The organism is Campylobacter sp. CNRCH_2015_0814 (assembly GCF_025772765.1).
Classification (GTDB): Bacteria; Campylobacterota; Campylobacteria; order Campylobacterales; family Campylobacteraceae; genus Campylobacter_D.
Genome location: NZ_JAKMSR010000002.1, coordinates 115,343 through 164,699, shown reverse-complemented (window position 1 = coordinate 164,699; position 49,357 = coordinate 115,343). Strand labels below are relative to the sequence as shown.

55 protein-coding genes and 1 tRNA gene (1 of these 56 only partly in view) are annotated in these 49,357 nt (G+C 29.0%); 38 read left to right on the top strand and 18 right to left on the bottom strand.

What is annotated here, in order from left to right; translation table 11 throughout:
* Window positions 1-60 precede the first annotated feature (60 nt).
* Genes L8X24_RS01965 through mog form a run of 6 tightly spaced genes read left to right on the top strand, consistent with a single transcriptional unit; the run spans window position 61 to window position 7,430 of the window.
* Window positions 61-1,467 (top strand): COG3400 family protein, encoded by a 1,407-nt coding sequence (locus L8X24_RS01965; RefSeq protein ID WP_263663369.1) that lies wholly within the window; start codon window positions 61-63, stop codon window positions 1,465-1,467.
* 7 nt (window positions 1,468-1,474) lie between these two features.
* Window positions 1,475-2,533 carry a 3-dehydroquinate synthase gene (gene aroB / locus L8X24_RS01960; protein ID WP_263663368.1) on the top strand — a complete coding sequence of 353 codons (1,059 nt, stop codon included), beginning with the start codon at window positions 1,475-1,477 and terminating at the stop codon, window positions 2,531-2,533.
* Window positions 2,530-4,059, top strand: a complete 1,530-nt coding sequence (locus L8X24_RS01955; RefSeq protein WP_318529554.1) for a mechanosensitive ion channel family protein — start codon at window positions 2,530-2,532, stop codon at window positions 4,057-4,059. The genes aroB and L8X24_RS01955 overlap by 4 nt, the downstream gene beginning before the upstream one ends.
* The gene (gene mtaB / locus L8X24_RS01950) at window positions 4,056-5,312 is read left to right on the top strand and encodes a tRNA (N(6)-L-threonylcarbamoyladenosine(37)-C(2))-methylthiotransferase MtaB (protein WP_263663367.1); all 1,257 of its coding nucleotides are present in this window, start codon (window positions 4,056-4,058) and stop codon (window positions 5,310-5,312) included. Before L8X24_RS01955 ends, mtaB begins: the two co-directional genes overlap by 4 nt.
* Window positions 5,302-6,900 (top strand): AAA family ATPase, encoded by a 1,599-nt coding sequence (locus tag L8X24_RS01945; RefSeq protein ID WP_263663366.1) that lies wholly within the window; start codon window positions 5,302-5,304, stop codon window positions 6,898-6,900. Before mtaB ends, L8X24_RS01945 begins: the two co-directional genes overlap by 11 nt.
* Window positions 6,901-6,902: 2 nt before the next feature.
* Complete coding sequence (gene mog, locus L8X24_RS01940) at window positions 6,903-7,430, top strand: molybdopterin adenylyltransferase (RefSeq protein WP_263663365.1); 528 nt, start codon at window positions 6,903-6,905, stop codon at window positions 7,428-7,430.
* A 12-nt stretch (window positions 7,431-7,442) separates the two neighbouring features.
* Here mog and L8X24_RS01935 read toward each other — a convergent pair whose 3' ends face one another.
* From L8X24_RS01935 to L8X24_RS01890, 10 genes are read right to left on the bottom strand one after another with little or no spacing between them, the layout of a single operon-like run.
* Window positions 7,443-7,817 carry a rhodanese-like domain-containing protein gene (locus L8X24_RS01935; protein ID WP_263663364.1) on the bottom strand — a complete coding sequence of 125 codons (375 nt, stop codon included), beginning with the start codon at window positions 7,815-7,817 and terminating at the stop codon, window positions 7,443-7,445.
* Between the two features lie 2 nt (window positions 7,818-7,819).
* A complete protein-coding gene (locus L8X24_RS01930) occupies window positions 7,820-8,155 on the bottom strand; it encodes a rhodanese-like domain-containing protein (RefSeq protein WP_263663363.1) in 336 nt (111 codons plus the stop codon).
* A complete protein-coding gene (htpG, locus tag L8X24_RS01925; protein WP_263663362.1) occupies window positions 8,152-9,981 on the bottom strand; it encodes a molecular chaperone HtpG in 1,830 nt (609 codons plus the stop codon). Before htpG ends, L8X24_RS01930 begins: the two co-directional genes overlap by 4 nt.
* An 11-nt stretch (window positions 9,982-9,992) precedes the next feature.
* Window positions 9,993-10,361 carry a fluoride efflux transporter CrcB gene (gene crcB / locus L8X24_RS01920; RefSeq protein ID WP_263663361.1) on the bottom strand — a complete coding sequence of 123 codons (369 nt, stop codon included), beginning with the start codon at window positions 10,359-10,361 and terminating at the stop codon, window positions 9,993-9,995.
* A complete protein-coding gene (locus L8X24_RS01915; RefSeq protein ID WP_263663360.1) occupies window positions 10,358-11,047 on the bottom strand; it encodes a lysophospholipid acyltransferase family protein in 690 nt (229 codons plus the stop codon). The genes crcB and L8X24_RS01915 overlap by 4 nt, the downstream gene beginning before the upstream one ends.
* The gene (locus L8X24_RS01910; RefSeq protein ID WP_263663359.1) at window positions 11,025-12,230 is read right to left on the bottom strand and encodes an SH3 domain-containing protein; all 1,206 of its coding nucleotides are present in this window, start codon (window positions 12,228-12,230) and stop codon (window positions 11,025-11,027) included. Before L8X24_RS01910 ends, L8X24_RS01915 begins: the two co-directional genes overlap by 23 nt.
* Window positions 12,224-12,874, bottom strand: coding sequence for a phosphoribosylformylglycinamidine synthase subunit PurQ (purQ, locus tag L8X24_RS01905; RefSeq protein ID WP_257396888.1), 651 nt, complete (start codon window positions 12,872-12,874; stop codon window positions 12,224-12,226). The genes L8X24_RS01910 and purQ overlap by 7 nt, the downstream gene beginning before the upstream one ends.
* A complete protein-coding gene (purS, locus tag L8X24_RS01900; RefSeq protein WP_263663358.1) occupies window positions 12,871-13,107 on the bottom strand; it encodes a phosphoribosylformylglycinamidine synthase subunit PurS in 237 nt (78 codons plus the stop codon). Before purS ends, purQ begins: the two co-directional genes overlap by 4 nt.
* 8 nt (window positions 13,108-13,115) lie before the next feature.
* Window positions 13,116-13,829, bottom strand: coding sequence for a phosphoribosylaminoimidazolesuccinocarboxamide synthase (gene purC, locus L8X24_RS01895; RefSeq protein WP_263663357.1), 714 nt, complete (start codon window positions 13,827-13,829; stop codon window positions 13,116-13,118).
* A gap of 1 nt (window position 13,830) precedes the next feature.
* On the bottom strand, window positions 13,831-15,147 hold the full coding sequence (locus tag L8X24_RS01890; RefSeq protein ID WP_318529553.1) for a S41 family peptidase: 1,317 nt from the start codon (window positions 15,145-15,147) through the stop codon (window positions 13,831-13,833).
* A gap of 207 nt (window positions 15,148-15,354) precedes the next feature.
* Here L8X24_RS01890 and L8X24_RS01885 point away from each other — a divergent pair, with 207 nt between their 5' ends.
* The 5 genes from L8X24_RS01885 (at window position 15,355) to L8X24_RS01865 (ending at window position 22,183) form a co-directional block, all read left to right on the top strand.
* On the top strand, window positions 15,355-17,928 hold the full coding sequence (locus L8X24_RS01885; RefSeq protein WP_263663356.1) for an ATP-dependent Clp protease ATP-binding subunit: 2,574 nt from the start codon (window positions 15,355-15,357) through the stop codon (window positions 17,926-17,928).
* Window positions 17,929-18,087: 159 nt separating this feature from the next.
* Complete coding sequence (locus L8X24_RS01880; RefSeq protein ID WP_263663355.1) at window positions 18,088-19,227, top strand: hydrogenase small subunit; 1,140 nt, start codon at window positions 18,088-18,090, stop codon at window positions 19,225-19,227.
* Window positions 19,228-19,229: 2 nt separating this feature from the next.
* Window positions 19,230-20,945 carry a nickel-dependent hydrogenase large subunit gene (locus L8X24_RS01875; protein ID WP_257404504.1) on the top strand — a complete coding sequence of 572 codons (1,716 nt, stop codon included), beginning with the start codon at window positions 19,230-19,232 and terminating at the stop codon, window positions 20,943-20,945.
* A 15-nt stretch (window positions 20,946-20,960) separates the two neighbouring features.
* Entirely contained in the window at window positions 20,961-21,653 is a 693-nt protein-coding gene (gene cybH / locus L8X24_RS01870; protein ID WP_263663354.1) for a Ni/Fe-hydrogenase, b-type cytochrome subunit, read from the top strand.
* Window positions 21,650-22,183 carry a HyaD/HybD family hydrogenase maturation endopeptidase gene (locus tag L8X24_RS01865; RefSeq protein ID WP_263663353.1) on the top strand — a complete coding sequence of 178 codons (534 nt, stop codon included), beginning with the start codon at window positions 21,650-21,652 and terminating at the stop codon, window positions 22,181-22,183. The genes cybH and L8X24_RS01865 overlap by 4 nt, the downstream gene beginning before the upstream one ends.
* Window positions 22,184-22,203: 20 nt before the next feature.
* On the opposite strand, the gene L8X24_RS01860 is transcribed toward L8X24_RS01865, so the two are convergent.
* Entirely contained in the window at window positions 22,204-22,626 is a 423-nt protein-coding gene (locus tag L8X24_RS01860; protein ID WP_263663352.1) for a PepSY-like domain-containing protein, read from the bottom strand.
* Between the two features lie 133 nt (window positions 22,627-22,759).
* Here L8X24_RS01860 and gltX point away from each other — a divergent pair, with 133 nt between their 5' ends.
* The 3 genes from gltX to L8X24_RS01845 are packed head-to-tail and all read left to right on the top strand — an operon-like array spanning window position 22,760 to window position 25,982.
* Entirely contained in the window at window positions 22,760-24,055 is a 1,296-nt protein-coding gene (gene gltX, locus L8X24_RS01855; protein WP_263663351.1) for a glutamate--tRNA ligase, read from the top strand.
* Between the two features lies 1 nt (window position 24,056).
* The gene (locus L8X24_RS01850; protein WP_012661430.1) at window positions 24,057-24,344 is read left to right on the top strand and encodes a YggT family protein; all 288 of its coding nucleotides are present in this window, start codon (window positions 24,057-24,059) and stop codon (window positions 24,342-24,344) included.
* The gene (locus tag L8X24_RS01845; RefSeq protein ID WP_263663350.1) at window positions 24,345-25,982 is read left to right on the top strand and encodes a lytic transglycosylase domain-containing protein; all 1,638 of its coding nucleotides are present in this window, start codon (window positions 24,345-24,347) and stop codon (window positions 25,980-25,982) included.
* Here L8X24_RS01845 and L8X24_RS01840 read toward each other — a convergent pair.
* The gene (locus tag L8X24_RS01840; protein ID WP_263663349.1) at window positions 25,870-26,364 is read right to left on the bottom strand and encodes a hypothetical protein; all 495 of its coding nucleotides are present in this window, start codon (window positions 26,362-26,364) and stop codon (window positions 25,870-25,872) included. The two genes, L8X24_RS01845 and L8X24_RS01840, sit on opposite strands and share 113 nt — an antisense overlap.
* A gap of 86 nt (window positions 26,365-26,450) precedes the next feature.
* Here L8X24_RS01840 and mobB point away from each other — a divergent pair, with 86 nt between their 5' ends.
* The 6 genes from mobB (at window position 26,451) to L8X24_RS01810 (ending at window position 31,629) form a co-directional block, all read left to right on the top strand.
* Window positions 26,451-26,930 (top strand): molybdopterin-guanine dinucleotide biosynthesis protein B, encoded by a 480-nt coding sequence (gene mobB, locus L8X24_RS01835; protein WP_220566249.1) that lies wholly within the window; start codon window positions 26,451-26,453, stop codon window positions 26,928-26,930.
* A gap of 9 nt (window positions 26,931-26,939) precedes the next feature.
* Window positions 26,940-27,788 carry a class 1 fructose-bisphosphatase gene (locus L8X24_RS01830; protein ID WP_039618219.1) on the top strand — a complete coding sequence of 283 codons (849 nt, stop codon included), beginning with the start codon at window positions 26,940-26,942 and terminating at the stop codon, window positions 27,786-27,788.
* Window positions 27,788-27,982: a hypothetical protein gene (locus tag L8X24_RS01825; protein WP_263663348.1), complete on the top strand. Its 195-nt coding sequence runs from the start codon at window positions 27,788-27,790 to the stop codon at window positions 27,980-27,982. The genes L8X24_RS01830 and L8X24_RS01825 overlap by 1 nt, the downstream gene beginning before the upstream one ends.
* Window positions 27,983-27,995: 13 nt before the next feature.
* Window positions 27,996-29,882 carry a methionine--tRNA ligase gene (gene metG, locus L8X24_RS01820; RefSeq protein ID WP_263663347.1) on the top strand — a complete coding sequence of 629 codons (1,887 nt, stop codon included), beginning with the start codon at window positions 27,996-27,998 and terminating at the stop codon, window positions 29,880-29,882.
* A complete protein-coding gene (locus L8X24_RS01815; RefSeq protein WP_263663346.1) occupies window positions 29,883-30,824 on the top strand; it encodes a hypothetical protein in 942 nt (313 codons plus the stop codon).
* A 61-nt stretch (window positions 30,825-30,885) separates the two neighbouring features.
* Window positions 30,886-31,629: a substrate-binding domain-containing protein gene (locus tag L8X24_RS01810; protein ID WP_263663345.1), complete on the top strand. Its 744-nt coding sequence runs from the start codon at window positions 30,886-30,888 to the stop codon at window positions 31,627-31,629.
* Between the two features lie 43 nt (window positions 31,630-31,672).
* Here L8X24_RS01810 and L8X24_RS01805 read toward each other — a convergent pair whose 3' ends face one another.
* Together L8X24_RS01805 and queC are read right to left on the bottom strand one after the other, a co-directional pair.
* On the bottom strand, window positions 31,673-32,245 hold the full coding sequence (locus tag L8X24_RS01805) for a YceI family protein (protein ID WP_263663344.1): 573 nt from the start codon (window positions 32,243-32,245) through the stop codon (window positions 31,673-31,675).
* Window positions 32,246-32,307: 62 nt separating this feature from the next.
* Complete coding sequence (gene queC / locus L8X24_RS01800) at window positions 32,308-32,973, bottom strand: 7-cyano-7-deazaguanine synthase QueC (RefSeq protein ID WP_263663343.1); 666 nt, start codon at window positions 32,971-32,973, stop codon at window positions 32,308-32,310.
* A 52-nt stretch (window positions 32,974-33,025) separates the two neighbouring features.
* Between queC and ybeY the strand changes: the two genes are divergently transcribed.
* Window positions 33,026-33,439 (top strand): rRNA maturation RNase YbeY, encoded by a 414-nt coding sequence (gene ybeY, locus L8X24_RS01795; RefSeq protein WP_257404513.1) that lies wholly within the window; start codon window positions 33,026-33,028, stop codon window positions 33,437-33,439.
* A complete protein-coding gene (locus L8X24_RS01790) occupies window positions 33,440-34,408 on the top strand; it encodes a DUF3298 and DUF4163 domain-containing protein (protein ID WP_263663342.1) in 969 nt (322 codons plus the stop codon).
* Window positions 34,409-34,412: 4 nt separating this feature from the next.
* Here the strand turns inward: L8X24_RS01790 and L8X24_RS01785 are convergent, their stop codons facing one another.
* On the bottom strand, window positions 34,413-34,823 hold the full coding sequence (locus L8X24_RS01785) for a PepSY-like domain-containing protein (RefSeq protein ID WP_263663340.1): 411 nt from the start codon (window positions 34,821-34,823) through the stop codon (window positions 34,413-34,415).
* Window positions 34,824-34,937: 114 nt separating this feature from the next.
* On the opposite strand from L8X24_RS01785, the gene L8X24_RS01780 reads away from it, so the two are divergent.
* Window positions 34,938-35,468, top strand: coding sequence for a rhomboid family intramembrane serine protease (locus tag L8X24_RS01780; protein WP_263663339.1), 531 nt, complete (start codon window positions 34,938-34,940; stop codon window positions 35,466-35,468).
* The gene (locus L8X24_RS01775; protein ID WP_263663338.1) at window positions 35,465-35,956 is read left to right on the top strand and encodes a SixA phosphatase family protein; all 492 of its coding nucleotides are present in this window, start codon (window positions 35,465-35,467) and stop codon (window positions 35,954-35,956) included. The genes L8X24_RS01780 and L8X24_RS01775 overlap by 4 nt, the downstream gene beginning before the upstream one ends.
* A 421-nt stretch (window positions 35,957-36,377) precedes the next feature.
* Here L8X24_RS01775 and L8X24_RS01770 read toward each other — a convergent pair whose 3' ends face one another.
* Window positions 36,378-36,575 (bottom strand): molybdenum cofactor biosynthesis protein, encoded by a 198-nt coding sequence (locus L8X24_RS01770; protein WP_263663337.1) that lies wholly within the window; start codon window positions 36,573-36,575, stop codon window positions 36,378-36,380.
* Window positions 36,576-36,669: 94 nt separating this feature from the next.
* On the opposite strand from L8X24_RS01770, the gene L8X24_RS01765 reads away from it, so the two are divergent.
* Genes L8X24_RS01765 through L8X24_RS01755 form a run of 3 tightly spaced genes read left to right on the top strand, consistent with a single transcriptional unit; the run spans window position 36,670 to window position 38,834 of the window.
* Window positions 36,670-37,353 (top strand): aspartate/glutamate racemase family protein, encoded by a 684-nt coding sequence (locus tag L8X24_RS01765; RefSeq protein WP_263663336.1) that lies wholly within the window; start codon window positions 36,670-36,672, stop codon window positions 37,351-37,353.
* A complete protein-coding gene (locus L8X24_RS01760) occupies window positions 37,353-38,420 on the top strand; it encodes a tyrosine-type recombinase/integrase (protein WP_263663335.1) in 1,068 nt (355 codons plus the stop codon). The genes L8X24_RS01765 and L8X24_RS01760 overlap by 1 nt, the downstream gene beginning before the upstream one ends.
* A 45-nt stretch (window positions 38,421-38,465) precedes the next feature.
* The gene (locus tag L8X24_RS01755) at window positions 38,466-38,834 is read left to right on the top strand and encodes a hypothetical protein (protein WP_263663333.1); all 369 of its coding nucleotides are present in this window, start codon (window positions 38,466-38,468) and stop codon (window positions 38,832-38,834) included.
* Between the two features lie 2 nt (window positions 38,835-38,836).
* Here L8X24_RS01755 and L8X24_RS01750 read toward each other — a convergent pair whose 3' ends face one another.
* On the bottom strand, window positions 38,837-39,694 hold the full coding sequence (locus tag L8X24_RS01750; RefSeq protein WP_263663332.1) for a DMT family transporter: 858 nt from the start codon (window positions 39,692-39,694) through the stop codon (window positions 38,837-38,839).
* An 84-nt stretch (window positions 39,695-39,778) separates the two neighbouring features.
* On the opposite strand from L8X24_RS01750, the gene murA reads away from it, so the two are divergent.
* Window positions 39,779-41,035 carry a UDP-N-acetylglucosamine 1-carboxyvinyltransferase gene (gene murA, locus L8X24_RS01745; protein WP_039618249.1) on the top strand — a complete coding sequence of 419 codons (1,257 nt, stop codon included), beginning with the start codon at window positions 39,779-39,781 and terminating at the stop codon, window positions 41,033-41,035.
* Complete coding sequence (locus tag L8X24_RS01740) at window positions 41,032-42,192, top strand: molybdopterin molybdotransferase MoeA (RefSeq protein ID WP_263663330.1); 1,161 nt, start codon at window positions 41,032-41,034, stop codon at window positions 42,190-42,192. Before murA ends, L8X24_RS01740 begins: the two co-directional genes overlap by 4 nt.
* 30 nt (window positions 42,193-42,222) lie before the next feature.
* Here the strand turns inward: L8X24_RS01740 and L8X24_RS01735 are convergent, their stop codons facing one another.
* A complete protein-coding gene (locus tag L8X24_RS01735) occupies window positions 42,223-42,519 on the bottom strand; it encodes an invasion antigen C (RefSeq protein ID WP_039668370.1) in 297 nt (98 codons plus the stop codon).
* A 109-nt stretch (window positions 42,520-42,628) separates the two neighbouring features.
* Between L8X24_RS01735 and L8X24_RS01730 the strand changes: the two genes are divergently transcribed.
* The 9 genes from L8X24_RS01730 to murG all read left to right on the top strand — a co-directional run.
* Window positions 42,629-42,703: transfer RNA gene (locus L8X24_RS01730), tRNA-Gly, on the top strand.
* Between the two features lie 71 nt (window positions 42,704-42,774).
* Entirely contained in the window at window positions 42,775-43,443 is a 669-nt protein-coding gene (gene flgA / locus L8X24_RS01725; protein WP_263663329.1) for a flagellar basal body P-ring formation chaperone FlgA, read from the top strand.
* Window positions 43,440-44,018, top strand: a complete 579-nt coding sequence (locus L8X24_RS01720; protein ID WP_263663328.1) for a UbiX family flavin prenyltransferase — start codon at window positions 43,440-43,442, stop codon at window positions 44,016-44,018. The genes flgA and L8X24_RS01720 overlap by 4 nt, the downstream gene beginning before the upstream one ends.
* Window positions 44,018-44,497 (top strand): pantetheine-phosphate adenylyltransferase, encoded by a 480-nt coding sequence (gene coaD, locus L8X24_RS01715; RefSeq protein WP_263663327.1) that lies wholly within the window; start codon window positions 44,018-44,020, stop codon window positions 44,495-44,497. The genes L8X24_RS01720 and coaD overlap by 1 nt, the downstream gene beginning before the upstream one ends.
* Window positions 44,488-45,072 carry a dTMP kinase gene (gene tmk / locus L8X24_RS01710; protein WP_263663326.1) on the top strand — a complete coding sequence of 195 codons (585 nt, stop codon included), beginning with the start codon at window positions 44,488-44,490 and terminating at the stop codon, window positions 45,070-45,072. The genes coaD and tmk overlap by 10 nt, the downstream gene beginning before the upstream one ends.
* Window positions 45,065-46,291, top strand: a complete 1,227-nt coding sequence (hisS, locus tag L8X24_RS01705) for a histidine--tRNA ligase (protein WP_263663325.1) — start codon at window positions 45,065-45,067, stop codon at window positions 46,289-46,291. Before tmk ends, hisS begins: the two co-directional genes overlap by 8 nt.
* Window positions 46,288-48,117 (top strand): biosynthetic arginine decarboxylase, encoded by a 1,830-nt coding sequence (speA, locus tag L8X24_RS01700; protein WP_039628312.1) that lies wholly within the window; start codon window positions 46,288-46,290, stop codon window positions 48,115-48,117. Before hisS ends, speA begins: the two co-directional genes overlap by 4 nt.
* A complete protein-coding gene (gene cysE / locus L8X24_RS01695; RefSeq protein WP_263663324.1) occupies window positions 48,114-48,719 on the top strand; it encodes a serine O-acetyltransferase in 606 nt (201 codons plus the stop codon). The genes speA and cysE overlap by 4 nt, the downstream gene beginning before the upstream one ends.
* Window positions 48,716-49,357: the 5' portion of an undecaprenyldiphospho-muramoylpentapeptide beta-N-acetylglucosaminyltransferase gene (gene murG, locus L8X24_RS01690; protein ID WP_263663323.1), read on the top strand. 390 nt of this gene lie beyond the right edge of the window; only the first 642 of its 1,032 coding nucleotides appear in the window; it begins with the start codon at window positions 48,716-48,718; its stop codon lies off the right edge, out of view. Before cysE ends, murG begins: the two co-directional genes overlap by 4 nt.

Below are 49,357 nucleotides of genomic sequence, written 5' to 3'. Positions count from 1 at the left end.
AAACTTTAAAATATAAACTATAACTTTGCTATAATTATATTTTATATTTTAGAGGTGTAAATGAATAAAATTTTATTACTAGCTGATGGGATTTTTGCTAAAGATTTTTTAAGGAAAATTCATAGCAATAAAACTTTTAAAGAGTCTTTGAGTGTTGTTTATTATAATGATGAAAGTGTGGATTTGGATTTAGAAAATGAACAAATATCTTTTTATAAATTTGATCCTACAAGTTTGGTTAAACTAGAAAATTTATTAAAGGAAGAATTCCATCAAGCTATCATCTATATGCAAGAAGAAGCAGATATGTTAGCTTGCTATAAAAATTTAAGAAAATTACACCCAAGATTAAACATAGTTATCATGGATTTGTGGAATAGTCAAATTGATGATAATTTTTGCGAAGTGATTAATATTTATGATACTTTAAGCACGAGATTAACAGGTTGTTTAGATAATATGCCTTCTATGGCACAATTTATAGGGCTTGGACAAGGTGAGATAATGGAGGTAAAAATTCCTGCAGGATCAAGCTTTGCTTATAGACATATAAGTTCTATTAGCCAAAAACGCTTTAAAATTGTAATGGTTTATAGAAATAATGAATTTATCCTAGCAAGACCTGGGCTTATTTTAATGCCAAATGATAGTATTTTAATCGTAGGTGATCCTAAAGTTTTACAAAGTGTTTTTACTAATGTTAAAACAAGCTTAGGACGCTTTCCATCGCCTTTTGGTGATAATATACTTTGTATTATAGATATGAAAAAAATGAGTGAGTTTGCTATAGAAAAGCTTATTTTTGCAAGTTTACTTTTACATGTAAGGATTAATAGTAAAAAGCTTTATTTTAAAGTGATTAATCCTACTTTAACTCCTATGTATTATAAACTTAAAGCCTTGCATAAAAATAGCTCTGAAGTGATATTTGACTTTGAAAGTACAAATGTAAAAAATATTAAGCCTTTTGTGGAAAATACTAGCATAGGTTTACTTGTAGTGGAAGATTATCTTTTTGAAAAAGAAAAAAGTTTTCTTTTTACTTTAAAAATTCCTGTGTTAAAAGCAGGTAAAGGGGATTTTGCTGACTTAAAATCATCGGTGGTTTTAAGCTCAAATTTTGAAGATGTGGAAGGTATTGCTTCTATTATGCTTGATTTAAATAAGCAAATCCAACTAGGGCTTGCTTTGTATTATTATGATTTAAAACTAAATAAAGCTGAAATTTTTGAATACCATCAATATTTTGAAAGCCTTTCAAAACTCCATGATGAAAAATTACTTTTAATAGAAGAAAAAGAACATAACCCTATCAATAAATTTTCTTATAAACAAAATGTATTGCACTTTGTGCCATTTAATGAAAAAATTTTAGGAAGTAATTTCAATAAAATTTTAAAAACAGATTTAAATACGATATATTATAAGATGAGTAAAAATTATCAATTATTTATACCATCGCTGTGAGAAAACAATGCAAGTTAAGGTAAATTTAGAAAATAATACAAGTTATAATGTCTATATAAATGAGCTAGAAAAGTTAAATTTTGATACTAAAGTAGTGATTTTAACTAATGAATTAGTAGCAAAGCTGCATTTAGATACGCTTTTGGAAAAAATTCAAGCTAAAGAACTTTTTATCATAAAAATTAAAGATGGTGAAGAGTATAAAAATTTACAAACTATAGAATATATCTTAGATCAAATGTGTGCTTATAAGCTAGATAGAAAAAGCTTACTTATAAGCTTTGGTGGTGGGGTTATCTCTGATATGGGTGGTTTTGTAGCAAGTATATATCAAAGAGGGATAGAATTTATCAATATTCCCACAACCTTACTAGCTTGTGTGGATGCAAGTGTGGGTGGTAAAACTGGAGTGAATAATAAATTTGGCAAAAATCTAATAGGCACTTTTTATCAGCCAAAAGCGGTGTATTGTGAAAGTAAGTTTTTAAAAACGTTGCCTTCAAGAGAATTAGCTGCTGGTATGGCTGAATTTATCAAAATGGCTGTGGTTTTTGATAAGGAAATTTTATCTTTTTTAGAAAATTTGAACGAGGGTAAATTTTTAAATGCTAAATTAGATGATATTACCTTGGCTCAAATCATTCAAAAAAGCATAGAACTTAAAGCTAATGTGGTTTCACAAGATGAAAAAGAAAGTGGCTTAAGAATGCTTTTAAACTATGGACATACTTTTGCTCATGTTATAGAAAATCAAACAGGGTATAAAAAATACTTACATGGTGAAGCTGTGGCTATAGGTATGAATATGGCAAATGTTTTAGCGTTAAATTTAGGATTATTAAGTGAGAAAGAATGCCAAAGAGTGCAAAATTTACTTGTGAAATTTAAATTACCTATATCTTATAAAATTTCAAATATACAAGAGTTTTACAATGCCTTTTTCTTGGATAAAAAGACACATTTTCAAAAGATTAATTTTATTTTAGCTTGTGGTTTGGGAAAAGCTTGTATAAAAAATGATATATCTAAAGAAGATATTTTACGCACTTTAGAGGTGTTTGCATGAAAAAGATTTTTTTACTTTTATTTTTACCTTTTTTGATGCTTTTAGCACAAGATGATATAAAACATTTAGAGCAAAAACTCAATGAATTGCATAATAATTTAACATATAATACTTGGGTGATTAAATATAATAATTTTAATATTTACAGAAAAACTCAAAATGAAATTTTAGCTTTAGAAAAAGAAAGCTTAAAGGCTAATGAGCGCAATAAAAGCATTATAGAAAGGCAAATTTTAATCTTAAAAGAAAGATTAGAGCTTTTAAGTGAGTATAAAAGTGCAAATTTTTCCAAGATGGTTTTAGCGCCTGAAGAAGTTGATAAAATAGATAAACTAACTAATCCTTTAGCCATCATTTCAGCATACTCACACATAAAAAAACTAAGACGTGATAAAGAAGAATATGTTAATCTCTTAAATAGTTTTAAGCAAACTTTAGATGAGCTTATAAAAGAAAATGTTTTAGTGGCTGAGATAGCTAAATTAGCCCCTAGTAAAGAACATGATGAGTATTTAAAAATATCCAATCAAATGGTAAGAGATTTTTCACAAACCTTGCGTTTTGGAGAAATTTCTTATTCTGTGTATGAGAAAAAAATCCAAGAAGAAATTGAAAAAACAACAGCTTCTATTAAAATTCAAGGTGTAAGAGCTTTTAATATAGTTTTGGCTATTATTATCGTTGTGGCTATAGCATTTTTACTCAAATTTATAGCTAGAAAATACATAGGCGATAATGATCGCTTTTATACAGCAAATAAAATCATTAATTTTATTAATATCAATGTGATTATTTTGATTTTACTTTTTGGGTATATTGAAAATATTAGTTACTTAGTAACTGTGCTTGGTTTTGCTTCTGCTGGTTTGGCTATTGCTATGAAAGATATGTTTATGTCTATGCTTGGTTGGTGTGTGATAGTTTTTGGTGGAAGTTTTAGAGTGGGCGATAGGGTTAGAGTTTTTCAAAACAATACACACTATATCGGTGATATAATTGACATTTCATTTTTAAGAATAACCTTATATGAAGATATTTCTTTGCTAACTTATACAGATAATCGAAGAAGTGGTAGGATAATTTTTATACCAAATAATTTTATATTTACTAATCTCATATCAAATTATACTCATCATGGTATGAAAACAGTTTGGGATGGACTTGATATTACTTTGACTTTTGATTCAAATCATCAAAAGGCCTTAGAAATAGTGGAAGAAATTGTTATAAAAGCTTCTAAAGGTTATACAAAAATTGCAAAAGAATCTATGAGTAAATTAAGAAATGAATACAGCATTAGAAATCCTAAAGTAGAGCCTAGGTTTTTTACATTTTTGGAAGGTTATGGTATGAGAATTTCTGCTTGGTATATGACAAATTCTTATGCGGCTTTGATTTTAAGAAGTAATATAAGCAAAGAAATCATTAATGAATTTAATAAACATGATGATATAAAAATAGCTTATCCATCGCAAAATTTATATATGGCAAAGCATGAATTTATAGAAAATAAGGAAGATATTTGAAAAAAAAAGTATATTTTAAAACTTTTGGTTGTAGAACTAATATTTATGATACGCAATTATTAAAAACTTATATTAAAGATCATATTGTCACACAAAATGAGCAAGAAGCTGATGTGATAGTGATAAATTCTTGCACTGTTACAAATGGTGCTGATAGCGGGCTTAGAAGCTATATTAATGGTGTAAAGAAAAATGGAGTTAAGGTTATACTTACAGGCTGTGGCGCTGTAAGCAAGGGAAAGGATTTTTTTGATAAAAAAGAAATTTTTGGAGTTTTAGGGGCTTCTAATAAAGATAAAATTAACGAGTTAATCTCGCAAGATAAAGCCTTTTATGAGCTTGGAAATTTACGCTTTATTGATACAAAAATCGTAAGTAATTATGAAAACCACACTAAAGCTTTTGTAAAAATTCAAGAAGGATGTGACTTTGCTTGTAGTTATTGCATAATCCCAAGTGTTAGGGGTAAATCAAGAAGTATGCCAAGTGAGGAAATAATAAAACAAATCAAACTTCTTGCACAAAATGGTTATAGTGAAGTGGTTTTAACGGGTACTAATATAGGAAGTTATGGTTTAAAAGATAAAACTACACTTGGAAAATTATTACAAGAAATAGGTAAGGTTAATGGTATAAAAAGAGTAAGACTTGGGAGTTTGGAGCCTGCTCAAATTGATGAGAGTTTTAAAGAAATTTTAGATGAGTCTTGGCTTGAAAAGCATTTACATATTGCCCTGCAACACACTCATGAGAAAATGCTACGCATAATGCGTAGAAGATCGCATACGCAAAATGATTTAGCACTGTTTAATGAGTTAAGTCAAAAAGGTTTTGCTTTAGGAACAGACTTTATTGTAGCACACCCTGGAGAAAGTGAATTAATATGGCAAGAAGCTTTAGAAAATTTCAAGCAATTTAAACTTACACATATTCATGCTTTTATTTTCTCACCGCGTGATGGAACACATTCTGCTTCTATGAGTGAACGAATTAATGGTGAAATAGCCAAAGAAAGATTAAATATTTTAAAAGATATAGTCGCGCAAAATAATTATGAGTTTAGAAAAAATCAAAAAGATACTTTAGAAATTTTAGTTGAGAGTAAAAAAGATGGTTTTTATGAAGGCTATGATCAATTTTTTAATAAAATCAAAATTACAAGCAAAGAAGATATTGCTAAACAATGGATAAATATTGAAAAATATGAATGCAAAGAAGATTGTAACTATGTAAGGTTAGGGGATGAAAAATAAAAAGATTATCTTAGCTTCATTTTTATTGCTTTGTGTTTTTGTAATAGTTGCGTTTATAAAAAATCAACCTGATTATATTAGTAAGGCTGCTTATGAAGAGCTTTTAGAGCAAAATTTAATCCAAAAAGCCATAGTAGAAAATAATGAAATATTATTAAAAAGCAAAGAAGGAAATTTTTTAATTGCTAAAGATGTGGTGGATTTAAATGCTTTGTGGCAAAAAATTCCTTTAGAATATGCTAAAGATTATAATTTAAGTGAGTTTTTTTTGATATTTATTTTGCTTGCTTTTCTTGTAAGTTTTTTACTCTTTCTTAATAAAAAAAATAAAGATAGACAAAATTTACTTTCTTTAGAAAAAAATATTTTAGAAAAAAATGAACAAAATAGTACTATACAAGATGTAGTAAGTGAAGTTAAATTTAAAGATGTAGCAGGGGTTGATGAGGCCAAGGTGGAGCTTTTAGAAATCGTTGATTTTTTAAAAAATCCTCAAAAATATAAAGATTTTGGCGTGAAAATGCCAAAAGGGGTTTTACTAGTAGGGCCTCCTGGAGTAGGTAAAACCTTGATAGCAAAAGCAGTAGCAGGCGAGGCTGGGGTGCCATTTTTTTATCAAAGTGGGGCTAGTTTTGTAGAAATTTATGTAGGTATGGGTGCAAAAAGAGTAAGAGAGCTTTTTTTAAAAGCTAAATCAAAAGCTCCAAGTATCATTTTTATAGATGAAATTGACGCAGTTGGTAAAAGTAGGGGGGATTTTTCTAATGTAGAAAGAGATAATACCCTAAATCAACTTTTAACTCAAATGGATGGATTTGAAGATAATAGTGGTGTTATAGTGATGGCCGCTACAAATAAAATCGATCTTATGGATAATGCGTTATTAAGATCAGGTCGTTTTGATAGAAGAATTTTTATATCTTTGCCTGATTTTAAAGATAGAATGCATATTTTACAAAATTATATGAAAGAGAAAAAATCTAGTGTAGATTTAGAAAAAATTGCAAAAGCTAGTGTGGGTTTTAGTGGAGCAGCTTTAGAGACTTTAGTTAATGAAGCGGCTATTAATGCTATAAGAAGAAAATCAGATTTAATAGAAGAAAATGATTTTTTTGCAGTGCTTAATAAAGTTTTAATGGGTAAAAAAAAGATTTTCTCTCTAAGTGATAAGGAAAGAAAAATTCAAGCCACATACCAAGCAGCTAAAGCTTTGTGTGCTTTTTATTTTGATGTTAAATTTGAAAAAATTACCTTAATAGAAGATAGATTTAAAGAGTATGAAAATACTATCAAATCAAAATCAGAATTATTAAATAAAATAAAAGTTTTTCTAGCAGGCTCAGTTGCTATGGAGCTTATTTTTAATGAAAGCTATACTAATGCACAAAGTGATCTTTTAAAGGTTAAAGAATTGCTCACTTTCATGGAAACTTTTGCTATGGCAAATGAGAGTTTATTGCAAGAGCAAAAGCAAGAAGTGAAAGAATTTTTAGAATTAATGAAAGAAAAAGTTGTGAGATTAGCTAGCATTCTTTTAGAAAATGAAAAAATAGAAAAACAAGATGTAGAAAAAATCATAATGGAGTAAAAATGGTAAAAATAGGAATTTTAGTACTTTCAGATAGGGCAAGCAGTGGAATTTATGAAGATAAATCTGGAGTAGAGATAGAAAAAATTTTAGATTCTTATATAAAAAATGAAAAAAGTTTTTATTATGAGCTAATTCCTGATGAATATGATTTAATCATAGAAAAATTAGCTTATTTGGCTGATGAAGTAAAATGTGATTTGATTTTTACTACAGGAGGTACGGGGCCTGCTTTGCGTGATGTGACACCAGAAGCAACACAAGCAGTGTGTGATAAAATGCTACCAGGTTTTGGGGAGTTAATGCGTGCAAAAAGCTTAGAATATGTACCAACAGCTATACTTTCAAGACAAAGTGCGGGTATAAAAGGAAAATCATTGATTATCAACTTACCGGGTAATCCAAAAGCTATAAGAGAATGCATTGAGCCTATATTTCCTGCTATTCCTTATTGTGTGGATTTAATAGGTGGAGCTTATATTGAAAACAATGAAGAGGTAATTTCTGTATTTAGGCCAAAGAAAAAGTAAGTCTAACTAGACTTACTTTGAGGTTACGTATCCTTGTGATAAAAGTGCGTTCATACCGCCTTTTAGATTAGTAACTTCTATGCCATTTTGATCTAGTAAAGCAGAAGCTTTAGCACTTCTTGAACCACTTCTACAAACTATAGCGATAGGTTTATTACTTGAAATCTTTTTAATTTCCTCAATGAAATTTTTATTTACACTGCCATCTTCATTATAAAAGCTAATTTTAATGGCATTTTTTATAGTACCAGTTTGCGCCCATTCGCTAGGTTTTCTAACATCAATTACTTGATAATTTTCCAAAATATCCGCATTAATATCGATATTTTTAACTTCTGCTAAAACAAAACTAGCACAAAGTGCCAAAGATAAAAATATTTTCTTCATAATTAACTTTCCTTTTTTGTAGCTTCATAGCCTTGCGATAAAAGTGCTACCATGCCACCATCTAGATTAGTACATTCTATACCTAGAGCATCTTCTATCATTATAGCAGTATGTTTGCTTCTTGAGCCTGTAGCACATACAAAGGCTATGTTTTTATTTTGATAATCTACTTTTTCTTTAAACTCTTGGATGAAATTTTCATTCATAAAGCCATTATCATCGCAAAGTGCGATGAGTATAGCTTCTTTTATAACTCCGCTTTTCCATTCGCTTGGGGTTCTTACATCTATAATACAAAATTCGTGCAAAATATCTTTAGAAATAGCTATATTTTTCATTTTTCTAAAGCCTTAGAAACGATTTTGCTTAAGGCATTGTTAAATTCGCTAGGATTATCTATACCCATACCTTCACTAAGTTTAGCCATATTTAAAAGAATATGTGCTATTTCATTAGCTAAGGTATCATTTTCTTTTAAGGCTTTTAAAATTTCATGATTAGGATTGATTTCAAGTATAGGTTTAACTTGCTGTTCTTGCCCCATTTGTTTAAGAATTTGTTGCATAGCAAAATCAGGTTTATTTTGATCATAAACAATACAACTTGGACTATTTGAAAGTCTTTGGCTAAGTTTTACCTCTTCAACTTCATCTTTTAAAACTTCTTTTATTTTGATGAGTAAGCTTGCAAATTCAACCTTTTGTTCTTCGCTAGTTTCTTCACTAGCTAAATGATTGATAGCGCTAAATTTTAAACCTTCAAATTCATTCATCATAGGCATAACTATGGTGTCAATTTCCTCATCAAGCAATAAAACATTAATATTTTTTTGTTTATAACTTTCAAGAAGAGGAGAATTTCTTAAAAGTTTTTCATTTTTTCCGCTGATATAAAAAATTTCATTTTGTCCTTCAGCTAAGTTTTGTTTATACTCTTCAAGATCAATTAATTCTTCTTTATTTGAGTTTTTAAAGTATAAAAGCTTAGCTATAGCGTCTTTATTTTCGCCAAAACCATATAAACCTTCTTTTAAAACTTTTCCAAAATTCTCATGGAATTTAAGATAGTTTTCTTTATCTTTTTCTTTGAATTTTTTAAGTTCAGCTAAGATTTTTTTAACACTTGCCTCTTGAACGCTTTTTAAAATTTTATTTTCTTGTAAAATTTCACGGCTTACATTAAGCGGTAAATCTTCTACATCGATAATCCCGCGCACAAATCTTAAATAAGTTGGTAATAATTCTTTATCATCATCGCTGATAAAAACTCTTTTTACATAAAGTTTTAAACCACTTTTATAATCTACTCTATATAAATCAAATGGAGCTTGTGCAGGTATAAAGAATAAAGAATTATACTCTATAGAACCTTCAGCTTTTGTGTGGATATAAAGCATAGGTTTGTTTGAGTCATGGAAGTTTTGTTCATAAAATCTTTCATAATCTTCAGCTTTTAAGCTTGCTTTATTTTGTCTCCATAAAGCACTTGCTGTGTTAATTTGAGTGTTTTTTAATTCTTTTTTAGGTTCTTTTTCACCTTCTTCTAATGGCAAATATTCTTCTTTTTCCATAAAAATAGGAAATTGTATGTGATTTGAGTATTTTTCTACTATACTTTCAATGCGGTATGAGTTTAAAAATTCTTCATCTTTTAAATGTAAGGTTATACAAGTACCTTGCTCATCTTTATTTGCATCTTCTATTTCATAACCACTAGCATCAGAAGTCCAAAGATAAGCTTTATCATCTAATGCTTTTTTGCTTAAAACTTCTATTTTAGAAGCCACCATAAAAGCAGAGTAAAAGCCTACACCAAATTGTCCTATAAGTTGTGAGTCTTTTTTAGCATCACCACTTAAGTTTTCTAAAAAGCTTTTTGTACCACTTTTAGCAATGGTTCCAAGATGATTGATCAAATCTTCTTTATTCATACCTATACCATTATCACTTATGGTTAGGGTTTTTGCTTCTTGATTGAAGTTGATTTGAATTTTTGGTTCAAATTTTAAATTTTTATAAGCATCATCACTCACGCTTAAATAACTAAGTTTATCAAGTGCGTCGCTTGCATTAGAAATAAGCTCTCTTAAAAAAATTTCTTTGTTTGAATACAAAGAATGAATCATAAGTTGTAAAAGTTGGTTAACTTCAGTTTGAAATTGCATTTATATCTCCTTTATTTAAAAATTAAAAAACCAATCCATACTGCCAAAAGACAAAGGATAACATTTAAAATAATATTTAGAAAAAAGTGAAAATAATCACCACTTTGCAAAAATAGCAAATTTTCATAAGAAAAAGTTGAAAAAGTCGTAAAAGCACTTAAAAAACCTGTGCTAATTAAACTTTTGGTAAAAATATGCACACCTTTAGAATTTGCATAAGAAAAAAACAAGCCCATTAAAAAAGATCCTATGATATTAACAAGTAAAGTACCATAGGGAAAATCATGTGGAATGATTTTATTAAAAAAACTACTAGTAAGCATTCTAGATATAGCCCCTAAAAAGCCACCAAAACCTACAGCCAAAACCGCACTAATCAAGCTTTTGACCTTTCATTATCTAAGATTGTTTGCATTTTTTCTCTAGTTTGCTCAAGCCAATCATCTTTACTTATATCAACAAGATCAAGAAATACTACTTTTAAAACGCCGCTATTTGCACTAAAGTTTTGTGTGTCTAAAATTTTAGCTGAATCAACAATTACAACAGGTTGGACTTTTAGATTAAGTTTTTCACTTAAAATTTTAGCTCCAACTTTAAATTTTAAAAGTTTTTGTGTTTTAGATCTTGTACCTTCTGGAAAAATAGCCAAAATTCTATCTTCTTTTAGTCTTTCTTTGGCTTCTTTTAGAAGTTTTACTAGACCTTTTGGACTTCTATCTATACAAATAATTTTAGGTTTTTTAATCAAAGTTTTAAAAACGGGGAGTTCACCAAGTTCTTTTTTTGCTATCCAAGATATATTTTTTGGACATAGATCTTCCAAAACAACTATGTCTAACAAGCTTTGATGATTGATTAAAAGTAAATTAGCTTGAGGGTGTATAGAACCTTGAGTTTGGATTTTATAATTTATTACATATTTTTGCAATTTTGACCATGCTTTTCTGATTTTCCAAATTTTTTCTTGTGATTGTAATAATAAAAAGGCAATGCATAAAAATATAATAGATAAAATAAATTCAATCCAAAATACTAAAGCTTTAAATCTTTGACAAATCTTCACTTTTTACCCAACCTATTTTTCCATTATTAAATAAAATTTTTTTATATTCATCTCTTGAATCTAACACTTCTACTTCTTGGTTATATTTTCCAGAATAAAAATGAGTTGAGTTAAGAGTTGGTAAAATTTGCACTTTACTTTCAGCTTTTAATATGGCTTTGTATATGTTATTTTGGGCTAAAAAACTTGCTATTAGAGCCAAAATTGCTAAGCCTAAAGCTACATAGCTTTTCTTAAATACAAACCATAAAGCAAAAATACCACACAAGCTCCACAAAAATACTTGTTTGTAAAAATTAAAGTCATTGGTTTTTGGGTTTAAATCACTTTGTGTGCTAATGCTATCTTCTTTAAGTTCTATTTTTAAAGAAAAATCTTTTAATTCTTTAGAATTTAAATTAAAATAAGAAAAATCAAAGCGTGTTTTGCTTTTATCTAAAATAGCATAATAAAACCCGCTTTGTTTTTCAAAATCGCCTTTAATAGCCTCTACGCCTTGTTTTTGAATATCTTTTATATTAAAACTTGCTAGGTTTGTGTTTTCTCCTGCAAGTTCTATAAATAAAATCATATTATCATTGTCAAAATGGCTTGCTTTTACTTGTTTTACTTCTAAATTACTTGCAACTATGTGTGAGTATTTGTTAGATGGAGCGTCGATTTTTTTAAGTCTAATAGGTTTTATAATTAGTGATGAGCTTTGAAAAATATGATCATTTCTGCTTAAAGAAACGATGATTTTATTTAAATTGGCATTTAAACTTTTTGCTTCAAACCATAATTTTGTGTGATATGAATTAGCTTTTTGCTCCCAAATAGGATTAGGATTAATCCAAAGCATATCATCATTTTTTTCAAAACTCACATTTAAATCAAAACTTACATTAGTTGTGGTGATAACCTCAAGATCTATAGCAAAAGCTTCATCTATGTAAGCTTCATCAGTGTATTCTTTTGCGTTTAATACTAAAGAACCTTGAGGAATAAAATTTTCATCATTGATTTTACTTTCATAATTACTCTCATCACTTGGAGCGATAGTTTGATAAATTTGCTTAGCTTGATCGTCTAATTGATTGTAATTTTTTTCTAGGGTGTTATAATCTTCAAAAACGCTATTTTCTTGAGCATATAAATTAAACGCTAGTAAAAAAACACAAAAAACTTTGAAGGTTTTTAGCAATTTAAAAATCCTTCAAACATTTTAAGTCCTACTTTTGAGCCAAGTATATCATCACACATTCTTTCAGGGTGTGGCATAAGTCCAAAAACTTTTTTATTCTCATCACAAATTCCAGCTATATCGTTTAAGGAGCCATTTGGATTATTGATATATCTTAATAAAATCATATCTTTATCTTCTAGCATTTTAATACCATCTTCGCTATTAAAATAATTTCCTTCTCCGTGAGCAATAGGCAATTCTATAATGTCATTTTTTTGGAAATTTTTCAAAAAAGCATTATTGTTTGATACTACTTGCAATGCTTGCATTTTAGAAATAAAACTTAAGCTATTATTATGTTTCATAGCTCCCTTTAAAAGACCAAGTTCTAATAAAATTTGAAAACCATTGCAAATACCTAGGACATATCCACCTTTTTGTACATGTTCTTTAAGTGTTTTCATAGCAGGAGCAAGTTTTGCAATGGCTGCACATCTTAAATAATCTCCATAAGAAAATCCACCTGGTAAAACAATTAAATCTGCGCTAAAATCTTGTCTTTCATGCCAAATGATTTCAGTTTTTACACCTAGTTTTTCAAAAGCATAAGCTGTATCAAACTCGCAATTAGTTCCGGGAAAACGAATAATAGCTACTTTCATAATATTATCTCATAATCTTCTATCACAGTATTTGCAAGCAATTCTTTACACATTAAATCAACATGTTTTAAAGCTTCTTCTTTATTATCACAAGCTATATCAAAACTAATTTGTTTTGAGGTTTTAACATTTGATATGTTATTAAAATCTAAAGAATGCAAAGCCTTTTCTATGGCTTTGCCTTGAGGATCTAAAACCCCGTTTTTTAGTGTGATATTTACAGTTACTTTCATTATTTTTCCTAACTTAAAATTCTTTTTAATACTTCTTCATAAGCCATTTTTACATTACCTAGATCTTGTCTGAAGCGGTCTTTGTCTAATTTTTCATTAGTTTTGCTATCCCAAAATCTACAACTATCAGGGCTAATTTCATCAGCTAGTATCATATTTCCTTCACCATCAATACCAAATTCTAATTTAAAATCAATCAATCTTAAACCTTTAGATTCAAAGAATTTAACCAAGATAGAATTGATTTGTCTTGCAATGTTTTTTATTAATTCTAAATCTTTTTCACTTTTTACTAAATTTAAAATCAAACAATGCTCATCATTGATAATAGGATCACCTAAATCATCATTTTTATAACAAAACTCAACTACAGCAAAAGGTAAAATCGTACCCTCTTTAATGCCCAATCTTTTTGTTAAAGATCCTGTAGCTACATTTCTAGTAATAACTTCAATAGGTATAATATTGCATTTTTTTACAATTTGTTCTTTATCGCTGATAGTTTCTACTAGGTGTGTTTTAATACCTTCTTTTTCTAAAAGATGAAAAATTTCAGTACTAATTTTACAATTTAACGCACCTTTTCCCGCTTCATTACCTCTTTTTTCTGCATTAAAAGCAGTTAAATCATCTTTAAATTCCGTGATGAGTAAATTCTCATCATCAGTTTTAAACATTTTTTTACCTTTTCCCTCGTATAAAAGATCTAGTTTTGTTGCCATTTTACTCTCCTTTTGTGATGTTTAAAATTTTGATTGCATCTATTGCAGTTTTTAATTGTATATCATTATCAATTTGCTCTTTAGTGATGATATTTTTATCTTCTTTATTATCTTTTTTCTTTTCTTGATGTCCGATTTTATCAAGTTCAGCTTGTAAGTGTTTTTTTAGATCGCTTTCTTTGATTTCAAAGCCATGATTTTCTTCTTTACTTACTTTTCCTGGGAATACTTCTATATCAGGACTAACCCCGACAGCTTGTATGGTTCTACCACTTGGTAAATAATATTTTGCTATAGTAAGTCTTAAGCCTTCTTTGCCTTTTTCATCCATAGGTAATATAAGTTGCACACTACCTTTTCCAAATGTTTTTTCGCCTATGATAATAGCACGTTTGAAATCTTGTAAAGCTCCGCTTACAATCTCACTTGCACTCGCACTACCACCATTTACAAGCACTACCAAAGGTGCGTTGGTGATTTTTTTACTAGGATTTGCTTTAAATTCTACATTCTCATTTTCTATTTTTCCTTTTTGTGAGACAATGACTCCTTTATCTACAAAAAGATTTACTAAGCCTACAGCTTGATTTAAAATACCACCTGGGTTGGTTCTAAGATCTAGTATAATTCCTTTTACATTAGAATGTTTTTTGATAGCTTTACTAGCTTCATCTACGACATTTTTATCAAAATTAGTCACTCTTAAATAAAGCAAGTTTTCATTTTCGATTAATTTTGTATAAACGCTATCTACTTTTATAATATCTCTTTTTAAATTGACATCAAATGGTTTTGCATCGCCTTTTCTATAGATAGTTAGAGTGACCTTTGTCTTAGGTTCTCCGCGCATTTTAGAAACAGCTTCATTTAAAGTCATACCTAAGGTTGATTCGTTATTAATTCTTAAGATAATATCATCAGTTTTAATGCCTGCTTTATCTGCTGGACTTCCTTCTATAGGAGCTACAACGCTAATTGCTCCATCTTTTTGCGTAATAGTAAAGCCAAGTCCACCAAATTCTCCATTAGTTTGCTCTTTAAGTTCTTTATAACCTTTTTCATCTAAGAAAGAAGAATGAGCATCTAAATTTGTTAGTAAGCCTGCTATGGATTTATCAACCAAATCTGTATAATTAACATCATCAACATAGTATTGTTCTATGATGGACATGGTTCTTGTGAGTTTAGATAAAGCTTCTATTTTCTTTTCTGCTTCACTAGGAGCGGGGTTTTTAGCTTGTAAATTAGTAAAAATAAAAGAAGCGGTTACTAAACTACAAATGCTAGCTGCGATAATAAGATTTCTTTTTGTCTTCAAAGGAAAAACTCCAAAATAAATATGAATTCATAAAATAATTATCTAATTTTAGTTATTTTTGCTTAAAAAATCGTAAATAAAGTAAATATTTTTATTATATTAGTGTGTTTATATAAAAAATTATTTATAAATATAACTAAATAAACTTGACAATAATAGACTAAAGTTATATAATACATCTCATATAAAAGTAAAAAAGGAGCAAAAATGGCAAATATACAAGATTTTTTAACAGATTCTATGCTTTCAAATATAGAAAGTGCGATTTCTTTGGCCATTCATTCTAAGAATAGTGAAATAAAACCTTTGCATTTATTATGGGCTTTAAGTGTTGATAGTTCAAGTTTGCTAAATCAAGTTTTTAATAAATTAAATGTTTCTAAAGAGGCATTTGAGCTAGAAGTAAAAAGTAAAATTTCATCTTTTCCTACTAGCTCAAATGTAAATAAAGATAATATTAAATTTTCAAATGAATTTATTAATTCTTTAGAAAAAGCAAAAGGCTTGGCTTTAGAAAACAAAGATAGCTATTTGGCTGTGGATATGTGGCTTGTCTCAGAAAGTACGAGTGGGGTTATTAAAGAACTTTTATCTAAATTTGTAGATTTAAATGAATTTAAAAAAGAATTAGAATTTATTAGAGCTGGAGCTAAAATAGAAACCAAAACAAGCGATGAAACGCTTGATTCTTTGTCTAAATTTGGTATTGATTTGACTATGAAAGCTAAAAACAATGAACTTGATCCTGTCATAGGCAGGGAAGAAGAAATTCAAAGATTAATGCAAATTTTAATCAGAAAAACTAAAAATAATCCTATTTTATTAGGTGAGCCAGGGGTAGGAAAAACTGCTGTAGTAGAAGCTTTAGCACAAAGAATAGTAAAAAAAGATGTTCCTACTTCATTGCAAAATAAAAAAGTCATAGCCTTGGATATGAGTGCTTTAATAGCAGGAGCAAAATACAGAGGTGAATTTGAAGATAGATTAAAAGCTGTTGTAAATGAAGTAATAAAACACAAAAATATAATTTTATTTATAGATGAAATTCACACCATTGTAGGTGCAGGTGCAAATGAAGGAAGTATGGATGCGGCAAATATTTTAAAACCTGCTTTAGCAAGAGGTGAGCTTCATACTATAGGCGCTACAACCTTAAAAGAATATAGAAAATATTTTGAAAAAGATGCGGCTTTGCAAAGAAGATTTCAACCTGTAAATGTAGCTGAACCTAGCGTGAATGAAGCTTTAGCAATGCTAAGAGGTATAAAAGAGAAATTAGAAATTCATCATAATGTAACTATTAATGATAGTGCATTGGTAGCAGCTGCAAAACTATCTAAGCGTTATATAGCTAATAGATTTTTACCTGATAAGGCGATTGATTTAATTGATGAGGCCGCAGCAGAATTAAAAATGCAAATAGAAAGTGAGCCAAATTCTTTAAGAAAGGTTAGAAAACAAATTGAAAGCTTAGAAGTAGAAAATGAAGCTTTAAAAATGGAAGAAAATGAAACTAATGAAAAAAGATTAGAAGAGATTAAAAAAGAATTAGCAAATTTAAAAGAAGAGCAAATCAAACTTAATGCCAAATTTGAAAATGAAAAAGCAGTATTTAATGGTATAAGTGCAAAGAAAAAAGAAATCGATACTTTAAAAAATGAAGCTATTTTAGCTAAAAATAAAGGAGATTTCCAAAAGGCTGCTGAAATAGAATATGGCAAAATTTTAGAGTGCGAAAAAGAGGTATTAAATTTAGAGGAAAAATGGAAACAAATGACCCAAGAAGGAGTTTTGCTTAAAAACCAAGTAGATGAGGATTTAGTAGCTGGTATTTTAAGTAAATGGACAGGTATTAGCGTGCAAAAAATGCTTACTTCTGAAAAGCAAAAATATTTACACATTCAAGAGTATTTACAAGAAAGCGTCGTAGGACAAGATGAGGCTTTAAGTGCCTTGGCTAGAGCTATTAAACGTAATAAAGCAGGGCTAAATCAAGCAACTAAGCCTATAGGAAGCTTTTTATTTTTAGGGCCAACTGGAGTAGGTAAAACAGAAAGTGCTAAAGCTTTGGCTAAATTTTTATTTGATGATGAAAAAGCTATGGTGCGTTTTGATATGAGTGAATTTATGGAAAAACACAGCATATCAAGACTTTTAGGTGCACCTCCAGGATATATAGGGCATGAAGAAGGAGGAGAACTAACTGAAGCTGTTAGAAGAAAGCCTTATAGTGTGATTTTATTTGATGAAGTAGAAAAAGCCCATAAGGATGTATTTAATATACTTTTGGGAATTTTAGATGATGGTAGGGCTACAGATAGTAAAGGCGTAACGGTTGATTTTACTAATACTATTATTATCTTAACTTCTAACATAGGTGCAAATTTTATTATGGAGTTAAAGGGCGAAGAAAGAGAAAAAGCTATCAAAGAAGCCCTTAGAAGCTTTTTTAGACCCGAGTTTTTAAATCGTTTAGATGAAATTATTACTTTTAATCCTTTGGGAGAAAGTGAAGCTGAAAAAATAGTTAAATTACTTTTTAATACCTTGCAAAAAAGTCTTGAAAATAGAGGTATTAAAGCAAGTTTGAGCGATAATGCTGCTAGGTTAATAGCAAAGGTTGGTTTTGATGTAGATTTTGGTGCAAGACCATTAAAAAGAGCTTTATATGACATGGTAGAAGATAAATTAAGTGATATGATATTATCTGATGAATTAAATGAAAATGATGAGATTATTATAGATTCTAAAGATGATGAGATTGTCATCATTAAACAATAAGCAAGTGTAATACTTGCTTATTTTAGAGTAAAATTATCCTATTAACATTAAATTGTAAATACTTCGTATATTTGTTTAAAAAAATATTATTTTTTATCTATTCTTAACAATAAATGTTTTAAAATCTTTAATGATATTTCTATATTTAAGGAACAACAAATGAGTGATTTAGATATTTTTAATCGCCGTTTAGACGCATTAGAAAAACTTCCTCTTTTGAAAAATGAGATTTCTATCTCTAAAGCCTTAGAACAATCAGGTTTTTCAAGAAGAGATTTTATGAAATGGGCTAGTGCAATGACTGCATTTTTGGCACTACCTGCTAGCTTTACTCCAGTAGTTGCAAGAGCTGCTGAGCTTAGTGATAGACTTCCAGTGATTTGGCTTCATATGGCTGAATGTACAGGATGTTCTGAGAGTTTATTAAGAAGTGATACTCCTACTATTGATAGTTTAATTTTTGATCATATTTCTTTAGAATATCATGAAACTATAATGGGTGCAGCAGGTTGGCAGGCTGAGCATAATCTTGAAGCTGCTATGGAAAAATATAAAGGTAGATATATTTTAATGGTAGAAGGTGGTATACCAACAGGTGCTACAGAAAACTTTTTAACTATAGGACCACACGGTAAAACAGGTAAGCAAATAGCAGTTCAAGCTTGTGATAATGCTTTGGCTATTTTTGCTATAGGCACCTGTTCAGCTTTTGGTGGTATTCAAGCTGCTAGACCTAATCCAAGTAATGCTGTGAGTTTAAGTAAAGTTACAAATAAAACAGTTATTAACGTTCCAGGTTGTCCTCCAAGCGAGAAAAACATTATAGGTAATGTGATTCATTATATATTGTATCAAACATTGCCAGCGCTTGATGCTTATAATAGACCAAAATGGGCTTATGGATTAAGAATTCATGATCTTTGTGAAAGAAGAGGACGCTTTGATGCGGGTGAATTTGTGCAACAATTTGGTGATGAAGGGGCAAAAAAGGGATATTGTCTTTATAAGGTAGGTTGTAAAGGACCTTATACTTTTAATAATTGCTCAAGAGAAAGATTTAATCAACATACTTCATGGCCAATCCAAGCTGGACATGGTTGTATAGGTTGTTCTGAACCAGATTTTTGGGATACTATGGGGCCTTTTGAAGAAGTGATGGCAGGAAGATTATTTGATACTGTTTATGGTTTGGGTGCTGATAGTATTTCAGATAAAATTGGTATAGGTGTGCTTTGTGTAACAGGTGTTGCTGTTGCTGCGCACGCTGTAATTGCTTCATTAGAAAAGAATAAGGATTAAGAATGTCAAAAAGAATTATTATAGATCCACTTACTAGAATAGAAGGACACTTAAGAGTTGAAGTGGTGGTTGATGAAAATAATGTCATTAAAGAAGCATATTCAGGATCAACTCTATGGAGAGGTTTGGAAACTATTGTAAAAGGTCGTGATCCAAGAGATGCAGGCTTTTTAACTCAAAGAATTTGCGGTGTTTGTACTTTTTCACACTATAGAGCAGGGATTATTGCGGTAGAAAATGCTTTAGGTATTACCCCGCCATTAAATGCTGTTTTAACCAGAACTTTAATGAATGCAGCTTTATACATGCATGATCATGTGGTGCATTTTTATCAACTTCATGGGCTTGATTTTGTTGATGTTGTAAGTGCTTTAAGTGCTGATGTAAAAAAAGCAAGTGATGAAGCGTTTAAATACACCGATATGCCTTATGCAACAGGTGCAGATAAACTTTTAGAAGTACAGCAAAGGCTAAAAACCTTTGTAGATAAAGGAAATCTTGGACCATTTGCAAATGCTTATTATGGACACGCAACTTATCGCTTTACTCCTGAGCAAAACCTTATTGCGCTTTCACATTATTTAGAATGTTTAAGAATTCAAAGAACAATAGCTCAAGCTATGGCGATTTTTGGTGCTAAAAATCCTCATCCACAAAGCTTAACAGTAGGTGGTGTGACTTGTGTTATGGATCTTTTAAACCCATCAAGAATGGCTGAATATATGACTAAATTCCAAGAAGTAGCTGATTTTATTAATCGTGCTTATTATCCAGATATCATAATGGCTGCAAAAGCTTATTCTAAAGAAGCAAGTGTATTAAATGATGTAGGAGTAAATAATTTCTACACTGAAAAAGAATTCCAAGTTTCTAGCGATGAGTGGCTGTTTGAAGGTGGTATTATTAGAAATGGTGATTTGAGTAAGGTTGAAGAAGTAGATGAAGCTAAAATCACTGAAGAAGCTACAAGATCATGGTATGCAGACAATGAAGCTTTACATCCTTATGATGGCAAAACTAATCCAAACTATACAGGCTTAATTGATGGTGAAAGCATTGATGATAAAGGCAATATGGTTCATAGTAAGGTATTTGATACTAAAGGTAAATACAGCTGGATTAAAGCTCCAAGATATGAAAATTTACCTATGCAAGTTGGACCATTAGCAAATATTTTAGTAAATTATGCTAAGGGTAATAAAATCGTAGTAGAAGCAGTTGATTCATTCTTAAAAACCACAAATTTACCACTTAAAGCACTTATGAGTACTTTAGGAAGAACAGGTGCTAGAGCGATTGAAGCTAAAATCATTGCTGATCATGGTTTAAAAGCATTTAATTCTTTAGTCGAAAATTTAAAAACAGATGAAAGCACTTGTGCTACTTATGTAATCGATAAAAATAAAGAATACAAAGGTAGATTTATGGGAAGTGCGCCTCGTGGTGCGTTGAGTCATTGGTGTAGAATTAAAAATGGTGTAATTGAAAATTGGCAAGCAGTAGTACCTTCTACTTGGAATGCAAGTCCAAAAGATGCAAATGGAGTAGGCGGTAGCTATGAGCAATGTCTTATCGGTATGAAACTAGCTGATGTTAAACAACCTTTAGAAGTAATAAGAGCTATTCACTCTTATGATCCTTGTATAGCATGTGCTGTACATGTAATGGATACTAAAGGCAATAATCTTAGCGAGTATAAAGTTAATGTAAATTTATAAGGAAAGGACTTTAGTATGGATTCTAAACATTCCTTAAAATCAAATAGAAAGGCTGAATACGAATTTAGTATTGGCCTTCGTTTTACACATTGGTTAAGAGCAGTTGCGATCGTGATTTTAGTAGGGACTGGATATTATATTTCTTATGTATTTCAATCTCCATCTATTTCATCTGAACCAACTTTATTTATGCAGGCAAAATACCGTATGGTACACCAAATTTTTGGATTTATCTTAATAGCTTGTGTGATTTTTAAAACATATTTGTTCTTTTTTGATTCAAAAAGTGATGGTGAGAGAAAAAGCATAAAAGATATTTTTAATGTAAAATTATGGATAGAGCAGATTAAATTTTACATTTTCTTAGGAAAGCACCCGCATTTGCAAGGTGTATATAATCCTTTGCAATTTGTAACTTATTTTTTCTTTTATCTTGTTATGTTTGGACTTATCTTAACAGGATTAATCCTTTATATGCATGTATATCATGAAGGCTTGGGTGGATTTTTATATAACATCTTAAGACCTATTGAAGTAATGTTAGGTGGATTAGCCGATGTTAGAACTTACCATAGAATTTTAATGTGGATTGTGTTGATTTTTGTTCCAGTGCATATTTATATGGCTGTGTTTAACTCAGTTAAAGGCAAAGATGGTGCTTTAGATGCTATCTTTAGTGGTTATAAATTTGTAAGAGAAAATCATTGAAACTTCTAATCTTAGGCATTGGTAATATTATGTTTGCAGATGAGGGCTTAGGCGTTCATCTTTGCAAACTTTTAGAAAAAAATTATAAGTTTTATCACGAAAAAGACTCAGTGAGCTTTGTAGATGGTGGAACTTTGGCTTTACAACTTAGTTATATTATAGCTGAATATGATGAAATGGTTGTGATTGATTGTATTGCAGCAGATGATGCTAAGATCGGAGATATTTTTTTCTTTCCTTATGATGCAATGCCCAAAAAAGTTAATTGGAGTGGTAGTGCACATGAGGTTGAAATGCTTCAAACTTTACAATACATGGAGCTTATGGGAGATTTGCCTAAAACTCAAATTTTAGCCTGTGTGCCAAAGCGCATAGAACCATTGAGTTTTAAACTTTCAAAAGAAGTCTTGAGTGCTTTAGAAAAAATGGAGAAAATTTTACTTGATTTTTTAGAGAAAAAAGGCTTTACTTATGAGAGAGTTGCTAATTATAATATACAAGAGCTTGCTCTAAATTCTTATAAAAGCTAAGCAAAAGCTTAGCTTAATTTTTAATCATCAAATTTTTGTCCTAAGAAATTTCCATTTACATCAGTATAAATTTCCATCATATTATTTAGTTTAAATTTATAACCTTGAATTTCTTTTTCAACTTTAATTATACTTGCATTTGGATGCATTTTCTTAATCGTTGTTAAAACATTTGGACTTAAAAAAGAAGTATCAATCGGTCTGTATTTTGCATCAATTTCTTTCCAATCTCCATTGATGAAAAACTCAAGTTCAGTTCCATTGTCTAAATAAACATCAAAACTATCAATATCTTGTTTAACTAAAGCTATGTTTGAGCCTGTAAAGTGTTTTTGTATAAAATTTTTAGAATTTGCTGGTAAAGCATTTACACCTACAACCATATCTCTTGCAAAAACACAACTTGCTAGAGCTAATGCCATTAAAGCTATTTTTAATTTCATTTTTTATCCTTTAAATTGAATTATTTGTGAAATCATATAAATATTGAGTGAATTTTGTGTGAACTTTGTTTTTTTAAAATAAATAGCAAGTATTTAATTGTATAATGATAAAAAAGTTTTAAAAGGATAAATAATGTATAGGTTTGCACCATCGCCTACTGGAGATATGCATATTGGAAATTTAAGAGCAGCTTTGTTTAATTATATTAAAGCAAGACAAGAAAATACAGATTTTATTTTGCGTATTGAAGATACGGATAATGCTAGAAATATTGCTGGAAAAGAAGAGGAAATAAAAGCTATTTTAAAAGAATTTGGTATAACTTGGCAGCATTATTATGTACAAAGTGAGAATTTGAAATTTCATCGTCAAATGGCTTTAAAGCTAGTAAGTGAAAAAAAAGCTTTTGCTTGTTTTTGTACTGAGGATGAGTTAGCGCATAAAAAAGAATTAGCTAAAAGTAAAAATCAAGCATATAGATATGATGGTACTTGTGAAAAATTAGCAGATATTGATGTGTTAAATTGTGAGAAACCTTTTGTAATCCGTCTTAAAAAACCTCAATCTCAAATGAAATTTACTGATTATATTAAAGGCGAGATTAGTTTTAATCCTGAAGATATTGATAGTTTTGTGATTATGAGAGCAGATAAAACCCCAACTTATAATTTTGCTTGTGCGGTTGATGATATGCTAGAAGGTGTTACTTGTATTATAAGGGGGGAAGATCATGTTTCAAATACTCCTAAGCAAGAGCATATTAGAGCAAGTTTGGGTTATGATAAAAGCATGACTTATGCGCATTTACCTATCATTTTAAATGAAGAAGGTGTTAAAATGAGTAAAAGAGAGGCTCATTCTAGTGTAAAATGGATGCTTGATAATGGATATTTAGCAAGTGCTATTGCAAATTATTTAATCCTTTTAGGCAATAAAACTCCAAAAGAGATTTTTACTTTAGAAGAAGCTATAGAATGGTTTGATTTGAAAAAAGTTTCAAAATCTCCTGCTAGATTTGACACTAAGCGCTTAATGCAAATTAACCGTGAGCATATAAAAATGCTTGATAATGATAAATTAAATTCTTTGTTAAATTTAGGCAAAGATGCAGCAGAGCTTGCAAAATTTTATACTCAAGAAGCTAGCACGCTAAATGAGATAAAAGAAAAAATACAAACTATTTTTGCAGTTAAAAATTATAATGAATTTGAAAGTGAATGTAGGTTAATTAAAGAGGTTTTAAAAGATTTAGATTTGCCTCAAGAATACGATGAGTTTAAAAAGATTTTGATGGAAAAAACAAATTTAAAAGGTAAAAATTTCTTTATGCCTTTGCGTTTAGTATTAACAGGGGTTACTCACGGACCTGAAATGAGTGAAATTTATACTTTAATCAAGCCTTTTATTAAAGAAATTATAAAGGAGTAAAATGGGAGTTGGAACAAGTTTGATTGTGTCTTTGGTGCAAATTTTTTCTTTAGTGATTGAAATTTATGTATGGATTATAATTATTGCTGCTTTAATTTCTTGGGTAAGGCCTGATCCATATAATCCTATAGTACAAATTTTATATCGTTTAACTAATCCTGCTTATGCTTTTGTAAGAAGATTTATCCCTACTACTATAGGAAGTATTGATTTAGCACCTTTGATTATTATTTTAGGATTAAAATTTATCCAAATATTTTTATCAAATTTAATTTTAGGAAGTTTATAAGTGTTGAAAAAAAGTGTGGTATTACTCTTAGTTGGAGTAGTTTTTGCAAATAGTGCGATGTATTCTTACAAAGAATTAGAGCAAAAATCAAATTCTTTGGCTAAGGATTATTATTTATATCGTTTATTAGAAAAAAATGAATTTAAAAAAGAAGAAGTTGAAGGTTTAAAAGAGCATATTTATCGTTATGCAGGGCGTATTAAAAATGCTATTGAAACGATTGTTCCACCTTTGGGATATAATAAAGAATATGAAGCTTGTTATAAATTTAATACGCAAAATATCTTAGATGCTAATGCTACTTGTCAGCTTATAAGATTAAACAGTTTAACTTTTATACAAGATCTTAATACTACAACGCGTAATGAAATGAAAAAAAATATCTCACAAGATAATCCAAATTTAGTAAAACTCTTAGAAGCTTTTAATGCTAAAGATCCTCTAAGTTATGCGGTTTTAAATTATGATAGTGCAAATTTTTATAAAATTTATGGCTTTTTAAAAGATAAAAAGGATTTTTTCTTAGAAAAAGATTTTGTAAATGAATTAGCAAAAGAAAAAGAATTTACAAATTTTGTAAAAGAAATTATCATTAAGAAAAAAAGTCCATTGATAAGAAAATCTTTGGTTAATGTAGATGCAAATTTAACTTTTCAAGATAATGCATTTTACTTAGGTGTGAATGCTATTTTAGAAAATGACGATAAAAAAGCACTGGAATTTTTCCAAGTAGCAAAAGATACTTTTAAAAGTAAGCCTTTAGTAGATAATGCAAATTTTTGGATTTATTTAATCACTCAAGATAAAAAGTATCTTGATGAGCTTGCTCAAAGTGATTCTTTAAATATTTATAGTCTTTATGCAAGGGAGTTAAAGGGCTTGCCTTTGCCTAAAATAGAAGAATTAAGTCCAAAAAAACAAAAAAATGATTTTGATATGAAAGATCCTTTTGCTTGGCAAAAACTTGCAAAAGAAATTGCAAAAGGTACTCCTAATGAGTTAGAAAAGCTTGCAAAAGATTTTTATACTAAAGAAAATATCGCTATTTATGCTTATATTAAAGAAAGAGCTGAGGGTTTTAAAAAACATTATTTCATTATGCCTTATTTTGAGTATTTAAAAGATTATTCTACACAAAGAAAGGCTATGATTTTAGCTTTAGCTAGACAAGAAAGCCGTTTTATCCCAACAGCCATTTCAACCTCTTATGCTTTAGGTATTATGCAATTTATTCCATTTTTAGCTAATCATATAGGCAATAAAGAATTGCAAATTCCAAATTTTGACCAAGATATGCTTTTTGATCCAAAAACAGCCTATACTTTTGCAAATCATCATTTAGATTATTTAGAATCTAAACTTAATTCTCCAGTATTTGTGGCTTATGCTTATAATGGAGGTATAGGATTTACTACTAGAATGCTTAAAAGAGAAGATATGTTTAGAGCAGGAAAGTACGAGCCATTTTTATCTATGGAACTTGTTCCTTATGCAGAAAGTAGGGTGTATGCTAAAAAGGTTTTAGCTAATTATATTGTGTATTTGCATCTTCTGAACGATAATACACCGATTTCGAAATTTTTTGAAACTTTAACTCAAAACACTGATTCTCAAAACACAAATCAAGTTTTAAAATAGGTTTTTGTACCAACTCATCAAGGGTGATTTTGTAATAACTTGCATAATCACTTTTGATGATATATTTAAACAACTCATCATTTTGATCTAAGGCTTTTAAGTTAGTTTTTTCTCCATCTATGAGTATTGAAATTTGTTCTTGTTTGATATTGATATTTGGTAAAAAACTAAGCACAAAAACTTCTTTTTGGCTTTTTTCATCTAATACAGGATTTAGATAACTTAACAAAGCTATTACTCTATTATCTTTATAATTAAAATTGATTTTTTGTGCATACATAAGAGTTTGACTTTTTAAATCGATTTCACTTTGTTTTTGGGTTTTATTTGAGCATGCAGTAAAAATAAGTGTTAAAAAAATAATCATATAAATTTTTTTCATTTTTTATTCCTAATTTTTTTATAATTATAAGCTTTTAACTTTTAAAAAGATATAATTTTGTTTATTTTCTTTGATTTAAGGAAGTTATGAAAAGATTAGCAATGGCTTTTAGTGGGCCTTCCAATTCAGGTAAAACAACTTTAATAACTCAAGTTGCTAAATATTTTATGGAACAAAATTATAAAGTATGTATTATAAAACATGATCCAAAAGATAAAGCAAGTTTTGATATAGCAAAAAAAGATAGTTTTAAATTTTTTCAAAGTGGTGCTGATGTAATGGTTTTAAGCCCTACAAGGACAACTTTATTTACGCATTCTCCAAGTACTTTAGATGAAGCTATTTCCAAACTAGGGGAATTTGATTTTTTATTTATAGAGGGCTTAAAAACCTTAGATATGCCAAGAATTAGTGTTTTTTGCAAAGAAGTGGATGAGAGCTATTTTGCTTATTCTAAGGCTATTGCAAGCTATGAGAAAATCGAAAATAAAAATTTAACTTGGCTTTATTTGGATGATTTAGAAAGTATTTGTGATTTTATATTAAAAAATTCAAAAAAAGTATAGGGGTAAAATATGCAAGAATTAATTAACGATATACAAAAAGCAGTGATTGAAATTTCAAAAGAACTTAGATATTTAAAAGATTTTGATTATACTACTTCTCAAAATGCCACTGGAGATAATCAATTAAAACTTGATGTAAAAAGCGATGAGATCATCACTAGAATTTTAAAGCAAAGCAAAGGTATAAAAAGCTTAATTAGTGAAGAAAAACAAGAGCAATTATTAATCAATGAAAATGAAAAATACATTGTTGCTTATGATCCTTTAGATGGCTCATCTTTGGTAGATGTGAATTTTGCTATAGGTTCTATTTTTGCTATTTATGAGCAAAAGGCTAGTGCAAAAAATCTAAAAGCGGCAGTTTATGCTATTTATGGTGTGCGTTTAGAGCTTATAGTATGCATAGATACTCCTAAGCTTTATAGGTTAAATGAAAATGATGAATTTGTTTTTGTTAAGGATTTAAAATTAAACGAAAAAGGTAAATTAAATGCAAGTGGTGGGACACAAAAAAATTGGTCAAATACTCATAGAGCTTTTATAAAAGCTTTATTTGATGAAGGATATCGTTTGAGATATTCAGGTGCTATGGTAAGTGATTTACACCAAATTTTACTCAAAGGTGGAGGATTATTTTCATATCCTGCAACAAGCGATGCGCCAAATGGAAAATTAAGAGCATATTTTGAGGTATTTCCTTTTGCTTTTATTTTTGAAAAAGCAGGAGGGTTTTCTACTAATGGAGAAAATGATTCTTTGCTTGATTTAGAATTTGAAAAAATCCATGCAAGTACGCCATGCTTTTTGGGTTCAAAATATGAAATTGAAAAACTAAAACAAGCTTATAAAGGGCTTTAATGGCTGAAGTTAAAGATGAATTTGAACTAGCTTTAGAAGCTAAAAAAAATGAACTTCAAGCTTGTCAAAACGATAAAAACTTAAAATCTTGTTTACCTTGCTCTATGATTTTTGAGTGCTCTTTAAGAAAAGAGTATATTGATGCAGTTTATAAGAGTATGTCTAAAGGTAAAGAAGGTGGATTTGATTTTTAATTAAAGGTTGAAAATGCGTTATATTACTACTCCGATATATTATGTAAATGATGTGGCACACATAGGTCATGCTTACACTACGATTATAGCAGATACTTTGGCTAGATTCTATCGCTTGCAAGGAGAAAAAACATTCTTTTTAACAGGTACAGATGAACATGGCCAAAAGATAGAGCAAGCTGCTAGTGCTAGAAATTTTACCCCTAAAGAATATGCAGATGAAATTAGTTCTAAGTTCAAAAAACTTTGGGATGAGTTTGAAATTTCTTATGATTATTTCATTAGAACTACAGATGAAAATCACAAATTAAGCGTACAAAAAGCATTTAAAAAAATGTTTGATAAAGGTGATATTTATAAAGGAACTTATGAAGGTTTTTATTGTGTTTCTTGTGAGAGTTATTTTACCCAAACTCAGCTTGTAAATGAGTGTCATTGTCCAGATTGTGGTAAAAAAACACAGCTTTTAAAAGAAGAAAGTTATTTTTTCAAGCTTTCTAAATATCAAGATCAAATTCTTAAATGGTATAAAGAAAAAGAGCCGATTTTACCTAAAAATAAGGCTAATGAGTTGATTCATTTTGTAGAAGGTGGCTTAAAAGATCTTTCTATTACAAGAACGAGTTTTGAGTGGGGTATAAAGCTTCCAAAAGAATTAAATGATGAAAAACATGTGGTGTATGTTTGGCTTGATGCTTTGATGAATTATGTGAGTGCTTTGGGTTATGGACTTGATGATAAAAATATGGATCTATGGCCTGCTCATATTCATTTTGTAGGTAAAGATATCTTGCGTTTTCATGCAGTGTATTGGCCTGCGTTTTTGATGAGTTTAGAACTTCCTTTGCCTAAATTTGTAGCAGCGCATGGCTGGTGGACTAAAGATGGTGAAAAAATGAGCAAATCTAAAGGCAATGTAGTAGCACCTAAAGAAGTAGCAGATACTTTTGGTTTAGAAGCTTTTAGATATTTTTTACTCAGAGAAGTTCCTTTTGGCAATGATGGGGATTTTTCACAAAAAGCATTAATCACTAGAATCAATGCAGAATTAAGCAATGAGCTTGGAAATTTATTAAATAGAATTATCGGCATGAGTGCTAAGTATTCTCAAAATATTATTGATTGTAAAGATGTGAATTTGTATTTTAATCAAGAATTAAATGAATGTAAAGAGTATTTAGATAATGCAATCAATGCTTTAGAAAATATCCAGCCAAATCGCTATTTAGAAGAGCTTTTTAAGGCTTTATCTTTAGCAAATTTAAGTATTAGTAGGTATGAGCCTTGGAATTTAATTAAAAATGATCAAATGCAAAAAGCTAATGCCTTAGTAGCTTTATGTGCTAATATTTTAACAAAAGTTACTATTTTACTTTCAGCTGCTATGCCAAAAACAGCTTTAAAAATTGCCAAAGCTTTAAATTTTGAAATTTCAAACGAAAACTATCAAAAACTAATTTTAAATAATCAATTATGCGATTTAAAATCAAGTGCATGTGAAGCTTTATTTCCAAAAGTTGAATTAACACAAGAAAACAAAAAAGAAGAAAAAGTAGAAGAGAAGCCAAGTTTAGCTCAAATTAAAATTGATGATTTTAAAAAAATTGAAATTAAAATAGCACTAGTAAAAGATTGTCAAAATATAGAAGGCAGTGAAAAGCTTTTAAAATTTCAACTTGAACTTGAAAATGGCGAACTAAGACAAGTGCTTTCGGGTATTGCTAAATTTTATAAAGCTAGTGAGTTAATAGGCAAGCAAGTTTGTGTCATTACCAATCTAAAAAAAGCTAAAATTTTTGGCCATGAAAGCCAAGGTATGATTTTAAGTGCAGAAAAAAATGGTAAATTAGTTTTAATTAGTCCACAAAGCTTTATCGAAAATGGAGCTTTAATAGGCTAGATGAATATTTCTAATTTTATTGAGCTTGTTAATGCTCAAGTTTTAAACTATGGAGCAACTTCTAGTGTTTATGATTTTAGTATAGATTTAAACAAAGTCAAACAAGCAAGTGTATTTTTTGCTAAGAATAATGAACAAGCTAGTTTTGCTATAAAACTTGGAGCTTATGTTATAGTAAGCGAGGAGAAATTAAATCTTGAAGATAAAGATGTGTTTTATCTTCAAGTTGATGATCTTGAAGAAGCTATTTTTAGGCTTTTTAGATTTTTATGTGAAGAAAAATCTTATGAATTTATATATTGCAATCATGTAGAATTAAAATTTGCAAAAGCCTTTAATTTTAAAGTCTTAAATTCAAATATTTTATTAGATTTTGATCTTTTAAAAAATTCTAAAGAAAAAACTTTCTTTTGTTCTGATGATGAAAAATTTATTTTAAAATTAAAATCAAATTTTCATACCTTAAAAGCTTGTAAATATGAAATTTTAGGCTCAAAATCTTTATTTCAAACGAGTTTGCTTTGTAAAAATTTGTATTTTAAAGATTTAAAATTTGCATTTTTTTATGCAGATATTTTTGCTAGTTTTATTGAATTTATAGAAAGTCAAAAATTACCCTTTAGTTTTAATGATAAAAAATTAGAACTTTTTAAAGCCTATTTTTTAAACTCAAAAAATGAAATTTGTGCTTTTGGAGGTAGCTCTAGGGTGATTTTACTCGTGGAAAATGATGAGGATTTTGACTTTATAGCACAAAAACTTCAAGACACTAAGGGTTTTAAAACTGCATTAAAAAATTCTTTATTTTGTGATTTTTCTTATACAGATTTAAAAGAATTAAACAATTTTATTGACTTTAGATATTGCTTGATAAAAGAAAACATAGAAGACTTTTTAGAATGTTTTTTTGTCTATGAAAAAAATATTAATTTATTTGATTAAAAAAATATATACTTTAAAAAGCTATATTTCTAATTTTATTTTATTAATTTAAAGGAAAAATATGAAAAAATTTTTATTTTTAAGTTTATTTGCTGCAGCTGCATTGAATGCTGAAATTTTAGTTTATGGCCCAGGCGGTCCAGCTCCTGTTTTAAAAGAACTTGCTAAACAATTTGAAGCAAAAAGCGGAGAAAAAGTTATCGTTAATGCAGGGCCAACACCTAAATGGATCAAACAAGCCAAAATGGATGCTGATATCATTTATTCTGGTAACACATCTATGATGGATGGATTTGTTAAAGCTATGTCAAAACAAATCAAAATACAAGATGTTCAGGTTTTAAATGCTAGAGGTTCAGGTATGATAGTAAGAGCTAATAACCCTAAAAAAATTAAAAAATTTGAAGACCTTTTAAAAGATGGTGTTAATGTTATGGTAGTTGATGGAGCAGGGCAGGTTGGCTTGTATGAAGATATGGCTTTAAAAACAGGAAAAATCGAAAACCTAGAAAAACTTAGAAAAAACATCAAAGTGTATGCTAAGAATTCAAAAGCAGCAGTTGATGAGTGGAAAAATAATCCAAATATCGATGCTTTAATCATTTGGACACATTGGATTAAAGCAGTTGGTGAGAAAGAAAATAAATTTATAAAAGCAGATAAAAACTCAATTATTTATAGAGCTGCTGAAATAGTACCAACACAAAAAGGTTTAAAAAATCCAAAAGTAGCTGAATTTATAGAATTTACACAAAGCAAAGAAGCGCAAAAAGTATGGGAAAAAGAAGGTTGGTTAGCTAAATAAATTAAATTAAAGCATTTTACTTTATTGTAAAATGCTTTTTAAATTATTTTTCGTTAATTTCTGCTTCTATATTTATTTGCACTTCATCACTAAGTGTCAAACTAGAGGTATCTGGAGCAAATTTAAAATCACTTCTTTTAATTTGTCCTTGTAAAGTAAATCCTGCCTTTTCTTTACCACTATCTGTTTTAATAACCCCACCAATTTCAGTATCTAAAACAATATCTTTACTTACACCAGCAATATTTAAAGAGCCATACATCTTACCTTTTTCATTAGAAATTTTTTCATATTTGCTCATAGTAAAAGTGATGTTTGGGTGAGTTTTTGCTTTGAAAAAATCATCTTGTTGTAAATGAGCATCTCTTGCTTTATTTTCAGTATTTATAGAAGCAACTTTTACATTTGCTTGAAGTTTATTAAATTCAAATTTAGTACTATCAAAATCAACCACTGCATCATAGTCTTTAAAATTTCCATTTACATTGCTAATTTGTAAATGCTTGATTTTAAAAGCTACATTTGTATGAGCTTTATCTAGAATAAATTCTTTACTTAAAGCATTGCTTGCTAAAATTGAAGCAGCTAAAAATGAACCAAGTAGTATTTTTTTCATTAATTCTCCTTTTTTAATTTGTAAAATCTATTATACAAACAAAAATAAAATGAAAGTAAATTTTAAATGTACTCTATAAAATCTTTCACATTGGCTTCTTTAAAGCCTTTTAATCTTAATAAACAACTATCACATTTACCACAAGCTTTATCTTCTCTTTCATAGCAAGACCAAGTGTATTCTAAGGCTACCTTTTCTTTTAAGGCTAATTCAACTATTTGTCCTTTGCTTAGATGAACTAATGGGGTTTTAATTGTAACATTACAAGTTTTTGTTGTGCCTTCATTGATAAACTCACTTGCTTTTTGTATGAAATTTGCACTACAATCAGGATAACCACTGCTATCTTCTTGCACTACTCCTATGAAAATACTTTCGCATTTTTCTTTTTCAGCTATGGCTCCTGCAATAGATAAAAAAATGCCATTTCTAAAAGGAACATAAGTATTTGGAACTTCTTTTTCGTGTAGCTTTTCTTTAGGAATTTCTAAATTTAAATCCGTTAAAGAATTACCACCAATATTTGCTATAAATGAAACATCTAAAATATATTTTGTTTTTATATTAAGTTTTTCACAAATTTTATTAAAACATTCTCTTTCTTTAAGCATGGTGCGTTGATTGTAATCAAAATGCAAAGCAATGATTTCATATCCTTCTTTTTTGGCTAAATACGCACATAAAGTACTATCCATACCACCACTTATAATACAAAGAGCTTTTTTCATACTTTTCCTTAATTTTGATATAATTTGAAATTATAAAATCAAAAGGATAATAATGATTTTTTGCGAAGAAGAAATGGATATTTCTTTTCTTGAAAAAATTGCTCAAAAAATGAGTGATCAAAATATAGAACTTGTTTTGGTAGATGAAAAAACCATGCATGAAATTAATCTTAACCAAAGAGGAGTAGATAAAACTACAGATGTTTTGTCTTTTCCTTTAGTGCAAAATTGTGAAAATTTGCTTGGTAGTATTGTGATAAATTTAGATGAAGTAAGTAAAAAAGCAATGGAATATAAACACAGCAATGAAGAAGAGATGGCATTGCTTTTTATACATGCTATGCTTCATTTGCAAGGTTATGATCATGAGGTAGATCAAGGACAAATGAGACAAAAAGAACAAGAATGGATTGAGTATTTTAAACTACCAAAAAGTTTAATTATAAGAACACAAGAAGGGGATTGAATGATTAAAAAAATAATATTAAATTTAGGTTTATGTGCGAGTTTATATGCATATAATGAAAATACATTTACATTAAATATTTTAGAAGGAAAGGAATTTGATATTCACTTATATAGTTCCATTAAAAGTAACACTAGTTATGGTTTTGTCCAAACAAAACAAAAACAATACAGTTTTTGGGGTAGTGCTAAGAATGATGAATATTATATAGATATAGCAGATTTTGGAACTTGCGTTTTAAAAGATATGCATAAAAATAAATTTGATGCTTTATGCAAAATAGATGAAGTAAAAAAAGAATTTAGTTTTTTAGCCAGCAAGACAAATACGATGATTAATCAGCTATCACTTAAAGAACAAAAACAACTAGATGCTAATAAAACTATAGAATTTGACTTTAGTGAAGATATTTTAAAATCAACAAGTAAAAATGAAAAATTAAATAAAATTATTGATGACTTTAATGAGAATTTAGATAAAAATTCATTAAAACAAAAAGCAAAAGAAAGCTTTGAAAAATGGAGTAAAGAAAACATTTCTAATAATGAGTTTTTTTCTCAAGCTTATATGTTTTACCAAGATGAGCATATTATCTCTTTAGGAAAAAATATTTATGAATATAAAGGTGGTGCTCATGGTATGACTAATTTTTTAAGAAAAACTTATAGTATTGATGATATGAAACTTATAAATATAAAAAATGAGTTAAAAATAGAAAGTGAAGATTTTCAGAATATGATTAAGCAAAAGATTTTAAGTTTATATAGTGAAAATGAATTATTTGATATTAAAGAGCTTAAAATGAGTGAAATTTTTGAAGTAAGAAAAGATGGATTAAATTTTATATGGGAACCTTATGAGATAGCTCCATATTCAACAGGAGCAGTTGAAGTTTTTATAAGTTTTGATGAATTAAAACCTTTTTGGAAGAAAAATTCAAAACTTGCTTATTTGAGTAAAATCAAATAAGCATTTAATCATCAAATTTTTGTCTTAAAATTGTTCCATTATCGTCTATGTAAAGCTTCATTTGATTGTTTAGTTTGATTTTATAATAAGAAATTTTTCTTTCTATTTCTATGATTGCTGTATTAGGGTAGATATTTTTGATGGTATTTTGTATTGTTAAAGGTAAAATCGCATAATTTAACGAGCTAAAATTTTCAGCCTCTTTAAATTCTCCATTAAGCGAAAACTCAATCTCACTTCCATCGCTTAAATAAATCTCATAAGAATAACCATCTTGTTCTACTAGGCCTATTTCTGCATTAAAATAATCTTTGATAAATTGTTTGATATTTACCGGTAAAGAATCAGGTGCTATAACTATACCTGCATTAAGGGTATTTAGAGTGATCAAAAAAGCAAAAGCTAGTTTTTTCATTTTTAACCTTATTTTATTTTTTGACGATATTGTATCTTATTAGTGTGAATTTTATGTGTAAGCTAGAATTTAAATAGCTTTTTGTTATAATTATTAAAAATACAAAGTAGGGTAATGATAGCTTCCTTTTTAATCGCTTTAAATATTGTGATATTTGTCTTTGTGAATTATCTTTATTTTGGATCCTTAAATTTAGATGCTATTTTAGGTTTAAATTTATTTTTCTTCCAAGGATTTTACTGGCAAATTCTAAGCTCAATGTTTATGCATGGAAATTGGCCTCATTTGATTTTAAATATGATAGTGCTTTTTCAATTTGGCTCTATGCTGGAAAAATACTTAAAAAGCTTTAAATTTGCTTTGCTTTACTTAATTGGCGGAATTCTTTGCTCTTTGCTTAGTGTTTTTTATGTGTATTTAAGCTTTGATGGTAGTTTTGTAAACGTAGTGGGCGCAAGTGGTGCCATATGTGTTTTAATGGGATATTATGCATATTTGGATAAAACCGCCACTAAAGGACTTATCATAGCTATATTATTAATGAGTTTTGTACCTATTTTTATGGGTGTAAATATAGCTTGGTATGCACATATTTTTGGCTTTATATGCGGATATGTTTTGGGTAAATTTAAGGTTATAAAATGAAATATATCTATTTTATCCGTCATGCTAAGGCTCAAAAAGAAAACTACGAACAAGATTTACAACGAGAGCTTAGTTCTAGTGGAAAAGATGATCTAAAAACTATGATTTATAGGATTAAAGATTTAGAATTTAAAGCCCAAAGTATCGTTTCAAGTCCTGCTAGGCGTTGTATAAAAACAGCGCAAAAACTCTGCAAAAGCTTTTCTTTAAAAGAAAAAGATATCAAGATAGAAAAAAACTTTTATGATGGTAATTTAGAAGATGTATTAAATTTTATAAAAGAATTAAAAGAGAGTAGGGTAGTGCTAATTATGCACAATCCTTTATTGCAAGAACTTTGTGAATATTTAGCTCATATAGATTTAGAAAACTTTCCAACTTCTGCTATTTTATGTATGCAATTTGATATAAAAGAATTTAAAGATATAAAAGAACACAGCGGGGAAGTTGTGTTTTTTGATTATCCTAAAAGTCAAGAAAATAACTAATCTACATTTTTAAACTTCAATTTTATTTAAGCAAAAATACAAACTAAAATTTAGTTGAAATAAAAAATATGCATCTTTAGTCTTTCATAGTTACATAAAATAGCTTATAATATTTTTCAAAAAATTATACTTATTTTTTTATGGATAAGTTATTTTCACCCAAAAATTAAAATGCTTTAAAATACTATAATATAGGTATTTTAAAATATATTTTACTTATGAAAGAACAGATAAATATAAAAGTTTGAAAATTATAGTTTTCAATATAAAATATATATAATTTCAAGATTTTACTATTTATCATATAATTTTACATATATATTAAGTTTAAGTTAAAATATTTTTATAGACTAAAAAAGCTAAAATGATGAGTAAAAAGGAAAATAAATATAAAAGTTTAGCTTGTATGGAATTTTTGGTTTTATTTGGATTTTTGGATTAATCTTGAAAGTTGTCTTGCTAAAAATTTGGCACTATTTTCATCTTTGCTAAGTTTTTTCATATTTTCTCTAAATTCATAAAGTCTTTTTTCTTGTGCAAAGTCATTTGAAGTATTATTTTGTTTTGAGGTATTGCTTTGGTTTGCTTGCTTTTGCGCGGTTTTTTTCTTAAAAAACATATTATCACCCTATTTTGTTTTTATAATTATAGCTTGATATTTTTTAAGTAAGATTTTTTTATAATTTTTATATTAATTTTAAAGGAAAAAAAGTTTGAAAACCATAGGTTTAATAGGTGGAATGAGTTATGAAAGCACACTTAGCTATTATGAAATAATCAATAAATTAACAAATGAAAAATTAGGAAAATTACACAGTGCTAAGATAGTTTTAACTAGCGTTGATTTTGAAGAAATAGAAGAATGTCAACGTAAGAATGATTGGCAAAAAGCAAGTGAAATTTTAACCCAACATGCCCTACTTTTGCAAAAATGCGGAGTTGATTTTATATTAATTTGTACTAATACTATGCATAAATGTTATGAAAATATACAAAAAAACATTCAAATTCCTATCTTACATATAGCTAAAGCTATGCTTTTAGAGCTTCAAGAGCAAAATATAAATAAAGTATTGTTGTTAGGGACAAAATACACTATGCAAGAAGATTTTTATAAACAACTTTTAATTAACTCAAAGATCGAAGTTTTTATTCCCAAAAATGATGATATTTTAAAGCTTAATGATATTATTTTTAATGAGCTTTGCAAAGGTGTTATAAATAAGGACTCAAAAAAATATCTAGATGATTTGATTACTCAATTTCCGGAGGTTCAAGGAGTAATTTTGGGTTGTACTGAACTTGGTTTAATTGTAAAAGAAAGCTCTAAAAAGCTATTTGATAGCGCATATATTCATGCAAAAATGGCTACTTTGAAAGCCTTGGAGAATGAGTGATGAAATATCCTCTAGATTGTGAAGAAAATTTTGAAAGGTCATTTTTATTTTGGCTTTGTAGATATGTGAAATTTAAGCTTAATTCTTTATCAAATAAGGAATTAAAAGACCCTCAAGCTTTGGCTGTAGTAAATTTAGCCTTAAGCAAGGGTGTTAAAAATATACAAGAGCTTGATGCTTATGTAAAAAAAGCAAGAAATGCAGGACTTAGCGGCGTAAATACGTATTTTAATCCTTTGAAAAAACTTTATGAGTATTTGTTATTTTATAAGCTTTATTCACTAAAACAAATCGATGAAGAGCTTTTAGTCGAAATTTTAGCAAGTATTAGTGCTTCTTTATCTGATGCGAGTAAGAAAAATTATCGCATAGCTGTGATTAATTTTTTTGCATTTTTAGATAAACAAAATGAAGAAGATCAAAAAGCGCATATTTTTGATATTAATCTTAAAAATTGGGCGGGTATAAATGGTTCTAAAGGAGTTAAACTGCCTGAATATATGAACGAAGATGAAGTGAGTAAATTTTTAGATGCTATTGATAATACAGATTTTAAAAGCAACACTATACGCAATCGTTTGATTATTAAAATCATCATTTTTACAGGAATTAGGGTTAGCGAGGCTATTAATATAAAATTAAAAGACATTAATGAAGAAAATGATCTTTATATCATACGTATTAGAGCTAAAGGCAATAAATACCGCGTTGTGATGATTAAAAAAGAGCTTATAGAACATCTTTTAAAAGATGTAAAGGTAAATTATCTTTCTTGTGATGGGCTTTTATTTGTCAATCGCAATGGCAAAGCCTTAACCCAAGCTTATGTTTCGCGTATAGTAGAACAAATTTTATTTAAAGCAGGAATTCGCAAGCAAAAAAACGGAGCTCATATGCTAAGACACACTTTTGCTACCCTACTTTATAAAAAACAAAAAGATTTAGTTTTAGTCCAAGAAGCACTAGGTCATGCAAGTTTAAATACTTCAAGAATTTACACACACTTTGACAATGAAAAACTAAAATTGGCTGCAGAAGTAGCAAAAAAACTTCACGATAGAACTTAAATTTTTATAAAAAAATCCGATATATCCTTAAAGAAAGGATATATCATGCAAATAAATGATTATGCTAGTAAAATTAATCCTTATATTTTAAACACTCAAAAAGAAGAAAAAGAAAGTAAAGAGAATAAGAATTTTATAGAATTTAAGTTTACACAAGGTGTGAAAGAGCTTGAAAAAAGTGTTAAAGATAATCAAAATAACAGTGAATCTGAAGATCAATTAAGCAAGCTTTATAGCGAGTTAGCTAAGATACAAGCTAAAATTGCAGAATTAAATGCAAAATTACAATCAAGTCAAGATCCGCAAAAAGCTCAAATGATTAATTCTCAAATTCAAAGTTTAAATGCACAAATGCAAAGTATATATGGCCAAATCATGCAAATACTTTCTCAAGCTATGCAAAGTATACAATGATTTTAATGTTTTTTAGCATTTAAAAACACACTAAGAATGATCAAAGCAAAAGCAAAAAGATCAATCACACTATAAATAGTTCCTAAAAATAAAAAACTCATAAAAGCAGCAGCCACAGGTTCTATACAAGCTATCATACTAGCTTTAAAAGCTCCTATTAATTCAACCCCTTTTAAATATAAACAAAAAGCCCCTATTGTGCCTATAAATACAATCGCGCTTATAGCCAAAAAGGAATTTAAAGAAAAATCATGTTTTGGGATATTTCCTTGTAATAATACAAAAAGCAAAAAAGAAGCAAATAAACTAGCCAAACCCATGATTAAAAATAAGCCATATTTTGCTATGATAAGCCTAGCACTCAAAGAATAAAATGCCACTCCAAGAGCTCCAAAAAAAGCCCAAATAACACCTCTTATATCAAGTTTTAAGTTGTTAATATCTCCATTTGTTATAAGTAAAAATAAGGCAAAAAGTATTAAAAATAAAGCGATTAGTTCTATTTTTTTAGGTAAAATTTTATTTTTAAAACACATAAAAAGCATTATGATTAATGGTGCATTGTATTGTATCATCGTGGCAGTTCCTGCATCGGTATAATAAATAGCCTTAAAATAACCATATTGAGTTATCAATAAACCAAAGATAGAAAAAATCAAAAGAGAGCTAAGTTCTTCTTTTTGCTTTAGTAATTTTAATTTGAAATTTTTTACACCCAAAATTATTAAAATAATGCCGGTAAAAAGCAAACGATAAAAACTCACCCATTCAGCAGAATAATGATTTTTAAACAAATACTCAGCCAAAACCCCACTTATGGCCCAAAATATCCCACCAAGTATGACTAGAAAAACTCCCAAAAAACACCTTTAATCTTATTAATTTATATAATATTTGTAGTAAAATATTATTATATCATTATGTATATATTTTAAGGAAAATTAATGACTTATTTAGAGATTGATGGTGTTGAAAAATTAAATGGAGAAGTGATAATAAGCGGTGCAAAAAATGCAGCACTTCCTTTGATAGCTTCAAGTATTTTAGCTAAAAATGAAGTTCAAATTTCAAATTTACCAAATGTAGCAGATATTTGCACCCTACTTTCTTTGCTTGAAAATTTAGGAGCAAATTATACTTTTAAAGACAATTTTGCAAAAATAAATACAAAACATTTAAATAAAACCATAGCAAAATATGACATCGTGCGTAAAATGCGTGCTTCTATACTTACCTTAGGGCCTTTACTAGCTAGATTTGGAAATTGCGAAGTTTCTTTACCTGGAGGTTGTGCTATAGGCCAACGCCCTATTGATTTACACCTTTTAGCTTTAGAAAAAATGGGAGCTAATATTGAGATTAAACAAGGTTATGTGGTAGCTAGTGGAGAGCTTAAGGGTGCTGATGTGATGTTTGATAAAATCACTGTTACAGGCAGTGAAAATATCATCATGGCAGCAGCTCTAGCTCATGGTAAAACTAGACTTTTAAATGTTGCTAAAGAGCCTGAAGTAGTGCAACTTTGTGAGGTTTTAGCTAGAGCTGGGCTTGATATACAAGGCATAGGATCTTCTGAGCTTGAAATTTATGGCACAAGTGGAGAACTTTTAGAATTTAAACCTTTTGAAATCATTCCTGATCGTATTGAAGCAGGAACTTATCTGTGTGCAGGGGCCATCACTAACTCAAAAATCACTCTAAAAAAAGTCAATGCAAGCCATCTTAGCGCAGTTTTGGCAAAGTTAGAGCAAATGGGTTTTAGCTTTGATATTAATGAAGATAGTATTAGTATAAATCCTGCTAAAGAAATCAAACCAGTTGAAATTTTAACTAGCGAATATCCAGGTTTTCCAACGGATATGCAAGCACAATTTATGGCTTTAGCTTTAAAAGCAAATGGTACAAGTATTATTGATGAGAGATTATTTGAAAATCGTTTTATGCATGTAAGTGAGCTTTTAAGAATGGGAGCTGATATAAGATTAAACGGGCATATTGCTACTATAAATGGCACTAAAGAGCTTTTGGGAGCTGATGTTATGGCTACTGATTTGCGCGCATCTTCTGCTTTGATTTTAGCGGCTTTAGCAGCTAAAGGAACTAGTAAAATTCATAGAATTTATCATCTTGATAGAGGGTATGAAAATTTAGAAGAAAAATTTAAAAAACTAGGTGCAAGTATAAGAAGGCTTGAAGAATGAGAGATATTTTTGCAACTTTAGATTTTTTAAAAGAACAAATCAAAGCAAAAAATGAATTTCAAAGAGTAAATTTGACGCAAGCTTTGGGGTGTATTTTATATGAAGATGTTTTTGTGAAAAAAAACCTACCTGCTTTTGATAATTCCGCCCTAGATGGCTATGCGCTAAATTATACACATAAGAATAAATTGCTAGAAATAAAAGGAAGCATTTTAGCAGGCGATAAAAATGATTATATTATAGAAAAAAATGAATGCTATAAAATCATGACAGGAGCTAAAATTCCTCAAAATGCAAATACTATTTTAATGTTTGAAGAAGCTTTGTTTGAAGATGAAAAGCTCAATGCTAAAAACGCTAAAGAAAACAATGCCATCCGCTTTAAAGGCGAGGAAGCAAAGCTTGGAGAGCTTTTGTTTAAAAAGGGACAAAAAATCACTTCAGGTATGGTAGCTATGCTTGCTGCTCAAGGAATTTATGAGTTAAATGTCGTTAAGAAAATGCGTATTGGAATTTTTTCAAGTGGAGATGAGCTTGTAGAACCTTGGGAAAATGCTGATGAATGCAGCATATACAATGCAAATGCTTTTGGTATTTATGCTATTTTGCAAGATTATGCTGATGTTGAGTATTTAGGACTTATAAAAGATGATTTAAATGCATATAAAAAGCTTTTAGAAAATAAAGAATTTGATATACTTATAAGCAGTGGTGGAGCTAGCGTGGGTGAGGCTGATTTTATCAAACAAGCTTTGCTTGAGTGTGATTTTAGCCCTATTTTTGAAAAAGTAAATGCTAAACTTTGCAAGCATGTAAAACTTTTTAGCAAAAGCGATACGCTTTTTCTAGCCCTACCAGGAAATCCTTTAGCCTCTTTAGTTTCAACGCATATTTTTGCAAAAAATATACTCAATTTACTTTATGGTAAAGAACTTTTGGAATTTGATAAAGCAAGATTGACTAAAGATTTAAATTTCAAAGGTCAAAGAAATGATTTTGCTTTTGGAAAATTAGTCGATGGGTATTTTAAACCAAGTGAAGCTAAATTTGGCTCAGGTATGCTAAAACCTTTATGTGAAAACACGCATATTTTAATCACGCAAATTGATGATACAAAATTAGCAAAAGATCAAGAAGTTAAAGTTTTAAAAATTTAATAGGGTATTACACTACCCTATTTTGAATGATTAACTTCTTGCTTTATCTAAGGTTTTAAAAAGATTATTTAAGATATTTTCTTCATTTTTTTGGTATTTACTTTGGCGTAATTTCTCCCAAGCATATACGCTATAATCTTTAGAAATCGAACCTATATTTAAATCTGTATTACTAAAAGCATTGTTGCTATCTTTTTTATACTCTTTTTCCTCTTTGTCTTTAAGTGCATTAAGTGTAGCTTGAAATTCATCTGAAGATGTGTTTTTTTCTTTGATTTTTGTCATATTATTTAGGGCTAACGGACTATTTTTATCATTTACTTGCATGAGAACTCCTTTTTTAAAATTTAATAACTATAAGCAAAAAACATTCCTTAATTTTAAAAACTTGACAATACAATAAAGTTTTGATAAAATCACACTCTACTTTCAAAATGCGGGAATAGCTCAGGGGTAGAGCACAACCTTGCCAAGGTTGGGGTCGCGAGTTCGAATCTCGTTTCCCGCTCCACTTCTTTTAACTAAAATCAAACTTTTTTAATGTATTATACGATTAATATATTTTTATAAAAGGTTGTTGTATTGTTTTTTAAGCAAATCATTCTAGTTTTATTTTTCTATACTTTTAGTTTTGCTTCAAATTTTGATGAAGTAAAATTAGCTTTGATTAAAGAATTTAAGACAAATTATCCGCAACTAGAAATCATTTCTTTAGATCTTAATACTCAATCAAGTTTGCCTGCTGATTTTAATCAATACATTTTTTTAAAACTAGGTAATCATAATTTTGATAGAGCAGATGGTTTTGTAAAGGCTGAATTTAAAACTCCAGAGCAGTTTAAAAAAAATATATTTTTTAAGTATTTTTTAAAGGCAAAATTAGAAGTTTTACAAACCACGCGCCCTATTGCGCGCAATGAAAATTTAAGTCCTGCTAGTTTTAAAATTTTAAAAATTCCTTTTGATAAAGCTCCTCAAGGTGTATTAAAAAAAGATGAAATCGCAAATTTAATAGCCAAAAGCAATATAAGAGAAAATATGATTTTAAAATATAATATGTTTAAAACCAAAACCCTTATACAAAGAAATGATTCTGTTTATGGTATCATCAAAGATGGGGATTTAAGTATGATGATAGAATTAAAAGCCTTGCAAAGTGGGAATTTAAACCAAAGAATTCGCCTTAAAAACAAAGATGGAAAAGTCGTGCATGGTAAAGTTATTAGTAAAAATTATGTGGAGCTAAAATGAGAAAAATTTTAGTAGGTATTAGCGGGGCTAGTTCTTGTGAACTTGGTTTTTTATTATTAAAACATTTAAAAGAAAAAGGACAAATTTATGCCATTATAAGTAAAAATGCAAAAATAAGCTTTACAAAAGAAAATTCTCTTTTAGAAAATATAGACTTTTTGCAACACATAAAAGATAAATTTGAGCTTGAACATGTAAATTTTTTAGATAATGAAGATATTAGTCAATGCGTTGCAAGCGGATCTTTTGGCATAGAAACAACTTTTATCACGCCTTGCTCGATTAATACTTTGGCAAAAATTGCTTGTGGTATAAATGATACTTTACTTACAAGAGCTGCAGGAGTGGCTTTAAAAGAACGTAAAAAACTCATACTTGGGGTAAGGGAAATGCCCTATTCTACTTTAAATTTAGAACAAATGGCTAAACTTTCTAGCTACGGAGTTATCATCGCTCCTCCTGTAATGGCAAGTTATGCTAAGATTGATAATTTGGAAAAATTATATGAATTTATCATAGGAAAATGGCTTGATCTAGCAAATATTGAGCATAATTTATACCAAAGGTGGCAATGATGGCTAGTTGTATATACCCAGGGACATTTGATCCTATCACTAATGGACATTTAGATGTAATCATTCGAGCTAGCAAGATGTTTGAAGAAGTAGTTGTTGCCATAGCTAAAAGTGAGAGTAAAAAGCCTATGTTTAGCTTAGAGCATAGAGAAAAAATGGTAAAAATTGCTACAAAAGACTTAAAAAATGTTAAAATTACAACTTTTGATAACTTACTAGTAGATCTTGCTAAAAATTTGCAAATAAATATCATTATAAGAGGCTTAAGAGCGGTGAGTGATTTTGAGTATGAATTACAACTTGGTTATGCAAATCACATGCTTTGGGAAGATTTTGAAACTTTATATCTTATGCCAAATTTAAAAAATTCTTTTATTTCAAGCTCCATAGTAAGATCAATTTGTGTGCATAATGGCGATGTGAGTAAGCTTGTGCCAAAAGAAATTATACCTTTATTAAAGGAGAGAGATTGTATATAGCTTTTGAAGGGGTTGATTGTGTGGGTAAAAGCACGCAAATAGAGCTTTTAAAAAAATATTTTCATAATGCATTTTTTACTAAAGAACCAGGTGGAAGTGAGCTTGGGGTGTATTTGAGAAAAATTTTATTAGAAAGTAAAATGCAATTTTCTAAAAAGGCTGAGCTTTTGCTTTTTTTAGCAGATAGAGCAAATTTAATCGACATGCATTTAGCGCATAATAAAAACAAACTTATCATTTCAGATCGTAGTTTTATTTCTAATATGGCTTATGCAAGATGTGATTTTGATCAAAATATTTTATTTGAGTTAAATTCTTTTGCCACAGGTGGACTTTTTCCACAAAAGGTTGTGTTTTTGCATGGTTCTAAAGAGCTTATTGAGCAAAGACTTTCTAAAAAAGATTTAGATAGTATTGAAAAAAGAGGGATTGAGTATTTTTTAAATATACAAAATGCCCTAGAAGAAACTTTAGAGTTTTTAAAAACTAAGATAGATATAAAAATTTTAAAATTAGATGCTTCTTTAAGCATTGAAAATTTACATGAAAAGATTAAGGAATTTATAGATGATTAATGCTTTAAAAGGAATGAAAGATTTACAAGATGGCCAAGCTGTTCTTTATGAAAAAGTAGTAAAAACTTGTGAAGAAGTAGCTAAAAACTATGGTTTTACTTTTATTAATTGTCCGCATTTAGAACTTACTAAGCTTTTTAAAAGAAGTGTTGGGGAAAGCTCTGATATAGTTGGCAAAGAAATGTATGAATTTGTTGATAAAGCAGGCAATGATGTGTGCTTAAGGCCTGAAGGGACAGCTGGGGTGGTAAGATCATACATAGAAGCTAAAATGGATAAGGTTCAAAGTGTTAAAAGATGGTTTTACCATGGTTCTATGTTTCGCTATGAAAGACCACAAAAAGGAAGATTGCGTGAATTTCATCAATTTGGTGTAGAAAGCTTTGGTATAGCAAGTGTGTATGAGGATGCGAGTATTATTTTAATGCTAAATGAAATTTTTAAACGCTTAGAAATTCATACAAGTTTGAAGATTAATTCTTTAGGCTGTAAAGAATGTATGGGTGTATATAAAGAAAAACTCATAGCTTTTTTAAATTCTAAAGAAGGTTTTTGCGAAGATTGCTTAAGAAGAAAAGACTTAAATCCTATTAGAGTGCTTGATTGTAAAAATGATCATTGTCAAAGTTTAATTGAAAATGCACCAAAACTAAGTGAAAATTTATGCTCATGTTGTAAGAAAGATTATGAAAAATTACAAAAACTTTTAAAAGAAAATGATGTTGAGTTTGAATGTGATGAGAAATTAGTGCGTGGGCTTGATTATTATTCTAAAAGTGCATTTGAGTTTATCAGCGATGAAATCGGTGCAAAGGCTGCTGTGGCAGGTGGTGGAAGGTATGATAGATTGATTGAATACTTAGATGGTAAAAGTGGCTATGGCGTGGGTTTTGCTATGGGTATAGAAAGGATTATGGCTATTTTAGAGCAAAAACAAAGTGTAAAGCCAAGAGAAGGAATTTATCTTTGTGCTATGGATGAAGCTTATATAGATACTATTTTTAAATTAGCAAATACTTTAAGAAAAAAACATAAAGTGCATTTAAGTTATGAAGCAAAAAAACTTGTAAAGCATTTAAACCAAGCAGATAATGCTAATGCTAAAATCTTTTTGTGTATAGGTGAAGATGAAATGCAAAAAGAAGAGATTTTTTATAAAAATTTAGATAGTAAAGAAAATAAAAATATAAAATTAGCAAATTTGGAGAATGAGTTATGATTGATTATGGTATTAATATTTGGGGTGCGAATAATTTTATCATCGAAAATGGCAAAGTATGTGTAAATCATGGTAAAAAACCTGCCATTATAGATATAGTAAATACTTTGCGTGATGATGGTTATAAGGGACCATTATTGCTTCGTTTTCCTCATTTAATCCATAAGCAAATTGAGCAAATTTATAATAAATTTGCCAAAGCAAAAAAAGAATTTAACTATAAAGGTTCTTTTAATGCTGTGTATCCTTTAAAAGTCAATCAATACCCAGGTTTTGTAAAAAATTTAGTTAATCTAGGTAAAGAATATAACTATGGTTTAGAAGCAGGAAGTAAGGCTGAGCTTTTACTAGCTATGGCTTATAATAATGAAGGCGCTCCTATAACAGTCAATGGTTTTAAAGATAAAGAACTCATAAATATGGGCTTTATAGCGTGTGAAATGGGTCATAATATTACTTTAACTATGGAAGGGCTTAATGAGCTTGAAGCAATGATTGAAATTGCTAAAAATCGCTTTAAGCCAAAGCCAAATATAGGCTTAAGGGTGCGCTTGCATTCAGCTGGAGTAGGAATTTGGGCAAAAAGTGGTGGTATAAATTCAAAATTTGGTTTAACATCCACTGAGCTTATTGAAGCAGTAAATCTTTTAAAAGCTAATAAGCTTTTAGATCAATTTACTATGATACATTTTCATTTAGGCTCACAAATTACTGAAATTCATCCTTTGAAAAAAGCTTTAAATGAAGCGGGCAATATCTACACTGAGCTTAGAAAAATGGGGGCAAAAAATTTAAAAGCTATTAATCTTGGCGGGGGTTTAGCAGTAGAATACTCTCAGTTTAAAAATGAAACAAGCAGAAATTACACCTTAAGTGAGTATGCAAACGATGTTGTGTTTATTTTAAAAAGCATTGCAGAGCAAAAAAAAGATTTAGAGCCTGATATTTTTATAGAAAGTGGGCGTTTTGTAGCGGCTAATCATGCTGTTTTGGTAGCGCCTGTTTTAGAGCTTTTTTCTCAAGAATACACAGAAAGTAAGCTTTTATTAAAAGATAAAAATCCAAAACTTATCGATGAGCTTTATGATTTGTATAAAAACATTAAAGCTTCTAATGCGCTTGAGTATTTACATGATAGTATTGATCATATGGAGAGTATTTTAACCTTGTTTGATTTGGGTTATGTGGATTTACAAGATCGCTCTAATAGTGAAATTTTAGTGCATTTGATTATGAGAAAAGCTATTTCTTTAGTGGGTGATCAAGCTGATTTATCAAGTTTGCAAAATGAAGTACAAGAAAAATATTTAGTGAATTTTTCAGTATTTCAGTCTTTACCTGATTTTTGGGGTTTAGAGCAAAATTTCCCTATCATGCCACTTGATAGACTTAATAAAAAGCCAACTAGAAGTGCAAGCATATGGGATATAACTTGTGATAGTGATGGAGAAATTTCTTATTCTAAAGATAATCCTTTGTTTTTACATGATATTGATGTAGAAGCTGAAGATTATTTTTTAGGATTTTTCCTAGTGGGAGCTTATCAAGAAGTCCTTGGTATGAAGCATAATCTTTTTACACATCCAACCGAAGCTTGTATAAGTATTAATGAAAAGGGTTTTGAAGTAGAAAGCGTACTAGAGGCTCAATCTATTTTAGATACCTTAGAAGATCTTGATTATGATATTCATGCAATTATGGATAATATTAATGAAAAAATTTATGCTTCAAAACTTGTTAATGAAAATCAAAAAAAGCATATTTTGGGTGAAATTTATTTATTCTTAAATGATAATGGATATTTAAAAAGCATAGGTTCTAAATGAGTATTTTCAAACTAATCAAAGAAGATTTTTCTATGCCAAAGCAAAAAGATCCTGCATATAGATCTTGGGTGGAATTAGTTTTTAACTATCCTGGTGTTTGGGCTGTGGTAAATTATCGCTTTGCACATTTTTTTTACCAAAAAGGTTTTAAAAAAATAGCAAGGATTATTAGTGGAATTTCACAGTTTCTTACTGGAGTTGATTTACACCCTGGGGCACATTTAGGTAGAAGGGTATTTATAGATCATGCAAGTGGGGTTGTGATTGGTGAGACTTCTATTATAGGTGATGATGTTTTGATTTATCAAGGTGTTACTTTGGGTGGAACGAGTTTAGATAAAAATACCAAAAGACACCCTACTATAGAAGATGGCGTGATCATAGGTTCTGGTGCTAAAATTTTAGGCAATATTACTATAGGTAAAAATGCAAAAATAGGCTCAAATGCAGTTGTATTAAAAGATGTTGGGTCAAATTTAACAGCTATTGGCATACCTGCTTATATTAAAGAACATGGTAAGATTGATTATGAAGAAAAAATCGCTAAATTAGAAGTAAGACTTGCTATTTTGGAAGAAAAGCTAAATAAAGAGGATAAATGATAGTAATTACAGGTGGAGGCACAGGAGGACATTTAGCTATAGCTAGATGTTTATTGCAAAGTGCAAGAAAACAAGGTATAGAATGCATTTACATAGGAAGTGAAAATGGCCAAGATAGACTTTGGTTTGAAAATGAAAATGGTTTTTATAAAAAATACTTTCTAAGTTCCCAAGGCGTTGTTAATAAAAAAGGCTTAGCTAAGGTTCAATCGTTTTTGCATATTGTAAAACTTGCAAGAAAAACAAAACAAATTTTAAAAGAACATAATATTAAAGTAGTTTTTAGTGTGGGTGGATATAGCAGTGCTCCAGGCGCTTTTGGTGCTTTAATGGCAAATATCCCACTTTTCATCCATGAGCAAAATTCAAAAATGGGAAGTTTAAATTCACTTTTAAAGCCTTTTTCTAAAGCTTTTTTTACTGCTTTTGATGATCAAGTTAATAAAGCAAATACTTTCTTTTGTCCTTATCCTATTAGTGAAATTTTTTCACAAAAAGCAAGAGTGAGAAAAGAATTAAAAAATATTATTTTTCTTGGTGGATCTCAAGGGGCTAAATTTATAAACGATCTTGCCTTAGAAAATGCTTTATACTTTAAAGAAAAAGATATAAATATCATTCACCAATGTGGTAAGAAT

Coding starts and splice junctions, on each gene's coding strand:
- L8X24_RS01810 (WP_263663345.1), top strand. CDS start 30,886: ATGAAAAAATTTTTATTTTTAAGTTTATTTGCTGCAGCTGCATTGAAT.
- L8X24_RS01805 (WP_263663344.1), bottom strand. CDS start 32,245: ATGAAAAAAATACTACTTGGTTCATTTTTAGCTGCTTCAATTTTAGCA.
- speA (WP_039628312.1), top strand. CDS start 46,288: ATGATTGATTATGGTATTAATATTTGGGGTGCGAATAATTTTATCATC.
- L8X24_RS01815 (WP_263663346.1), top strand. CDS start 29,883: ATGAATATTTCTAATTTTATTGAGCTTGTTAATGCTCAAGTTTTAAAC.
- L8X24_RS01875 (WP_257404504.1), top strand. CDS start 19,230: ATGTCAAAAAGAATTATTATAGATCCACTTACTAGAATAGAAGGACAC.
- L8X24_RS01760 (WP_263663335.1), top strand. CDS start 37,353: ATGAAATATCCTCTAGATTGTGAAGAAAATTTTGAAAGGTCATTTTTA.
- coaD (WP_263663327.1), top strand. CDS start 44,018: ATGGCTAGTTGTATATACCCAGGGACATTTGATCCTATCACTAATGGA.
- L8X24_RS01965 (WP_263663369.1), top strand. CDS start 61: ATGAATAAAATTTTATTACTAGCTGATGGGATTTTTGCTAAAGATTTT.
- L8X24_RS01840 (WP_263663349.1), bottom strand. CDS start 26,364: ATGAAAAAAATTTATATGATTATTTTTTTAACACTTATTTTTACTGCA.
- cybH (WP_263663354.1), top strand. CDS start 20,961: ATGGATTCTAAACATTCCTTAAAATCAAATAGAAAGGCTGAATACGAA.
- L8X24_RS01945 (WP_263663366.1), top strand. CDS start 5,302: ATGAAAAATAAAAAGATTATCTTAGCTTCATTTTTATTGCTTTGTGTT.
- queC (WP_263663343.1), bottom strand. CDS start 32,973: ATGAAAAAAGCTCTTTGTATTATAAGTGGTGGTATGGATAGTACTTTA.
- L8X24_RS01935 (WP_263663364.1), bottom strand. CDS start 7,817: ATGAAGAAAATATTTTTATCTTTGGCACTTTGTGCTAGTTTTGTTTTA.
- hisS (WP_263663325.1), top strand. CDS start 45,065: ATGATTAATGCTTTAAAAGGAATGAAAGATTTACAAGATGGCCAAGCT.
- murA (WP_039618249.1), top strand. CDS start 39,779: ATGACTTATTTAGAGATTGATGGTGTTGAAAAATTAAATGGAGAAGTG.
- L8X24_RS01830 (WP_039618219.1), top strand. CDS start 26,940: ATGCAAGAATTAATTAACGATATACAAAAAGCAGTGATTGAAATTTCA.
- gltX (WP_263663351.1), top strand. CDS start 22,760: ATGTATAGGTTTGCACCATCGCCTACTGGAGATATGCATATTGGAAAT.
- metG (WP_263663347.1), top strand. CDS start 27,996: ATGCGTTATATTACTACTCCGATATATTATGTAAATGATGTGGCACAC.
- purS (WP_263663358.1), bottom strand. CDS start 13,107: ATGAAAGTAACTGTAAATATCACACTAAAAAACGGGGTTTTAGATCCT.
- htpG (WP_263663362.1), bottom strand. CDS start 9,981: ATGCAATTTCAAACTGAAGTTAACCAACTTTTACAACTTATGATTCAT.
- L8X24_RS01720 (WP_263663328.1), top strand. CDS start 43,440: ATGAGAAAAATTTTAGTAGGTATTAGCGGGGCTAGTTCTTGTGAACTT.
- L8X24_RS01850 (WP_012661430.1), top strand. CDS start 24,057: ATGGGAGTTGGAACAAGTTTGATTGTGTCTTTGGTGCAAATTTTTTCT.
- L8X24_RS01860 (WP_263663352.1), bottom strand. CDS start 22,626: ATGAAATTAAAAATAGCTTTAATGGCATTAGCTCTAGCAAGTTGTGTT.
- L8X24_RS01955 (WP_318529554.1), top strand. CDS start 2,530: ATGAAAAAGATTTTTTTACTTTTATTTTTACCTTTTTTGATGCTTTTA.
- cysE (WP_263663324.1), top strand. CDS start 48,114: ATGAGTATTTTCAAACTAATCAAAGAAGATTTTTCTATGCCAAAGCAA.
- L8X24_RS01740 (WP_263663330.1), top strand. CDS start 41,032: ATGAGAGATATTTTTGCAACTTTAGATTTTTTAAAAGAACAAATCAAA.
- L8X24_RS01930 (WP_263663363.1), bottom strand. CDS start 8,155: ATGAAAAATATAGCTATTTCTAAAGATATTTTGCACGAATTTTGTATT.
- mobB (WP_220566249.1), top strand. CDS start 26,451: ATGAAAAGATTAGCAATGGCTTTTAGTGGGCCTTCCAATTCAGGTAAA.
- L8X24_RS01780 (WP_263663339.1), top strand. CDS start 34,938: ATGATAGCTTCCTTTTTAATCGCTTTAAATATTGTGATATTTGTCTTT.
- L8X24_RS01785 (WP_263663340.1), bottom strand. CDS start 34,823: ATGAAAAAACTAGCTTTTGCTTTTTTGATCACTCTAAATACCCTTAAT.
- L8X24_RS01790 (WP_263663342.1), top strand. CDS start 33,440: ATGATTAAAAAAATAATATTAAATTTAGGTTTATGTGCGAGTTTATAT.
- ybeY (WP_257404513.1), top strand. CDS start 33,026: ATGATTTTTTGCGAAGAAGAAATGGATATTTCTTTTCTTGAAAAAATT.
- L8X24_RS01775 (WP_263663338.1), top strand. CDS start 35,465: ATGAAATATATCTATTTTATCCGTCATGCTAAGGCTCAAAAAGAAAAC.
- L8X24_RS01755 (WP_263663333.1), top strand. CDS start 38,466: ATGCAAATAAATGATTATGCTAGTAAAATTAATCCTTATATTTTAAAC.
- L8X24_RS01880 (WP_263663355.1), top strand. CDS start 18,088: ATGAGTGATTTAGATATTTTTAATCGCCGTTTAGACGCATTAGAAAAA.
- L8X24_RS01735 (WP_039668370.1), bottom strand. CDS start 42,519: ATGCAAGTAAATGATAAAAATAGTCCGTTAGCCCTAAATAATATGACA.
- aroB (WP_263663368.1), top strand. CDS start 1,475: ATGCAAGTTAAGGTAAATTTAGAAAATAATACAAGTTATAATGTCTAT.
- purQ (WP_257396888.1), bottom strand. CDS start 12,874: ATGAAAGTAGCTATTATTCGTTTTCCCGGAACTAATTGCGAGTTTGAT.
- L8X24_RS01770 (WP_263663337.1), bottom strand. CDS start 36,575: ATGTTTTTTAAGAAAAAAACCGCGCAAAAGCAAGCAAACCAAAGCAAT.
- L8X24_RS01885 (WP_263663356.1), top strand. CDS start 15,355: ATGGCAAATATACAAGATTTTTTAACAGATTCTATGCTTTCAAATATA.
- purC (WP_263663357.1), bottom strand. CDS start 13,829: ATGGCAACAAAACTAGATCTTTTATACGAGGGAAAAGGTAAAAAAATG.
- mog (WP_263663365.1), top strand. CDS start 6,903: ATGGTAAAAATAGGAATTTTAGTACTTTCAGATAGGGCAAGCAGTGGA.
- L8X24_RS01825 (WP_263663348.1), top strand. CDS start 27,788: ATGGCTGAAGTTAAAGATGAATTTGAACTAGCTTTAGAAGCTAAAAAA.